General features: G+C 51.1%; 51 protein-coding genes and 1 pseudogene (1 of these 52 running past the window's edge). 22 read left to right on the top strand and 30 right to left on the bottom strand.

Annotation, left to right across the window (positions count from 1 at the left end; all coding sequences use genetic code 11):
* The 10 genes from rpe to hofM form a co-directional block, all read right to left on the bottom strand.
* Nucleotides 1-651, bottom strand: the 5' portion of a protein-coding gene (gene rpe, locus FEK43_RS20995; protein WP_000816280.1) for a ribulose-phosphate 3-epimerase. 27 nt of this gene lie to the left of the window's left edge; the window shows 651 of its 678 coding nt (coding positions 1-651); the start codon lies at nt 649-651; the stop codon falls past the left edge of the window.
* 17 nt (nt 652-668) lie between these two features.
* Nucleotides 669-1,505 (bottom strand): adenine-specific DNA-methyltransferase, encoded by an 837-nt coding sequence (gene dam, locus FEK43_RS20990; protein WP_130217642.1) that lies wholly within the window; start codon nt 1,503-1,505, stop codon nt 669-671.
* Between the two features lie 106 nt (nt 1,506-1,611).
* The gene (gene damX, locus FEK43_RS20985) at nt 1,612-2,910 is read right to left on the bottom strand and encodes a cell division protein DamX (RefSeq protein ID WP_130208961.1); all 1,299 of its coding nucleotides are present in this window, start codon (nt 2,908-2,910) and stop codon (nt 1,612-1,614) included.
* A gap of 91 nt (nt 2,911-3,001) precedes the next feature.
* Nucleotides 3,002-4,090, bottom strand: coding sequence for a 3-dehydroquinate synthase (gene aroB, locus FEK43_RS20980; protein ID WP_135408037.1), 1,089 nt, complete (start codon nt 4,088-4,090; stop codon nt 3,002-3,004).
* 56 nt (nt 4,091-4,146) lie between these two features.
* Nucleotides 4,147-4,668: a shikimate kinase AroK gene (gene aroK, locus FEK43_RS20975; protein ID WP_001507994.1), complete on the bottom strand. Its 522-nt coding sequence runs from the start codon at nt 4,666-4,668 to the stop codon at nt 4,147-4,149.
* A 400-nt stretch (nt 4,669-5,068) separates the two neighbouring features.
* The gene (gene hofQ, locus FEK43_RS20970; RefSeq protein ID WP_130208965.1) at nt 5,069-6,307 is read right to left on the bottom strand and encodes a DNA uptake porin HofQ; all 1,239 of its coding nucleotides are present in this window, start codon (nt 6,305-6,307) and stop codon (nt 5,069-5,071) included.
* Nucleotides 6,219-6,623: a DUF2531 family protein gene (locus FEK43_RS20965; RefSeq protein ID WP_130221396.1), complete on the bottom strand. Its 405-nt coding sequence runs from the start codon at nt 6,621-6,623 to the stop codon at nt 6,219-6,221. The genes hofQ and FEK43_RS20965 overlap by 89 nt, the downstream gene beginning before the upstream one ends.
* Nucleotides 6,613-7,053: a DNA utilization protein HofO gene (locus FEK43_RS20960; RefSeq protein ID WP_135408040.1), complete on the bottom strand. Its 441-nt coding sequence runs from the start codon at nt 7,051-7,053 to the stop codon at nt 6,613-6,615. The genes FEK43_RS20965 and FEK43_RS20960 overlap by 11 nt, the downstream gene beginning before the upstream one ends.
* Complete coding sequence (locus FEK43_RS20955; protein ID WP_130258693.1) at nt 7,037-7,576, bottom strand: PilN domain-containing protein; 540 nt, start codon at nt 7,574-7,576, stop codon at nt 7,037-7,039. The genes FEK43_RS20960 and FEK43_RS20955 overlap by 17 nt, the downstream gene beginning before the upstream one ends.
* Nucleotides 7,576-8,355, bottom strand: coding sequence for a DNA utilization protein HofM (gene hofM / locus FEK43_RS20950; RefSeq protein ID WP_130217654.1), 780 nt, complete (start codon nt 8,353-8,355; stop codon nt 7,576-7,578). The genes FEK43_RS20955 and hofM overlap by 1 nt, the downstream gene beginning before the upstream one ends.
* A gap of 119 nt (nt 8,356-8,474) precedes the next feature.
* Between hofM and mrcA the strand changes: the two genes are divergently transcribed.
* Nucleotides 8,475-11,027 (top strand): peptidoglycan glycosyltransferase/peptidoglycan DD-transpeptidase MrcA, encoded by a 2,553-nt coding sequence (gene mrcA / locus FEK43_RS20945; RefSeq protein ID WP_130208973.1) that lies wholly within the window; start codon nt 8,475-8,477, stop codon nt 11,025-11,027.
* A gap of 166 nt (nt 11,028-11,193) precedes the next feature.
* On the opposite strand, the gene nudE is transcribed toward mrcA, so the two are convergent.
* The gene (nudE, locus tag FEK43_RS20940) at nt 11,194-11,754 is read right to left on the bottom strand and encodes an ADP compounds hydrolase NudE (RefSeq protein WP_126511443.1); all 561 of its coding nucleotides are present in this window, start codon (nt 11,752-11,754) and stop codon (nt 11,194-11,196) included.
* A 321-nt stretch (nt 11,755-12,075) separates the two neighbouring features.
* On the opposite strand from nudE, the gene igaA reads away from it, so the two are divergent.
* The 4 genes from igaA (at nt 12,076) to hslO (ending at nt 16,259) form a co-directional block, all read left to right on the top strand.
* Nucleotides 12,076-14,211, top strand: a complete 2,136-nt coding sequence (gene igaA, locus FEK43_RS20935) for an intracellular growth attenuator protein IgaA (protein ID WP_130261026.1) — start codon at nt 12,076-12,078, stop codon at nt 14,209-14,211.
* 64 nt (nt 14,212-14,275) lie between these two features.
* On the top strand, nt 14,276-14,944 hold the full coding sequence (gene yrfG / locus FEK43_RS20930; RefSeq protein ID WP_135408042.1) for a GMP/IMP nucleotidase: 669 nt from the start codon (nt 14,276-14,278) through the stop codon (nt 14,942-14,944).
* 10 nt (nt 14,945-14,954) lie between these two features.
* Nucleotides 14,955-15,356, top strand: a complete 402-nt coding sequence (gene hslR, locus FEK43_RS20925; protein ID WP_000660493.1) for a ribosome-associated heat shock protein Hsp15 — start codon at nt 14,955-14,957, stop codon at nt 15,354-15,356.
* Nucleotides 15,357-15,380: 24 nt separating this feature from the next.
* On the top strand, nt 15,381-16,259 hold the full coding sequence (gene hslO, locus FEK43_RS20920; RefSeq protein ID WP_130208979.1) for an Hsp33 family molecular chaperone HslO: 879 nt from the start codon (nt 15,381-15,383) through the stop codon (nt 16,257-16,259).
* A gap of 129 nt (nt 16,260-16,388) precedes the next feature.
* Here the strand turns inward: hslO and FEK43_RS20915 are convergent, their stop codons facing one another.
* Nucleotides 16,389-18,113 carry a DUF4153 domain-containing protein gene (locus tag FEK43_RS20915; RefSeq protein WP_135408044.1) on the bottom strand — a complete coding sequence of 575 codons (1,725 nt, stop codon included), beginning with the start codon at nt 18,111-18,113 and terminating at the stop codon, nt 16,389-16,391.
* A gap of 378 nt (nt 18,114-18,491) precedes the next feature.
* Between FEK43_RS20915 and pckA the strand changes: the two genes are divergently transcribed.
* The 3 genes from pckA (at nt 18,492) to nadS (ending at nt 20,903) form a co-directional block, all read left to right on the top strand.
* Complete coding sequence (gene pckA, locus FEK43_RS20910; RefSeq protein WP_130208983.1) at nt 18,492-20,114, top strand: phosphoenolpyruvate carboxykinase (ATP); 1,623 nt, start codon at nt 18,492-18,494, stop codon at nt 20,112-20,114.
* A 116-nt stretch (nt 20,115-20,230) separates the two neighbouring features.
* Entirely contained in the window at nt 20,231-20,548 is a 318-nt protein-coding gene (locus tag FEK43_RS20905) for a type II toxin-antitoxin system RelE/ParE family toxin (protein ID WP_130208985.1), read from the top strand.
* Nucleotides 20,549-20,606: 58 nt separating this feature from the next.
* Nucleotides 20,607-20,903 carry a NadS family protein gene (nadS, locus tag FEK43_RS20900; RefSeq protein WP_130208987.1) on the top strand — a complete coding sequence of 99 codons (297 nt, stop codon included), beginning with the start codon at nt 20,607-20,609 and terminating at the stop codon, nt 20,901-20,903.
* A 30-nt stretch (nt 20,904-20,933) separates the two neighbouring features.
* On the opposite strand, the gene envZ is transcribed toward nadS, so the two are convergent.
* Both envZ and ompR read right to left on the bottom strand, forming a co-directional pair.
* Nucleotides 20,934-22,286 carry a two-component system sensor histidine kinase EnvZ gene (gene envZ, locus FEK43_RS20895; protein WP_135408046.1) on the bottom strand — a complete coding sequence of 451 codons (1,353 nt, stop codon included), beginning with the start codon at nt 22,284-22,286 and terminating at the stop codon, nt 20,934-20,936.
* Nucleotides 22,283-23,002 carry a two-component system response regulator OmpR gene (gene ompR, locus FEK43_RS20890; protein ID WP_001157751.1) on the bottom strand — a complete coding sequence of 240 codons (720 nt, stop codon included), beginning with the start codon at nt 23,000-23,002 and terminating at the stop codon, nt 22,283-22,285. The genes envZ and ompR overlap by 4 nt, the downstream gene beginning before the upstream one ends.
* Nucleotides 23,003-23,229: 227 nt before the next feature.
* Between ompR and greB the strand changes: the two genes are divergently transcribed.
* The 8 genes from greB to FEK43_RS20850 all read left to right on the top strand — a co-directional run bounded on the left by greB (nt 23,230) and on the right by FEK43_RS20850 (nt 31,177).
* The gene (gene greB / locus FEK43_RS20885; RefSeq protein ID WP_167850492.1) at nt 23,230-23,706 is read left to right on the top strand and encodes a transcription elongation factor GreB; all 477 of its coding nucleotides are present in this window, start codon (nt 23,230-23,232) and stop codon (nt 23,704-23,706) included.
* A gap of 96 nt (nt 23,707-23,802) precedes the next feature.
* Entirely contained in the window at nt 23,803-26,124 is a 2,322-nt protein-coding gene (locus FEK43_RS20880; protein WP_135408048.1) for a Tex family protein, read from the top strand.
* A gap of 456 nt (nt 26,125-26,580) precedes the next feature.
* Nucleotides 26,581-26,808 carry a ferrous iron transporter A gene (feoA, locus tag FEK43_RS20875; protein WP_001200455.1) on the top strand — a complete coding sequence of 76 codons (228 nt, stop codon included), beginning with the start codon at nt 26,581-26,583 and terminating at the stop codon, nt 26,806-26,808.
* Between the two features lie 16 nt (nt 26,809-26,824).
* Nucleotides 26,825-29,146 carry a Fe(2+) transporter permease subunit FeoB gene (gene feoB, locus FEK43_RS20870; RefSeq protein WP_135408050.1) on the top strand — a complete coding sequence of 774 codons (2,322 nt, stop codon included), beginning with the start codon at nt 26,825-26,827 and terminating at the stop codon, nt 29,144-29,146.
* Nucleotides 29,147-29,156: 10 nt separating this feature from the next.
* A complete protein-coding gene (gene feoC / locus FEK43_RS20865; RefSeq protein ID WP_000157586.1) occupies nt 29,157-29,393 on the top strand; it encodes a [Fe-S]-dependent transcriptional repressor FeoC in 237 nt (78 codons plus the stop codon).
* A gap of 204 nt (nt 29,394-29,597) precedes the next feature.
* Complete coding sequence (gene rpnA, locus FEK43_RS20860; RefSeq protein WP_135408053.1) at nt 29,598-30,476, top strand: recombination-promoting nuclease RpnA; 879 nt, start codon at nt 29,598-29,600, stop codon at nt 30,474-30,476.
* Between the two features lie 72 nt (nt 30,477-30,548).
* Nucleotides 30,549-30,818, top strand: coding sequence for an AbrB/MazE/SpoVT family DNA-binding domain-containing protein (locus FEK43_RS20855; protein WP_130261031.1), 270 nt, complete (start codon nt 30,549-30,551; stop codon nt 30,816-30,818).
* Nucleotides 30,812-31,177 (top strand): type II toxin-antitoxin system PemK/MazF family toxin, encoded by a 366-nt coding sequence (locus FEK43_RS20850; RefSeq protein WP_130208999.1) that lies wholly within the window; start codon nt 30,812-30,814, stop codon nt 31,175-31,177. Before FEK43_RS20855 ends, FEK43_RS20850 begins: the two co-directional genes overlap by 7 nt.
* An 18-nt stretch (nt 31,178-31,195) precedes the next feature.
* Here the strand turns inward: FEK43_RS20850 and bioH are convergent, their stop codons facing one another.
* Nucleotides 31,196-31,966: a pimeloyl-ACP methyl ester esterase BioH gene (gene bioH, locus FEK43_RS20845; protein WP_135408055.1), complete on the bottom strand. Its 771-nt coding sequence runs from the start codon at nt 31,964-31,966 to the stop codon at nt 31,196-31,198.
* A 37-nt stretch (nt 31,967-32,003) separates the two neighbouring features.
* Here bioH and gntX point away from each other — a divergent pair, with 37 nt between their 5' ends.
* The 3 genes from gntX (at nt 32,004) to gntT (ending at nt 34,977) form a co-directional block, all read left to right on the top strand.
* The gene (gene gntX / locus FEK43_RS20840; RefSeq protein WP_130261034.1) at nt 32,004-32,687 is read left to right on the top strand and encodes a DNA utilization protein GntX; all 684 of its coding nucleotides are present in this window, start codon (nt 32,004-32,006) and stop codon (nt 32,685-32,687) included.
* A 58-nt stretch (nt 32,688-32,745) separates the two neighbouring features.
* Nucleotides 32,746-33,321, top strand: a complete 576-nt coding sequence (gene nfuA / locus FEK43_RS20835) for a Fe-S biogenesis protein NfuA (RefSeq protein WP_000619389.1) — start codon at nt 32,746-32,748, stop codon at nt 33,319-33,321.
* Nucleotides 33,322-33,660: 339 nt separating this feature from the next.
* Complete coding sequence (gntT, locus tag FEK43_RS20830) at nt 33,661-34,977, top strand: gluconate transporter (RefSeq protein WP_001131743.1); 1,317 nt, start codon at nt 33,661-33,663, stop codon at nt 34,975-34,977.
* A 110-nt stretch (nt 34,978-35,087) separates the two neighbouring features.
* Here gntT and malQ read toward each other — a convergent pair whose 3' ends face one another.
* Both malQ and malP read right to left on the bottom strand, forming a co-directional pair.
* Complete coding sequence (gene malQ, locus FEK43_RS20825; protein WP_130261035.1) at nt 35,088-37,172, bottom strand: 4-alpha-glucanotransferase; 2,085 nt, start codon at nt 37,170-37,172, stop codon at nt 35,088-35,090.
* A gap of 9 nt (nt 37,173-37,181) precedes the next feature.
* Nucleotides 37,182-39,575, bottom strand: coding sequence for a maltodextrin phosphorylase (malP, locus tag FEK43_RS20820; protein ID WP_135408058.1), 2,394 nt, complete (start codon nt 39,573-39,575; stop codon nt 37,182-37,184).
* A gap of 623 nt (nt 39,576-40,198) precedes the next feature.
* Here malP and malT point away from each other — a divergent pair.
* Nucleotides 40,199-42,904 (top strand): HTH-type transcriptional regulator MalT, encoded by a 2,706-nt coding sequence (gene malT, locus FEK43_RS20815; RefSeq protein ID WP_130261037.1) that lies wholly within the window; start codon nt 40,199-40,201, stop codon nt 42,902-42,904.
* A gap of 42 nt (nt 42,905-42,946) precedes the next feature.
* Here malT and rtcA read toward each other — a convergent pair whose 3' ends face one another.
* On the bottom strand, nt 42,947-43,963 hold the full coding sequence (rtcA, locus tag FEK43_RS20810; RefSeq protein WP_135408060.1) for an RNA 3'-terminal phosphate cyclase: 1,017 nt from the start codon (nt 43,961-43,963) through the stop codon (nt 42,947-42,949).
* A gap of 3 nt (nt 43,964-43,966) precedes the next feature.
* Entirely contained in the window at nt 43,967-45,193 is a 1,227-nt protein-coding gene (rtcB, locus tag FEK43_RS20805; RefSeq protein ID WP_135408063.1) for an RNA-splicing ligase RtcB, read from the bottom strand.
* A gap of 186 nt (nt 45,194-45,379) precedes the next feature.
* Between rtcB and rtcR the strand changes: the two genes are divergently transcribed.
* Nucleotides 45,380-46,978: a DNA-binding transcriptional regulator RtcR gene (gene rtcR, locus FEK43_RS20800; RefSeq protein ID WP_135408066.1), complete on the top strand. Its 1,599-nt coding sequence runs from the start codon at nt 45,380-45,382 to the stop codon at nt 46,976-46,978.
* Here the strand turns inward: rtcR and FEK43_RS20795 are convergent.
* From FEK43_RS20795 to glpE, 3 genes are read right to left on the bottom strand one after another with little or no spacing between them, the layout of a single operon-like run.
* A complete protein-coding gene (locus tag FEK43_RS20795; protein WP_000815099.1) occupies nt 46,960-47,718 on the bottom strand; it encodes a DeoR/GlpR family transcriptional regulator in 759 nt (252 codons plus the stop codon). The genes rtcR and FEK43_RS20795 overlap by 19 nt on opposite strands.
* 16 nt (nt 47,719-47,734) lie before the next feature.
* Complete coding sequence (gene glpG, locus FEK43_RS20790; RefSeq protein WP_135408068.1) at nt 47,735-48,565, bottom strand: rhomboid family intramembrane serine protease GlpG; 831 nt, start codon at nt 48,563-48,565, stop codon at nt 47,735-47,737.
* A 44-nt stretch (nt 48,566-48,609) separates the two neighbouring features.
* Nucleotides 48,610-48,936, bottom strand: a complete 327-nt coding sequence (gene glpE, locus FEK43_RS20785; RefSeq protein ID WP_130221378.1) for a thiosulfate sulfurtransferase GlpE — start codon at nt 48,934-48,936, stop codon at nt 48,610-48,612.
* A 189-nt stretch (nt 48,937-49,125) separates the two neighbouring features.
* Between glpE and glpD the strand changes: the two genes are divergently transcribed.
* Entirely contained in the window at nt 49,126-50,631 is a 1,506-nt protein-coding gene (glpD, locus tag FEK43_RS20780) for a glycerol-3-phosphate dehydrogenase (protein ID WP_135408070.1), read from the top strand.
* 232 nt (nt 50,632-50,863) lie between these two features.
* On the opposite strand, the gene FEK43_RS20775 is transcribed toward glpD, so the two are convergent.
* From FEK43_RS20775 to FEK43_RS20740, 8 genes and pseudogenes are all read right to left on the bottom strand, one after another.
* A complete protein-coding gene (locus FEK43_RS20775; protein WP_135408073.1) occupies nt 50,864-51,463 on the bottom strand; it encodes a hypothetical protein in 600 nt (199 codons plus the stop codon).
* A 2-nt stretch (nt 51,464-51,465) separates the two neighbouring features.
* Nucleotides 51,466-51,812 (bottom strand): annotated as a pseudogene (locus tag FEK43_RS20770) (hypothetical protein).
* 104 nt (nt 51,813-51,916) lie between these two features.
* Nucleotides 51,917-52,894, bottom strand: coding sequence for a PstS family phosphate ABC transporter substrate-binding protein (locus FEK43_RS20765; RefSeq protein ID WP_135408075.1), 978 nt, complete (start codon nt 52,892-52,894; stop codon nt 51,917-51,919).
* Nucleotides 52,895-53,024: 130 nt separating this feature from the next.
* The gene (locus FEK43_RS20760; RefSeq protein WP_171020822.1) at nt 53,025-54,155 is read right to left on the bottom strand and encodes a fimbrial protein; all 1,131 of its coding nucleotides are present in this window, start codon (nt 54,153-54,155) and stop codon (nt 53,025-53,027) included.
* Between the two features lie 13 nt (nt 54,156-54,168).
* A complete protein-coding gene (locus FEK43_RS20755) occupies nt 54,169-54,945 on the bottom strand; it encodes a molecular chaperone (protein WP_135408078.1) in 777 nt (258 codons plus the stop codon).
* Entirely contained in the window at nt 54,911-55,435 is a 525-nt protein-coding gene (locus FEK43_RS20750) for a fimbrial protein (RefSeq protein ID WP_130209027.1), read from the bottom strand. Before FEK43_RS20750 ends, FEK43_RS20755 begins: the two co-directional genes overlap by 35 nt.
* Before the next feature lie 7 nt (nt 55,436-55,442).
* Nucleotides 55,443-56,006, bottom strand: coding sequence for a fimbrial protein (locus FEK43_RS20745; protein WP_135408080.1), 564 nt, complete (start codon nt 56,004-56,006; stop codon nt 55,443-55,445).
* The coding region (locus FEK43_RS20740; RefSeq protein ID WP_138158700.1) for a fimbria/pilus outer membrane usher protein at nt 56,006-57,671 on the bottom strand (1,666 nt) is incomplete at its 5' end. The genes FEK43_RS20745 and FEK43_RS20740, both read right to left, overlap by 1 nt.

The raw sequence follows: 57,671 nt of genomic DNA, 5'->3' as shown, positions 1-57,671 counted from the left end.
ACTGCGCATTTCATCAATGACTTTTTTGTAGTCTGGCTGGTCGAAGATTGCCGAACCGGCGACGAACATATCCGCTCCCGCCGCAGCGATTTCGCCAATGTTGTTCACCTTCACGCCACCGTCCACTTCCAGACGGATATCAAAGCCCGACTCATCGATGCGGCGGCGCACTTCGCGCAGTTTATCCAGTGTTTGCGGAATGAAAGACTGACCGCCGAAACCAGGGTTGACAGACATCAGCAGGATCACATCCAGCTTGTCCATCACATAATCCAGATAGCTCAATGGTGTCGCCGGGTTAAATACCAGCCCCGCTTTACAGCCATTTTCTTTAATCAGTTGCAGCGTGCGGTCAACATGCTCGGAGGCTTCTGGATGAAAGGTAATGATACTGGCGCCAGCAGCAGCGAAATCCGGCACAATGCGATCGACGGGTTTCACCATCAGATGCACGTCGATAGGGGCGGTAATGCCGTAGTTACGCAAGGATTTCAGCACCATTGGCCCAATTGTCAGGTTGGGAACATAGTGGTTATCCATGACGTCAAAATGCACGACATCAGCGCCAGCTGCCAGGGCCTTTGCGGTATCTTCACCCAGGCGGGCAAAATCAGCCGACAGAATTGAGGGGGCAATCAAATACTGTTTCATCCGCTTCTCCTTGAGAATTATTTTTTCGCGGGTGAAACGACTCCTGGTTTGTACAAAGCCAGCAGTTCGTCCACCTTTTTACGTGTGCCGCCGTTGCTGCTTATACTGCGTCGAACTTTGACGACATGCAATTTTGCGCGCTGATACCACTCACGCGTTAACATCGTATCGTGATTGGAGATCAGCACAGGAATATGGCGATCAACCAGACCTTCTGCGATCTCCGCCAGATGGGCTTGTTGTTCAAGCGTAAAACTGTTTGTGTGATACGCCGTGAAGTTAGCGGTCGCAGAAAGCGGCGCATAAGGCGGATCGCAATAGACGACGGATGCATCATCTGCGCGCGCCATGCTGTCGGCGTAAGACTCACAATAGAAAAAGGCATTCTGCGCTTTTTCGGCAAAATGATACAACTCAGCTTCCGGGAAATAGGGCTTTTTATAACGGCCAAACGGCACATTAAATTCACCGCGCAGATTGTAACGGCACAAACCGTTGTAACCGTAGCGGTTCAAATATAAAAACAGTACTGCCCGACGCAAGGGATCCTGGCTTTTGTTGAACTCTTCGCGGAACTGATAGTAGACCTCGGCGCAATTTGTTTCGGGAACAAACAGCTCGCGGGCAGCCTGCACATACTCTTCAGTACGCGTCTTTACAATGTTGTAGAGACTAATCAGATCGCTGTTGATATCAGCAAGGATATAACGAGAAAAGTCGGTGTTAAGAAACACCGACCCGGCACCAACAAAAGGCTCAACCAGACATTCGCCCTTAGGCAAATGCCGTTTAATATCATCAAGCAAGGGATATTTGCCCCCTGCCCACTTCAAAAAAGCGCGATTTTTCTTCATGCTGACTAACTAATTACACCTTCTCCGGCTGTGGAGAAAGCTCCGACAGCATCCAGCGCTTCAGGCAGTTCCCGCAACGGTTATCCATTGCGGGAAATAGCCTTGATTACTTCAGATCGGCCTGTACCTGACGCAGCGGTTTCGCCCAAGGATTTTTGGCCTGGACATCGGCTGGCAATGTAGATACCGCTTTTTTCGCTTCTTCTTTCGAAGCGTACACGCCAGAAACCAGGACATACCACGGCTGACCATTACGCGTCGTTTCATAGACAACGTAGTTTTTCAGGTTCTCTTTCTTCGCCCAACCGTTCAGGTTGTCGTAGTTAGAGGAACTGCTCAACTGCAGAGTGTAATGGCTTGACGGTGCCGATTTCAACGAACCAACATTACCCGCGCTCTTCGCCCCAGCAGCTGGTGTTGTCGTGGTTTGCGCCGGAGATGCCGTTTGTGCCGGCTCCGTGCTGGCAGTCGCATTCGGCGCTGGCGTTGCCGCTGGCGTAGAAGTCGCAGCCGGTGCCTTCGAGCTCGCCACTGGCGCTGCTGGTTCGGTACGCTTCGGTTGCTGTGCTACCGGCTTCGGTTCGGTTTTCACAGTTGCTTGCGGTTTTTTCGGTTCAATCACTGCCTGCTGACGTGGCGGACGCGTGGTGGTCGGACGTTCAGCGGTTTGCGTTTTTGCCGTGTCGCGCGATGCATTGCCATTGCGTACTGGCGCAACCGTTGCGGGTTCGGTCGGCAATGTCGAATTTACCGCCACATTGTTCAGCTGTTGCTGATTTTGTGGCTGGGTCAGGGCATTGTTCAGATCACCCTGTACTTCAACACGCTGTTGACCATCCGTTGCCGCCGGGGTCTGCCCCTGGGTCGGCGTAGAAGAAATCGGCGGCAGAGAAACATCCTGCTGAGTATTTTCCGCAGACGTGGTTCCCGGTGCTGGCTGCACGCCATTCGCCTGATCGGTCGCATTGCCAGCAAGATCAATACTCTTCTCGCCAGACGCAGTTTGATCGCTGGAAGAGGTCGAGGGGGCTTTTAACGCAGAACCGATACCGATGATCAACAGCAACAGAACCAGAATACCGACGCCCATCATCATATACTGACGAGAAGCAGGTTTGCTGGCTGCTTTTTTGCGCTTACGCGGACGCCGCTCTACACGCTCTTCATCCACCGTTTCATCTTCGGATTCGTCATATTCTTGTTCGATTTCCGGTTCCTCATCGCGCTCTTTTTGCGCGCGGGTCGGACGGCGATCATCCGTATCATCAAGTTCAATATCATCAAAATTGATCTGCGGTTCGCCACGTTCAGTACGTTCAGAACGCTCAGAAGATTGACGAGAACGACCAGTACGACGATCGCTGGGATCGGGTTTCAGCTCGTCTTCTGGTTTGAATTCATCCATTTAACACCCCACTAAAAGGTTAATGCTTACCACGTTGCAATTAACCTGAAGCTAATAAACCGCCGGATAAGCGGCCTGACCTTTCTTGTTGTTACGCTAACTGACAATCAGCAATGGCGTTAAGAACGATATCGTGCGAAACACCGCCGCGAACTTCGCTCTTACCAATTGCCAGCGGAAGAATTAAGCGCATTTCTCCCGCAAGAACTTTCTTGTCACGCAGCATATGCGGTAAATATGCCTGCGCGGACATTTCGCGCGGCCCATTGACCGGTAACCCAGCCCGCGTGAGCAGGGTAATAATACGCTGCGTTTCGGCAGAACTGAACTGCCCGAGACGTTCCGATGTGCGCGCCGCCATTACCATACCCGCAGCAACCGCTTCACCGTGTAGCCAATTACCATAGCCCATTTCAGCTTCAATGGCATGACCAAAGGTATGTCCAAGATTGAGTAAAGCACGTAAGCCAGCTTCACGCTCGTCGGCGGCGACAACTTCTGCTTTCAGCTCACAGCAGCGGCGAATACAGTACGCCATTGCAGGGCCATCCAGACGAAGCAGCGCGTCGAGATTCTCTTCCAGCCAGTGGAAAAACTCGCCGTCAAGAATAATGCCGTATTTGATGACTTCCGCTAGCCCCGAAGCTAACTCACGCTGAGGAAGCGTTTTCAGACAATCGAGATCTACCACCACCGATGCAGGTTGGTAAAACGCGCCAATCATGTTTTTACCGAGGGGATGGTTTACCGCGGTTTTGCCGCCAACGGAGGAGTCAACCTGCGACAATAACGTCGTTGGGACTTGAATGAAGCGAACGCCGCGCTGATAGCTCGCCGCCGCGAAACCGGTAAGATCGCCCACCACGCCGCCGCCAAGTGCAACCAGTGTAGTATCGCGGCCATGCGTCTTTTGCAACAACGCTGTAAAGACGGTGTCGAGTACTGCCAGGCTTTTATACTGCTCGCCGTCAGGGAGGATAACGCTATCGACGTTAACACCCGCCTGTTCAAGTACGCCGCGGACCTTATCGAGATACAGAGGAGCCAGGGTTTCGTTGGTGACCAACATCACCTGCTCGCCCGATTTCAGCGGTAAGAATGAAGCTGGTTCGTTAAACAAACCAGATGCGATGGTAACTGGGTAACTACGTTCCCCGAGAGTGACGACTATCCTCTCCATAACGCGACATCCACCTTAATTACTGTACCCGCAGACGAGTGTATTTAAAGCCAGAATTAGTTGCTTTCCAGCATGTTAATAATCTGGTTTGCGACCACTTTAGCGCTTTGGTCATCAGTACGAATGGTCACGTCGGCAATCTCTTCATACAGCGGATTGCGTTCATTGGCCAACGCTTCCAGAACTTCACGTGGCGGTGTTTCAACGTGCAGCAACGGGCGTTTTTTATCACGCTGCGTGCGTGCAAGTTGCTTTTCGATGGTCGTTTCAAGATAAACGACAACGCCACGAGCGGAAAGACGGTTACGCGTTTCGCGGGATTTCACAGAGCCGCCGCCAGTAGCCAGCACAATACCCTGCTTCTCGGTCAATTCATTGATGACCTTTTCTTCGCGATCGCGGAAGCCTTCTTCGCCTTCTAAATCGAAAACCCAGCCCACATCAGCTCCGGTTCGTTTCTCAATCTCTTGATCGGAATCGTAAAATTCCATATTGAGTTGTTGAGCTAACTGGCGCCCAATAGTGCTTTTTCCGGCACCCATAGGCCCAACCAGAAAGATATTGCGTTTCTCTGCCATTTTTTCGGTACTACTAAGACTATTCGTTAATGATAAACCCGCTTCGCTCAGAGAGCGCAGCAGGACATGGACTGAAACCTCATAAGATATTGCGAGAGTCAGACTGAAAATTATCTCAATACTCCAGCAGGTTTGGCAACTGAATAAATCGCCCATCCCTCTGCATATCTGGTCGCTGCAGGCATGCTGCCTTGCTATCACCGCTTTGGCGATAAATCACCGGGTAAGATTAGCGTAAAAAAGACAGCAAAATACCGCCTGAATGATAAATCATCATCATAAAACGCAGGCAGCTAAGAGCACCAACTCTCAAATCGGTACTCCTTGTATGCTAAATACCTGCGCGCGTCAAATAGATGAAACACGTTCAACGTAAAAACATCACCGCTTTTGCGGCGGTTTACTCACTGGAAACCAGTCGTGGCGTGATAAACACCACTAACTCACGTCGTTCATCTTCTTTTCCGTCATGACGAAATAATTGCCCGAACCAGGGAATGTCACCCAACAGCGGTACGCTATCCTGACCCGATTTATTTTTACGGGTAAAAATGCCGCCCAACGCCAACGTTTCTCCGCTTTTGACCTCGACTTGCGTTTCGATCTCCTGCTTGTCAATTGCCAGCACTTCGCCATCGGCTTGTTGAAGGACCTGCCCCGGAACGTTCTGGCTGATGTGTAATTTCAGCCGGATGCGACCTTTTTGTAACACCGTGGGCGTGACCTCCATTCCCAGTACCGCCTCTTTAAACTCCACCGATGTTGCACCACTTTCACCACTGGAAACCTGATACGGAATTTCGCTTCCCTGTTTAATGCTGGCAGGCTGGAGATGCGAAGCCAGTAAACGTGGACTGGCGATGATATCCAGTTGCTGTTTCTGTTCTAGTGCGGAAAGCTCCAGATCCAGCAAACGTCCGTTGATCCGCCCAATGTTAAAACCGATATGCGTCGTCGCCGTCGCCACCGCGAGATCGCTACCGAGCGTAGTCACTTGCCCAACGCCGCCAGCTTGTTGCGCATCGGCCAGCGTCCATTTCACGCCTAACTCGCGCAGACTTTTTTCATTAATGGTGACAATGTGTGCCGACAGTTCAACCTGGCCTACCGGCAAATCCATTTGCATGACCCACTGTTCCAGTGCAGTTAACGCCGCCTGGTTATCGCGCAACAAAAGGCGATTGGTACGTTTATCAACGGTCATGCTGCCTTTGGCGCTAAGTAGCTTCTCCCCCGCTTTCGCCAACTCTCCGGCATCGGCGTATTGCAGGGTAATGCTGCGATTTTCCAGCGGCAGGTTTGCCTGCGCCCGTGCTTTCTCTGCCTCCTGGCGGGCGATATTTTCATTTTGCCAGGCAACGGAATGCACTGAAAGAATATTGCCTTCCTGACGCGTTATCAGCCCGGCGCTTTTCACTACGGTTTGTAGCGCCTGCTTCCAGGGAACATCCGTTAAATGTAGCGATACCGTACCGCTGACGTCTGGCGACACCACCAGGTTCAACTTCTCCTGTTCGGCCAGCGCCTGCAAAACCTGAGCAACCGGAACGTCATCCACCATCAGCGTGACTTTTTGCGGCTTTGCCGCCTGCACGATGGGCATCATCATCAACAGTAGTGCGGCTATCCATTGCTTCATTTGTATCTCCTTGCCGTTGCCACAACCACTGTGGCGGTTCGCAGTTTGTCCCGGTTCCCAGCGTTAGTGTGTCTGGCGTCAGCTGTAAGATCGTCCAGCCGTTTTCCAGCACATCGTTTTGCTGCACCCGTCGCCATTTCTTTTGCCCATCTTTTATTACGCCAATAACGCGCTCGCCTCTTCCTACCATCCCCTGATAGCGCCACTGGGTAAGTTCGCTAATCCGGCATAGATCTTCCGGTGGTTTAAACGGGTCGCGCATGCCGGTTAATAGCCATAATGCAACACCAGCCAGCAGCCAACGTTTAGCCATCATTCGCCCCCTCCAGTTGGAGCGTGAACAAGAGTTCATCACCTTCCACGCTTAACGAAAAACGACTTACGCTGACGTTGCGCTCTGCCAGTCGTGTAAATGCCGACGGCACCGCTTCCCAGAGCGTTTTCAACGCCAACTCCCCTCCCTGGGCGGACGGATGCCAGTAAACCAGTTGCGCGCCAGGCAACTGAAAATCCAGCGGCGAAAAGGACAACGTCTTTTCTTCGCGGATGGGTGTGGTGTCTACCAGGCGATGCAGTGCAGCCCACTGCTGGTGATTACTTGCCCGCAGTCGAATTAATGCGTCGCTCTCTTCCTGATGGGCCAATGAAAGAACGATGATTGTGAATAACACCAGCAACCAGACTGCCCAGCCAAACTGACGGGTACGAGGAGATGTGGCAAACCACCAGTCAAAGAGCGAGTTCATCGCTAACCTTCCTTGTTAACTGATACGCAAATTGCCAGCGCCCTTGTGCATCCTGCTGCGTGGCCCCTCGCTGGTTGAGCTGAAAAGAGGCATCCTCACGGAGTGACTTCTCCAACACATTTAGTGCTGTGATGTTCGACGTAAGTCCTTTGACTTCCAGCGTTCCCTGCTGCCAGCTCAGCGTGGTCAGCCAGGCTTTTTCTGGTAAAAGCGTCGCCAGCGCTTCCAGCGCTGGTTGCCAGTCGCGGGTAAATTGTCGCTGACGCTGACGTCGCAAATGCTGTTCGCGTAACTGTTGGCGTTCCAACAAACGTGGCTTAGTGACCTGTAAGCTACGGGCGAGTTGTTGTTCTCCCTCGAGCAAAATGGCGTCTACGCGTGCTTCGGCGTTATATGCCAGACGCTGCATTAGCGTTATCCCTACGGTCAGCAGCAGAGGGGCAACAAACATCTGCAACCAGAAGCGAAAAAAGGCCGCACGGCGTTGCTGTCGCCAGGGCAAAAAATTGATTGGTGGGTTCATTAGCGACTCTCCCCAAGCGCCAGTCCCAGCGCAATGGCGAAGTCTCCACCTGGTGGCGGTAGCGGCGGCTGACGAACAGAAACCGCCTCCCAGGGGTCAAATCCGCCTTCGCCGCATATTGCGATACTGTCGGGATCCACGGATAACATCGCTGCAAGGTCATTCGCGCTTGTCATCCCCACCACCAGCTTGCGCCCCCAGTTATAACGCGTCGCCCACAACCACTGCTCGTGGTCACACCAGGCCAGACATTGCTTGTGAGGGGGTAAAAAAGGCAGAAACCGTTGTAAAGCGCAGGCATCTGGGGTAATTGCGCTAACGTGAACACGCAATCTTTCTGCCAGGGTAAGTAACGTTGCCAACTCTTTGCTTTGCGCGGCGGTCACGTTATAGGCCGGGCTTAGTGAATCTTCGCTATAATCGAAGCGCAGGGAGTCCGGTTCCATATCCAGCTCGCGTGCCATTGTGCCTGCTAGCCATGCCGTTTGCTCTCGCTCACCGAGAGACATCGCCGGGCGTGGAAATGCCCTCTGTAACGTTCGACCAGCAGGAAATGCCAGCATAATGTGATGTCGATGCGGCAGTTCACGACTCCACGGTAACAACGTTTTTGCCAGCCGCTCTGTATCGAGAATGCGTCCATCTTTGATAATGTCTGTCGCCAGCGGCAAACGCCACCAACGTTGCAAAAAACATTCTTTTGCACCACGCACGATAGCAACCGCCACCGCTTCTTGCTGTTGTAAATGCAAACCAATTTGCCAGTTCTTAAATGCCATTGTGATGATCTCCTTATCACCCGTCACTCTGACGGGTATATCAATGCGTCTGGCTTGCCTTTATACTACCGCGCGTTTGTTTATAAACTGCCCAAATGAAACCAAATCGGAAATTTCCAGTGAAGTTCGTAAAGTATTTATTGATCCTTGCAGTCTGTTGCATTCTGCTGGGAGCAGGCTCGATTTATGGCCTCTACCGCTACATCGAGCCACAACTGCCGGATGTGGCGACATTAAAAGATGTTCGCCTGCAAATTCCGATGCAGATTTACAGCGCCGATGGCGAGCTAATTGCGCAATATGGTGAAAAACGTCGTATTCCGGTTACGTTGGATCAAATCCCGCCGGAAATGGTGAAAGCCTTTATCGCGACGGAGGACAGCCGCTTTTATGAGCATCACGGCGTTGACCCGGTGGGGATCTTCCGTGCGGCAAGTGTGGCGTTGTTCTCTGGTCACGCGTCACAAGGGGCGAGTACCATTACCCAGCAACTGGCGAGAAACTTCTTCCTCAGTCCGGAACGCACGCTGATGCGTAAGATTAAGGAAGTCTTCCTCGCGATTCGTATTGAACAGTTGCTGACTAAAGACGAGATCCTCGAGCTTTATCTGAACAAGATTTACCTCGGTTACCGCGCCTATGGTGTCGGTGCTGCGGCACAAGTCTATTTCGGTAAAACGGTCGACCAACTGACGCTGAACGAAATGGCGGTGATTGCCGGGCTGCCAAAAGCCCCATCCACTTTCAACCCGCTCTACTCAATGGATCGCGCCGTCGCGCGGCGTAACGTTGTGCTGTCGCGTATGTTGAGCGAAGGGTATATCACCCAGCAGCAATATGATCAGACGCGTAGTGAGCCGATTAACGCCAATTATCACGCGCCGGAAATTGCCTTCTCGGCGCCGTATCTCACCGAAATGGTGCGTCAGGAGATGTATAGCCGTTACGGCGAAAGCGCTTATGAAGACGGTTATCGCATTTACACCACCATTACCCGCAAAGTTCAGCAGGCCGCGCAGCAAGCGGTGCGTAACAACGTGCTGGACTACGACATGCGTCACGGTTATCGCGGCCCGGCTAATGTGCTGTGGAAAGTGGGTGAGACGGCGTGGGACACCAAAAAGATAACCAATACTCTGAAAGCGTTGCCGACTTACGGTCCGCTGCTGCCTGCCGCAGTTACCAGCACCAATCCGCAGGAAGCGACAGCGATGCTGGCTGACGGAACGTCCGTAACGTTGCGTATGGAAGGCGTTCGCTGGGCGCGTCCTTACCGTTCAGACACTCAACAGGGACCAACGCCGCGTAAAGTGACTGATGTGGTGCAAACGGGTCAGCAAATCTGGGTTCGCCAGGTTGGCGATGCCTGGTGGCTGGCGCAGGTGCCAGAGGTGAACTCGGCGCTTGTGTCGATCAATCCGCAAAACGGTGCCGTCATGGCGCTGGTTGGTGGCTTTGACTTCAACCAGAGCAAGTTTAACCGCGCAACTCAGGCGCTGCGTCAGGTGGGGTCGAATATCAAACCGTTCCTCTACACCGCAGCAATGGATAAAGGTCTGACGCTGGCAAGTATGCTGAACGATGTGCCGATTTCCCGCTGGGACGCCGGTGCTGGTTCTGACTGGGAGCCGAAAAACTCACCACCGCAATATGCCGGTCCAATCCGTTTACGTCAGGGACTGGGTCAGTCGAAGAACGTAGTGATGGTGCGTGCAATGCGGGCTATGGGCGTCGACTACGCTGCAGAGTATCTGCAACGCTTCGGCTTCCCGGCGCAAAACATTGTTCATACCGAATCGCTGGCGCTGGGTTCCGCGTCCTTCACGCCGCTGCAGGTGGCGCGCGGCTATGCAGTAATGGCGAATGGTGGCTTCCTGGTGGATCCGTGGTTTATCAGCAAAATTGAAAACGACCAGGGCGGCGTGATTTTCGAAGCGAAACCGAAAGTAGCTTGCCCGGAATGCGATATCCCGGTGATTTATGGCGATACGCAAAAATCGAACGTGCTGGAAAATAACGACGTTGAAGACGTGGCTATCTCCCGCGAGCAGCAAAATGTTTCGGTGCCGATGCCGCAACTGGAGCAAGCTAATCAGACATTAGTCGCGAAGACCGGCGCGCAGGAGTATGCACCGCACGTTATCAGCACTCCGCTGGCATTCCTGATTAAGAGCGCACTGAACACCAATATCTTTGGTGAACCAGGCTGGCAAGGTACTGGCTGGCGCGCAGGTCGTGATTTGCAACGTCATGATATCGGCGGGAAAACCGGGACCACCAACAGCTCGAAGGATGCATGGTTCTCGGGTTACGGACCAGGCGTAGTAACCTCAGTATGGATTGGCTTTGACGACCACCGTCGTAATCTCGGTCATACCACGGCTTCCGGGGCAATTAAAGATCAGATCTCTGGTTATGAAGGTGGTGCTAAAAGCGCGCAGCCTGCATGGGACGCCTATATGAAAGCCGTTCTGGAAGGCGTACCGGAACAACCGCTGACGCCGCCGCCGGGTATTGTGACGGTGAATATCGATCGCAGCACTGGGCAACTGGCCAGCGGCGGCAACAGCCGCGAAGAGTACTTCATTGAAGGTACACAGCCTACACAGCAGGCGGTGCGCGAGGTGGGAACGACCATTATCGATAATGGTGAGGCACAGGAATTGTTCTGATTAAAAAGGCGCTTCGGCGCCTTTTCAGTTTGCTGGCAAAGTGCGCGTTGTTCATGCCGGATGCGGCATGAACGCCTTAGCCGGCATGCAAAATCTTGAAAACTCAATACATTGCAGGAATCCCGTAGGCCTGATATGTATGACGCATCAGGCAAGATCTACGTATTTACAACCGCCCCTGCCCCTTCAACCACTCACGTACCAGGAACAGCGCGCTGACATTGCGCGCTTCATTGAAGTCAGGATCTTCGAGCAAATCCATCATATGCGCCAGCGGCCAGCGAACCTGCGGTAGCGGCTCTGGCTCATCGCCTTCCAGCGATTCCGGGTAGAGATCTTGCGCCACCACAATATTCATTTTGCTGGAAAAGTAAGACGGCGCCATGCTGAGTTTCTTCAAAAAAGTCAGATCGTTCGCACCAAATCCCACTTCTTCTTTTAGCTCGCGGTTAGCTGCTTCGTAGACGCTTTCACCGGGATCAATCAGCCCTTTCGAAAACCCTAACTCGTAGGATTCAGTTCCCACCGCGTACTCACGAATCAGGATCAGATGGTCGTCCACAATAGGCACAATCATCACCGCTTCCCTGTTGGTTGGACGCATTCGTTCATAAACACGCCGCACGCCATTGCTGAACTCCAGATCCACGCTTTCGACGGTAAACAGTCGGGAACGGGCTACAGTTTCAACATTCAGAATGGTGGGTTTTTGTAATGATTTTCTCATTGTGGAATCTTTGCAGTGAAATCAGTATTTATTGTGCGATATCGGACACCGTTTCGGCAATGTGAATTGCATGTTATTTACATTTATGCAACCTGATAAATAATCGTTCTCAAATCAAATTAAAAGTCAATAGGTTGAAATAACTCCAGGAATTTGCTGATATTCCGCCCTCAGAGGGTTTGCTATGATCAGCGGTTACTGGGATGCGCTTAATGATGCTCAAGTTCAACTCCACGCTTGCCGATAGCCAACCGCAGAATCCTATATTGTGTCCAGGGTGCGAATAATCACGCCTGACAAATTAAGTAAGATGGGGAAAGCATGAGCACCATTGTGATTTTTTTAGCTGCTTTGCTGGCCTGCTCACTACTTGCGGGATGGCTGATAAAAACCCGCACCAGGCGGCGACAATTGCCCTGGGCTAACGCCTTCGCTGATGCGCAAACGCGCAAACTCACTTCTGAAGAACGTAGCGCCGTTGAAAATTATCTCGAAAGCCTGACGCAGATTTTGCAGGTTCCCGGTCCGACGGGTGCCAGCACAGCGCCTGTCTCTCTGACGCTGAACGCCGAAAGCAATAATGTGATGATGCTGACGCACGCTATCACACGTTATGGCATCTCTACCGACGATCCCAATAAATGGCGCTACTACCTTGACTCGGTAGAAGTCCACCTGCCGCCTTTCTGGGAGCAGTACATCAACGACGAAAACACCGTTGAACTGATTTATACCGACTCACTCCCATTAGTCATTTCACTCAACGGCCATACGCTGCAAGAGTATATGCAGGAGACTCGCGGTTACACGTTACAACCTATTCCATCAACGCAGGCATCGATTCGCGGTGAAGAGAGCGAACAAATTGAGTTGCTCAACATTCGCCAGGAAACGCACGAAGAGTATGCACTTAGCCGCCCACGAGGATTGCGGGAAGCGCTGCTGATTGTCGCCTCATTCCTGATGTTCTATTTCTGCCTGGTGACCCCGGATGTATTTGTCCCGTGGTTGGTTGGCGGCGCGCTGCTGCTGCTGGGTGCGGGCCTGTGGGGATTATATGCGCCACCTGCCAAATCCTCCCTAAGGGAAATCCACTGCCTGCGCGGGACACCGCGTCGCTGGGGGCTGTTTGGTGAAAACTCTCAGGAACAGATTAACAATATTTCGCTTGGTATTATCGATCTGGTCTACCCCGCGCACTGGCAACCTTACATTGCCCAGGATCTCGGACAACAAACCGATATCGATATCTACCTCGACCGTCACGTCGTGCGCCAGGGGCGCTATCTTTCGCTGCATGACGAAGTAAAAAACTTCCCGTTGCAGCACTGGCTACGCAGCACGGTTATCGCAGCCGGTTCGCTGATAGTCTTGTTTATGCTGCTGTTCTGGATCCCACTGGATATGCCGCTGAAATTCACTCTCTCGTGGATGAAAGGCGCGCAGACTATTGAGGCCACCAGTGTTAAACAACTTGCGGACGCTGGCGTACGCGTAGGCGATACCTTACGTCTAAGTGGTACAGGCATGTGTAATATCCGCACTTCCGGCACCTGGAGCGCGAAAACCAATTCACCGTTTTTGCCGTTTGACTGCTCGCAAATCATCTGGAATGACGCCCGTTCATTGCCATTACCGGAATCGGAACTGGTTAACAAAGCTACGGCACTGACCGAAGCAGTAAACCGTCAACTGCACCCTAAACCAGAAGATGAATCACGCGTCAGTGCCTCATTACGTTCTGCGATTCAGAAATCCGGCATGGTTTTGCTTGATGACTTTGGCGACATCGTACTGAAGACAGCAGATCTCTGTGCAGCCAAAGATGATTGTGTGCGCTTAAAAAACGCCCTGGTGAATCTTGGCAACAGTAAGGACTGGGACGCACTGGTGAAACGCGCCAACGCAGGAAAACTTGATGGTGTGAATGTATTACTCCGCCCGGTGAGCGCAGAATCGCTGGATAATCTGGTGGCGACTTCCACCGCACCGTTTATCACTCATGAAACGGCGCGAGCGGCACAATCACTGAATAGCCCAGCGCCTGGCGGCTTCCTGATTGTCAGCGACGAAGGCAGCGATTTTGTCGATCAACCGTGGCCAGCAGCCTCACTTTATGACTACCCGGCGCAAGAACAATGGAACGCTTTCCAGAAGCTGGCGCAAATGTTGATGCATACACCGTTTAACGCCGAGGGGATCGTCACCAATATTTTCACCGATGCCAACGGCACGCAGCATATCAGCTTGCACCCTATTCCGGACCGTTCTGGCCTGTGGCGCTATCTCGGCACCACATTACTGCTACTGACGATGTTCGGCTGTGCCATCTATAATGGCGTGCAGGCCTGGCGTCGTTACCAGCGTCATCGCACCCGCATGATGGAGATTAAGGAATATTACGAAAGCTGCCTGAATCCGACGCTGCTCACGTCTTCAGAAAGCCTCATCGAATAACACGTTTGCGCGGCAGGTTATGCTACCCTGTCGCGCAAATTGCTTCACTCTGGAGATTTCCCCCATGCATATCAACATTGCTTGGCAGAACGTAGACACCGTTCTGCTGGATATGGACGGCACGTTGCTCGACCTCGCCTTCGATAACTATTTTTGGCAAAAGCTGGTGCCTGAAACATGGGGCGCGAAAAACGGTGTTACGCCACAGGAAGCAATGGAATATATGCGCCAGCAATATCACGACGTGCAGCATACGCTAAACTGGTACTGTCTTGATTACTGGAGCGAGCAACTGGGTCTGGATATCTGTGCGATGACCACCGAGATGGGGCCGCGTGCTGTGTTGCGTGAAGATACTATTCCGTTTCTCGAAGCGCTGAAAGCCAGCGGCAAGCAGCGAATTTTGCTCACTAACGCCCATCCACATAACCTGGCCGTTAAACTTGAGCATACGGGTCTGGACGCACACCTTGATTTATTACTTTCCACCCACACATTTGGTTATCCGAAAGAGGATCAGCGGTTATGGCATGCGGTGGCCGAAGCTACGGGTCTGAAAGCTGAAAGAACGCTGTTTATTGATGACAGCGAAGCCATTCTCGATGCTGCCGCGCAATTTGGTATTCGTTACTGTCTCGGCGTCACCAACCCTGACTCTGGAATAGCCGAAAAACAGTATGAACGCCATCCGTCACTGAATGACTACCGCCGCCTGATCCCCTCGCTAATGTGAAGGAGACGCCATGAAAGAAAAACCGGCTGTTGAGGTTCGACTGGATAAATGGCTATGGGCCGCCCGTTTTTATAAAACCCGCGCGCTGGCCCGCGAAATGATTGAAGGCGGTAAGGTGCATTACAACGGGCAACGCAGCAAGCCGAGTAAAGTCGTCGAGCTGAATGCCACGCTCACGCTGCGCCAGGGAAATGACGAACGAACGGTGATTGTAAAGGCGATTACTGAACAGCGTCGCCCCGCCAGCGAGGCGGTCTTGTTGTATGAAGAGACTGCGGAAAGTGTAGAGAAACGCGAAAAAATGGCACTGGCACGTAAACTTAATGCCTTAACCATGCCGCACCCGGACCGGCGCCCGGACAAAAAAGAGCGCCGTGACCTGTTACGATTTAAACACGGCGACAGTGAATAACTGTCACCTGCAAGAGAGATGATTATGCCGCAACATGACCAATTACATCGCTATCTGTTTGAAAACTTTGCCGTTCGCGGCGAACTGGTAACCGTTTCGGAAACCCTGCAACAGATCCTTGAGAATCACGATTATCCGCAGCCGGTGAAAAACGTGCTGGCAGAACTGCTGGTCGCGACCAGCCTGTTGACCGCTACGCTGAAGTTTGATGGTGATATCACCGTACAGCTGCAAGGCGACGGTCCGATGAATCTGGCGGTTATTAACGGTAACAACAAACAGCAGATGCGTGGTGTGGCGCGCGTGCAGGGCGAAATTCCAGAAAATGCCGACCTGAAAACGCTGGTCGGCAATGGTTACGTGGTGATCACCATTACCCCGAGCGAAGGCGAACGCTATCAGGGCGTGGTTGGTCTGGAAGGTGATACCCTGGCGGCTTGCCTGGAAGATTACTTTATGCGTTCTGAACAGCTGCCGACGCGCCTGTTTATTCGCACCGGTGACGTAGACGGCAAACCGGCTGCGGGCGGTATGTTGTTGCAGGTAATGCCTGCGCAAAATGCCCAGCAAGACGACTTCGACCACCTGGCGACGCTGACCGAAACCATCAAAACTGAAGAGCTGCTGACGTTACCGGCAAACGAAGTTTTGTGGCGCTTATACCACGAAGAAGAGGTGACGGTTTACGATCCGCAGGATGTTGAATTCAAATGCACCTGCTCGCGTGAACGTTGCGCAGGCGCGCTGAAAACGCTGCCGGATGAAGAAGTTGATAGCATCCTCGCGGAAGAAGGCGAAATTGACATGCATTGTGATTACTGTGGTAACCACTATCTGTTCAATGCAATGGATATTGCCGAGATCCGCAACAATGCGTCTCCGGCAGATCCGCAGGTTCATTAATCCCATGTCCGGCAGAGATGACTCTGCCGGACATCATGACTAAGTTGCCTGATGCGCTGCACTTATCTGGCCTACGGATTAAATGCAATTTATCGCAGGCAAGATAAGGCGCCACATCCAAACGCGCTGTCACTCATTCAGATTCAAATCCAGCGTTTCACCATCCACCGTAAGATCGCGCCACACTTTAGGCTTTGTCCCCAGTTTTCCATCCTTCGCCGCTGTGAGTAATTTCTCTTTCGTTATTACACGCGGAAGTGAACTCATCGTAATCTCTTTCCATTCTTTCCCGGCAGGATCAACACCATAGACAATGACTCTTTCATCATTAAAGGCAAACAGGATCCGCTCAGCCCTACCATCACTATTCAGATCTTGCTCTACCAGCACGCAGGCATCTTTTTCAATACATATCATTGCGTTATAGCGATTTTTCATCACTACCGACCAGAATGTCGTATCAGGTTTGCCAGAACCTGGGGCAATAAATACATTATCAGCTAATGCTTTTTCCGATATCTGCTGCTGAAGACGTTGCACTCCATCAAACGCCATCAGCAGACCCCGCCTGCGTTTCGGGTCTTTCATATACTCGACATCGCTTTTCAGCGACTCAAGCGCTGCACGCCCATAGCGACCGCTATGTTCGAGCATGTAGATACTTACCTGGTCTGGCGTGTTCTTGCCACTCTGATAACGCGCCATATGGCTGTTCACGCTAATGCGCATACTGTCCAGCACCGGTGAATTAAGAAGCACCAGTATCACCAGCACCAATAACGAAACCGTAAGGTTCACTTTGCCCTGAAGAACAAGGGGATTTTGCCCTTTACGCCAGGCAATACTGACGAAATACCCCAGCGACCAGACCAGTAACACCACCACTGCCAGTGCGCCGTGCAAGCGTTCGGCAGTCCAGCCGTATTGAGCGACCCGCATCCATATAGCCCAGGCGGCGATCAGCACATAGAGCGGCGCCACCAGCAGAGACGTTTTTATCAGGCAACGCAACGGGCCAGTCCAGGGAAGCGTTGCTTTTTGCGGATCGCGGACAATGGCCATTAAGAGCAACTGCAAAAAGGCCAGAGTTAAAAGCAGCCCAGCGGCGGAGATGTGGCGGGAAATCGTATTCAAACCAGCAAAGGGCAAAGTGATAATAAACAGCAGCGTCAGCAGTGAAACCAGTGGTAGCAAACCTGTAGCGATTAACGTGAAGAGCTTTTGAATAGAGGCGATTAACCGCGATTGAGTCCGCGCAAGAATGACTGCCAGAGCGGTAACCAGGCCCAGCGTAAGATAAATAAACCAGTCGGTTGAAAAAAAGAGGGTACTGAAAAACGTGATGCCAACAAGTTTAAATAACTCACTCCACAGTAAAAGTACCAGCCATGTCAGACCATTAGTGATCAAAATCACCATCAATATTAGAGCGTTATGCCACGCTGACTGGTAAAAAAAGCTATAGTTCGTTCGCTCTTTTCTGTCGTGCAAATTCAGTTGTATCCAGGGCAATAACAACATCGCCATTAACAGCAGATAACAACCAAATTCCCAGAGTTCCTGGTCCGCTCGCCAGGGACTCATGCCATCAATTTGCCACTTCAGCCAGCCGCTCATCGCCAGGGTGGTAATAAATACCAGCGCCAGCCACCCCCACAAACGCTTCTGTTTGAAGGATTCCACGGTGAATAACAAAACGGATGAAAGCGCCACGGTCGCAGGAATGCCGTAAACAATCCAGTTGTTATTGTCCACAGCCAGCCAGGTTATCAGAAAATAGCAAACCAGCCCCTGGATTAATCCAGTGGCGACCATTCCCCACCGTGTTGCAGGTGAAATTTCAACGTTATCCATGTTCGTGATCCGGAATCAAAAGGAAGGTTAATTATTGCATTCAGGCAGTACTAATATTTATTTTAAGAAAAATTTACAAAAAATTTTGCGGTGGTGAATCGATACTTTACTGATTGATTTTACATAAATTTCAATCAAGAATGAGATTTAACTCACATTATAATGGCCAATTAAACTAACATTTAACCTTTTAGGAACATTTTCCACACCTGGAATGCTATTTCTGCGATAATAGCAACCGTTTCGTGACAGGAATCACGGAGTTTTTTGTCAAATATGAATTTCTCCAGATGCGTAAATCTATGAGCCTTGTCGCGGTTAACACCCCCAAAAAGACTTTACTATTCAGGCAATACATATTGGCTAAGGAGCAGTGAAATGCGCGTTAACAATGGTTTGACCCCGCAAGAACTCGAGGCTTATGGTATCAGTGACGTACATGATATCGTTTACAACCCAAGCTACGACCTGCTGTATCAGGAAGAGCTCGATCCGAGCCTGACAGGTTATGAGCGCGGGGTGTTAACTAATCTGGGTGCCGTTGCCGTGGATACCGGGATCTTCACCGGGCGTTCACCAAAAGATAAGTATATCGTCCGTGACGATACGACTCGCGATACCTTCTGGTGGGCAGACAAAGGCAAAGGTAAGAACGACAACAAACCTCTCTCTCCGGAAACCTGGCAACATCTGAAAGGCCTGGTGACCAAACAGCTTTCCGGCAAACGCCTGTTCGTGGTTGATGCTTTCTGTGGCGCTAACCCGGATACTCGCCTTTCCGTACGTTTCATCACCGAAGTGGCCTGGCAAGCGCATTTCGTCAAGAACATGTTTATTCGCCCGAGTGATGAAGAGCTGGAAGGTTTCAAACCTGACTTTATCGTCATGAACGGCGCGAAGTGCACCAACCCGCAGTGGAAAGAACAGGGTCTGAACTCTGAAAACTTCGTGGCGTTTAACCTCACCGAGCGCATGCAGCTGATTGGTGGCACCTGGTACGGCGGCGAAATGAAGAAAGGGATGTTCTCAATGATGAACTACCTGCTGCCGCTGAAAGGTATCGCTTCTATGCACTGCTCCGCCAACGTTGGCGAGAAAGGCGATGTTGCGGTGTTCTTCGGCCTTTCCGGCACCGGTAAAACCACCCTTTCCACCGACCCGAAACGTCGCCTGATTGGCGATGACGAGCACGGCTGGGACGATGACGGTGTGTTTAACTTCGAAGGCGGCTGCTACGCGAAAACCATTAAACTGTCGAAAGAAGCAGAGCCAGAAATCTATGGCGCTATCCGTCGCGATGCACTGCTGGAAAACGTCACTGTACGTGAAGATGGCACCATCGACTTTGATGATGGTTCAAAAACCGAGAACACCCGCGTTTCTTATCCGATCTATCACATCGATAACATCGTTAAGCCAGTTTCCAAAGCGGGCCACGCGACTAAAGTTATCTTCCTGACCGCAGATGCTTTTGGCGTACTGCCGCCGGTTTCTCGCCTGACTGCCGATCAAACTCAGTACCACTTCCTCTCAGGCTTCACCGCCAAACTGGCTGGTACAGAGCGTGGCATCACCGAACCGACACCAACCTTCTCTGCCTGCTTCGGCGCGGCATTCCTGTCGCTGCACCCAACTCAGTACGCAGAAGTGCTGGTAAAACGTATGCAGGCAGCGGGCGCGCAGGCATATCTGGTTAACACTGGCTGGAACGGCACTGGCAAACGTATCTCCATTAAAGATACCCGCGCCATTATCGACGCCATCCTCAACGGTTCGCTGGATAACGCAGAAACCTTCACTCTGCCGATGTTTAACCTGGCGATCCCGACCGAACTGCCGGGCGTAGACACGAAGATCCTCGATCCGCGTAATACCTACGCTTCCCCGGAACAGTGGCAGGAAAAAGCTGAAACGCTGGCGAAACTGTTTATCGACAACTTCGATAAATACACCGACACCCCAGCGGGTGCCGCGCTGGTAGCGGCTGGTCCGAAGCTGTAATCAGCAGATATCTCACTGGCCCCTTATCCAAACGGATAAGGGGTTTTTTTATATCTAATTAGCTACCAATATGTACATGGTACACTTATAATTATCAATAGACCGCAGGATGCATTATGTTCACGTTTATTGAACTACAAGGATTTAGCAAACGCCGCCAGTTATTGTTGCCTGATGATGAGTTCCGGGCTTTTCAGGAACTACTCATTCAAGATCCATCTGCCGGTGACATTATCGCGGGCACAGGCAGTTTCAGAAAAATTCGCTGGAACCGTTCTGGAATGGGGAAACGGGGTGGCATTCGGATAATTTATTACAACGTGACACGCAATGGCCGAATTTATCTGGCGTTGATTTATCCTAAAAATGAACAGGATGATTTAACAGAAGAACAAAGAAAGGCATTGAAACTATTGTCCGAGAAGCTGCTTTAATGTTGAAGCTCCACAAATTCCACCATGGCCGAAATGCCAACGGAGACATTGAAAACAGATGAAAGATGAATTATTTGCTGATCTTCTTGCCAGCGCAGAAGAAATGGTACGCATCGAAAAGGGTGAAAAAACGCCTGAACCAGAGCACGTCCATACTTTTAGCGAAATCGATGTAAAAGCGATCCGTGAAGCAACTGGCTTACGCCAGCAAGATTTTGCTGTCGCCGTAGGGGTAAGTTATGACCTGGTAAAAAGCTGGGAAACCAAACGCCGTCAACCTACCGGAGCACCTCGAAAATTGCTCCTGCTTTTGCAAGCGAATCCTTTCATTATCAATCAATTGAAAACAATCTAAAAACGGGAGGTACTTTCGCCTCCCGTTTATTTACCCTTCTTTTGTCGTGCCCTGCGCCCGCGTTACCGGTAATGGCAGCCAGGCGCGAATAGAAAGCCCGCCCCGCTCGCTGGTGCCAAGCTCCAGCATCCCGTTATGGTTATCCACGATACGCTGCACAATCGCCAGGCCTAGTCCCGTGCCGCTAATGGTGCGCGCACTGTCGCCGCGGACAAAAGGCTGGAACAGATGCTTACGCTGTTCAGGCTCGATACCCGGACCGTCGTCTTCCACCTGGAACCAGGCGCGATTTGGCTCGGTGCCACTGCTGACTTTGATCCAACCATTGCCATAGCGGGCAGCGTTCACCACCATATTCGCCACCGCACGTTTGATTGACAGTGGATGCATTTTCACTTCTATGCAGCCAGGATAAAGCGCGGTATCAATTTCACGCTCATAGCCACTTTCCGCGGCAATCACCTCACCAAGCACCGCATTAAGATCCGCCAGTTCCATCGGCATCTCCTGACCAGTACGCAGGTAGTCGATAAACTGCTCAATGATGGCGTTGCACTCTTCGATATCTTTGTTGATCGATTCCGCCAGGTAGCCATCCTGCTCGCTCATCATCTCGGTCGCCAGGCGAATACGCGTCAGTGGCGTGCGCAGGTCATGACTTACCCCTGCCATCAGCAGCGTGCGGTCATCCGCCAGTTGCTTAACACCAGCCGCCATATGGTTGAAGGCTCGGGTAACCGAACGCACCTCCGAAGCGCCATATTCACGCAGTGGCGGCGGAATAATCCCCTTACCCACCTGCAAAGCAGCGTGTTCGAGATCAACAAGGGGTCGATTCTGGATACGAATAAACAGCCATGCCCCACCTATCGCCAACAGCATAATCGCCAGCGTATAGCGGAACAGCGGAGAAAAATCGCCCTGATGAATTTCGGTCAGCGGCACACGTACCCAGATATTGGGCGACAGCCAGGTTTTCAGCCAGACGACAGGCGAGCTTTTGTTAACCTCGACGCGAACTTCCGTCGGACCGCCCAGCTGCTGCGCCATCTGATGGCTTAAGAATTCATAGTGTTGCGCCCAACGCAGCCCGGCCTCTTCGGCAGCTTCGTTGGAATAGAGAGAGATCCCCAGCTCACGGTAGATCTCCCGACGGAAAGCGGGAGGCACAACCAGCTGCGTGCCGTCCTCCAGTTGCAGTTTGTCGGTCATCAACATACGCACTTCGTACGCGAGGACTTTATTAAACTGCTGGAGGCTCGGCAAAATCGCGAAGTTCAGCACCACCAGATAAGTCGTCACCAGGCTGACGAACAGCAAGGTGACGATGAGCAATAACGTGCGGGCAAATGAACTTCGTGGCGAGAAGCGCAATCGCCTCATGCTTTAGAACCGTCCGGCACGAAAACGTAGCCCAGACCCCAAACGGTCTGAATGTAACGCGGATGCGCCGGATCTTCTTCCACCATGCGGCGCAGACGAGAGATCTGCACGTCGATGGAACGTTCCATTGCGGAATATTCACGGCCACGGGCAAGGTTCATCAGCTTATCGCGGGAGAGCGGCTCACGCGGGTGGCTGACCAGCGCCTTCAGAACCGCAAATTCACCGCTGGTCAGCGGCATCGGTTCATCTTCGCGGAACATTTCACGCGTACCCAGGTTAAGTTTGAACTTACCGAAAGCAATCACAGCTTCTTCCTGTGACGGCGCACCCGGCAGTTCATTCGCCTGACGACGCAGCACCGCACGGATGCGGGCCAGCAATTCACGCGGGTTAAATGGTTTTGGAATGTAATCGTCAGCACCAATTTCCAGGCCAACGATACGGTCAACTTCTTCCCCTTTCGCCGTTACCATAATGATCGGCATCGGGTTACTCTGGCTACGAAGACGTCGGCAAATCGACAAACCATCTTCACCAGGTAACATCAAATCCAGTACCATAAGATGGAAAGATTCACGAGTCAGCAGGCGATCCATCTGTTCTGCATTAGCGACGCTTCGAACCTGGAAGCCTTGTTCGGTGAGATAACGCTCCAGCAGCGCACGCAAGCGCATGTCGTCATCGACCACCAGAATCTTGTAGTTCTCTTGCATTGTTTGTACTCCCAAAGGTTCGCAACAATTTGTAAGCGTGTATTCTTAAAAAAGCTCACGTTCGTCACCAGCTAAATCTGGTATGAATTTCAGCCTAAATTGTTACAAAGCATATTAAACAGCGGCTTAAGTATACAATTTATTCAGCGAAACATTATTGATTCTGTTGATATGATCACGTTATACCCAATGTGCGCATTATCAAACAGACAAAGGGAATCAACGAGATGAAAACGCCCCTGGTTACCCGGGAAGGGTATGAAAAACTCAAACAAGAGCTAAATTATCTCTGGCGTGAAGAGCGCCCGGAAGTCACAAAGAAGGTGACCTGGGCCGCAAGTCTGGGCGACCGCAGCGAAAATGCTGACTATCAGTATAATAAAAAGCGCCTGCGTGAAATCGACCGTCGTGTGCGCTATCTCACTAAATGCATGGAAAATCTCAAAATCGTCGATTACTCGCCCCAGCAGGAAGGTAGAGTTTTCTTTGGCGCGTGGGTAGAGATTGAAAACGACGATGGCGTGACTCACCGTTTCCGTATCGTCGGCTACGATGAAATCTTTGGCCGTAAAGATTACATCTCTATCGATTCCCCGATGGCCCGCGCATTGCTGAAAAAAGAGGTGGGCGATCTGGCGGTGGTGAATACCCCTGCCGGGGAAGCGAGCTGGTATGTTAATGCTATCGAGTACGTGAAACCGTAAGGAAGAGTCTTAACCTCCTGCCGATGGCTGGCATTTTTGCCAGCCAGTCCGTATAACTATCCCCTGATTTTTGATCCGAAAAGATGAACTCAAACCATGATGAATGATTCGTTCTGCCGCATTATTGCGGGTGAAATTCAGGCGCGCCCGGAACAGGTTGACGCAGCCGTTCGCCTGCTTGACGAAGGGAATACCGTGCCGTTTATCGCACGTTATCGTAAGGAAATCACCGGCGGTCTGGATGACACGCAGCTGCGTAATCTGGAAACGCGTCTGAGCTATCTGCGCGAGCTGGAAGAGAGACGTCAGGCTATTCTCAAGTCCATTTCTGAGCAAGGCAAACTCACCGACGAGCTGGCGAATGCCATCAACGCTACCTTGAGCAAAACCGAACTCGAAGACCTCTACCTGCCTTACAAACCGAAACGTCGTACCCGCGGGCAAATCGCCATTGAAGCAGGGCTTGAGCCGTTGGCTGACCTGCTGTGGAGCGATCCATCACACACGCCAGAAGTCGCCGCTGCACAATATGTTGATGCCGATAAAGGCGTGGCAGATACCAAAGCCGCGTTGGACGGCGCGCGCTATATCCTGATGGAACGCTTTGCCGAAGATGCCGCGCTGCTGGCGAAAGTGCGTGATTATCTGTGGAAGAACGCGCATCTGGTGTCGACCGTAGTGAACGGTAAAGAAGAGGAAGGCGCGAAATTCCGCGACTATTTCGATCATCACGAACCGCTGTCAACGGTGCCTTCTCACCGCGCGCTGGCGATGTTCCGTGGGCGTAACGAAGGTGTACTCCAGCTTTCGCTGAATGCCGATCCGCAGTTCGACGAGCCGCCGAAAGAGAGCTATTGCGAGCAAATCATCATGGATCATCTCGGCCTGCGCCTGAACAATGCCCCGGCGGATAGCTGGCGCAAAGGCGTGGTGAGCTGGACGTGGCGCATCAAGGTGCTGATGCACCTGGAAACAGAACTGATGGGAACCGTGCGCGAACGTGCGGAAGATGAAGCGATTAATGTCTTTGCCCGTAACCTGCACGATCTGCTGATGGCGGCCCCTGCCGGACTGCGTGCGACGATGGGCCTCGATCCGGGTCTGCGTACCGGGGTAAAAGTAGCGGTGGTCGACGCAACGGGCAAACTGGTAGCAACCGATACCATTTATCCGCACACCGGACAGGCCGCAAAGGCGGCGATGACCATTGCCGCCCTGTGTGAAAAACATAATGTTGAATTGGTAGCGATCGGTAACGGTACGGCTTCCCGCGAAACCGAGCGTTTCTATCTTGATGTCCAGAAGCAGTTCCCGAAGGTTACCGCGCAGAAAGTGATCGTCAGCGAAGCTGGCGCGTCGGTTTACTCGGCTTCCGAGCTGGCAGCGCAGGAGTTCCCGGATCTCGACGTTTCTCTGCGTGGCGCAGTATCTATCGCCCGCCGTTTGCAGGATCCGCTGGCGGAGCTGGTGAAAATCGATCCGAAATCTATCGGCGTTGGTCAGTATCAGCATGACGTCAGCCAGACGCAGCTGGCCCGCAAGCTGGATGCAGTAGTAGAAGACTGCGTAAACGCCGTTGGCGTTGATCTGAATACTGCTTCTGTTCCGCTGTTAACTCGCGTGGCGGGCCTGACGCGCATGATGGCGCAAAACATCGTGGCCTGGCGCGATGAAAATGGTCAGTTCCAGAACCGTCAGCAACTGTTAAAAGTGAGCCGTCTGGGGCCGAAAGCCTTCGAACAGTGCGCGGGCTTCTTGCGCATTAACCACGGCGATAACCCGCTGGACGCGTCTACCGTTCACCCGGAAGCCTATCCGGTGGTGGAACGCATTCTGGCAGCAACACAGCAGGCGCTGAAAGATCTGATGGGTAACAGCAGTGAACTGCGTAATCTGAAAGCGTCTGATTTCACCGATGAGAAATTCGGTGTGCCGACAGTAACCGACATCATCAAAGAGCTGGAAAAACCGGGTCGCGATCCGCGTCCGGAATTTAAAACCGCTCAGTTTGCTGATGGCGTCGAAACGATGAACGACCTGCAACCGGGTATGATCCTCGAAGGTGCTGTCACCAACGTCACCAATTTTGGTGCTTTTGTTGATATCGGCGTACATCAGGACGGCCTGGTTCACATCTCTTCTTTGTCGAACAAGTTTGTGGAAGATCCGCATACCGTGGTGAAAGCAGGCGACATTGTGAAGGTGAAAGTGCTGGAAGTGGATCTTCAGCGTAAACGTATCGCCCTGACCATGCGTCTGGACGAGCAGCCTGGCGAAACCAACGCTCGTCGCGGCGGCGGTAACGATCGCCCGCAAAACAACCGCCCGGCAGCCAAACCGCGTGGGCGTGAAGCGCAGCCTGCCGGTAATAGCGCGATGATGGATGCGCTGGCGGCAGCAATGGGCAAAAAACGTTAAACGCTCCGACTGGCCTACGGTTCGAATTTGCACGAAATCGTAGGCCAGATAAGGCGTTCACGCCACATCTGGCAACGAACGCCTTGCCTGACATAAAAATGCCGGAGAATATCTCCGGCATTTTTATTCCGCAACGAAACTCACACTATATTTCGTTAATATTTATCACAACATTAACAATTGAAACCTTAATAAAACATTAAGCAGCCATAATAATTCGTCCTCCGAATTATATTTTTGCTCCGATATAACCTTGAGCCACATCAACATTCACGCAGATTATTATCTAAACCAACATTCGCACACATTTTAAGTATTGCTGATAGAAACCATTCTCATTATCATTGTACTGTTGATTATTTAATCTCTCCTTCGTTGGCAAATCATCTGGTCCCATGTTGCTGTCAAACGCCCCATGAGGTAGTTATCCAGTTAATGAGAAACAAGTAGGCACCTATGCAATACACTCCAGATACTGCGTGGAAAATCACTGGCTTTTCCCGTGAAATCAGCCCGGCATATCGTCAGAAGCTGCTTTCTCTTGGCATGTTACCTGGCTCCTCTTTTAATGTGGTGCGCGTCGCTCCACTCGGCGATCCCATTCATATCGAAACCCGTCGTGTAAGCCTGGTATTACGCAAAAAAGATCTGGCCTTATTAGAAGTGGAAGCGGTTTCCTGTTAATACGGTGATAACAACAATGAAAAAATTAACCATTGGCTTAATTGGTAATCCAAATTCTGGCAAGACAACCTTATTTAACCAGCTCACCGGAGCACGTCAGCGTGTAGGAAACTGGGCTGGCGTTACCGTCGAGCGTAAAGAGGGTCAGTTTTCCACCACCGATCATCAGGTCACGCTGGTGGACCTGCCCGGTACTTATTCTCTGACTACTATTTCATCGCAGACGTCGTTGGACGAGCAAATCGCCTGCCACTACATTTTGAGTGGCGACGCCGATCTGCTGATTAACGTGGTGGATGCGTCTAACCTTGAGCGTAACCTGTATCTGACGCTACAACTGCTGGAACTCGGTATTCCCTGCATCGTGGCACTGAACATGCTCGACATTGCCGAGAAGCAAAATATTCGCATTGAAATTGATGCGCTGTCGGCGCGTCTTGGCTGCCCGGTGATCCCGCTGGTTTCCACGCGTGGTCGCGGTATCGAAGCTCTGAAACTGGCGATTGACCGCTACAAAGCCAACGACAATGTAGAACTGGTGCATTACGCACAGCCGCTGCTCAACGAAGCAGATTCACTGGCAAAAGTGATGCCGTCCGACATTCCGCTGAAACAGCGTCGCTGGCTGGGTCTGCAAATGCTGGAAGGCGATATCTACAGCCGCGCCTACGCCGGTGAAGCGTCGCAGCATCTGGATGCCGCCCTCGCCCGTCTGCGTAATGAGATGGACGATCCGGCGCTGCATATTGCCGATGCGCGTTACCAGTGTATTGCTGCTATCTGCGATGTGGTAAGCAACACGCTGACGGCAGAACCCAGTCGCTTCACCACGGCAGTGGATAAAATCGTGCTCAACCGTTTCCTCGGCCTGCCGATTTTCCTCTTTGTGATGTACCTGATGTTCCTGCTGGCTATCAACATCGGCGGGGCGTTACAGCCGCTGTTTGACGTCGGCTCCGTGGCACTATTTGTGCATGGTATTCAGTGGATTGGCTACACGCTCCACTTCCCGGACTGGCTGACTATCTTCCTCGCCCAGGGCCTGGGTGGCGGTATTAACACTGTGCTGCCGCTGGTGCCGCAGATCGGCATGATGTACCTGTTCCTCTCCTTCCTCGAGGACTCCGGTTATATGGCGCGTGCGGCGTTTGTGATGGACCGTCTGATGCAGGCGTTGGGCTTGCCGGGGAAATCCTTTGTGCCGCTGATCGTCGGCTTCGGTTGTAACGTGCCGTCTGTGATGGGTGCGCGAACTCTTGATGCGCCGCGTGAACGCCTGATGACCATTATGATGGCACCGTTTATGTCCTGCGGCGCGCGTCTGGCTATCTTCGCAGTATTTGCGGCTGCCTTCTTCGGGCAGAACGGCGCGCTGGCGGTCTTCTCGCTGTATATGCTGGGTATCGTGATGGCGGTGCTGACTGGCCTGATGCTCAAGTACACCATCATGCGCGGTGAAGCGACGCCGTTTGTCATGGAGCTGCCGGTCTACCACGTACCACACGTTAAGAGTCTGATTATCCAGACCTGGCAGCGTCTGAAAGGCTTCGTGATGCGCGCAGGTAAAGTGATCATCATCGTCAGCATTTTCCTGAGCGCCTTCAACAGCTTCTCGTTGAGCGGGAAAATCGTCGATAACATCAACGACTCGGCACTGGCTTCCGTTAGCCGTGTGATCACCCCGGTCTTCAAACCGATTGGCGTACATGAAGATAACTGGCAGGCAACGGTTGGCCTGTTTACAGGTGCCATGGCGAAAGAAGTGGTGGTGGGTACGCTCAACACTCTCTACACCGCAGAAAATATTCAGGACGAAGAGTTCAATCCAGCAGAATTTAACCTCGGTGAAGAGCTGTTCAGCGCGGTAGATGAAACCTGGCAGAGCCTGAAAGACACCTTCAGTCTTAGCGTACTGATGAACCCCATTGAAGCAAGCAAAGGCGACGGCGAAATGGGTACCGGGGCGATGGGCGTGATGGATCAGAAATTCGGTAGCGCAGCTGCCGCTTACAGCTACCTGATTTTCGTCCTGCTGTATGTACCGTGCATCTCGGTGATGGGAGCCATCGCCCGTGAATCAAGCCGTGGCTGGATGGGCTTCTCCATCCTGTGGGGGCTGAATATCGCTTACTCGCTGGCAACATTGTTCTATCAGGTTGCCAGCTACAGCCAGCATCCAACCTACAGCCTGATGTGCATTCTGGCGGTTATCCTGTTTAACATCGTGGTTATCGGTTTGCTGCGCCGCGCGCGTAGCCGGGTGGATATCGAACTGCTGGCAACGCGCAAATCGGTAAGCAGTTGCTGTGCAGCCAGCACCACTGGCGATTGCCACTAAGGATACAGCAATGGCTTCGCTCATTCAGGTGCGTGATTTGCTGGCGTTACGGGGCCGTATGGAAGCGGCCCAGATAAGCCAGACATTGAACACTCCACAGCCAATGATTAACGCCATGCTGCAACAACTGGAAAGTATGGGCAAAGCAGTGCGGATTCAGGAAGAACCTGACGGCTGCCTCTCCGGCAGTTGTAAAAGCTGCCCGGAAGGAAAAGCCTGCCTGCGCGAGTGGTGGGCGCTGCGTTAACCTTACTCCACCGCCTGTTTTGAAAAGCCCGGTATGCGTTTGCTACCGGGCTTTTTTTTGCGTGCGGCTTTCCATAAAAATGCAATTCTTGCAGCACAGCGTAAGTTCCTCTGAAAGCGTCTCGCAGGGATGAAAACTGGCTAATGCACAGGTGTGGAGTGGCGCGTAGAGTCGCGGCATTCAAACAACAGGTGAAGGAACGCCATGAGCAAAAAGCAGAGTTCCACCCCACACGATGCACTGTTCAAACTCTTTTTACGCCAACCGGACACGGCACGCGATTTTCTTGCGTTCCATTTACCGGCCCCCATTCACGCGCTCTGTGATATGAAAACCCTCAAGCTGGAGTCGAGCAGTTATATTGATGACGATCTGCGTGAAAGCTACTCCGACGTGCTGTGGTCGGTGAAAACCGAGCAAGGACCAGGATACATCTATTGCCTGATTGAACATCAAAGCACCTCAAACAAACTGATCGCATTTCGCATGATGCGTTACGCCATTGCCGCAATGCAAAACCACCTTGATGCCGGATACAAAACGTTGCCGATGGTGGTGCCGTTGTTGTTTTACCATGGTATTGAAAGCCCCTATCCCTATTCGCTGTGTTGGCTGGATTGTTTTGCCGCTCCCAAACTGGCAAGGCAGCTCTATGCCTCTGCATTTCCGCTGATTGATGTCACCGTCATGCCTGATGATGAAATCATGCAGCACCGACGTATGGCGCTGCTGGAGTTAATTCAAAAACATATTCGTCAACGCGACCTGATGGGGCTGGTAGAGCAAATGGCCTGCTTATTAAGTAGTGGATACGCTAATGACAGACAAATCAAAGGGCTGTTTAATTACATCTTGCAAACCGGCGATGCGGTGCGTTTTAACGATTTTATCGACGGTGTTGCCGAACGTTCACCGAAACACAAGGAGAGTTTAATGACTATTGCGGAAAGATTGCGGCAGGAAGGGGAACAATCCAAAGCCCTACATATAGCCAAAATAATGCTTGAGTCGGGAGTCCCTCTTGCAGACATCATGCGCTTTACCGGGGTGTCAGAAGAAGAGTTGGCTGCGGCGAGTCAGTAGACACTATCCCCTGCTTAAGTGCTACTTTGTGCTATCTTGTATGTAACACAAAGTAGCACTTAAGGAACTAATATGCAGACAGTGAAATTACGGCAACAAGGAGGAGCCATGATCGTTACTATCCCACGAGATCTTGCTACCGATCTTGGCTGGTCACCGGGCACAGAGCTTACCGTGGAGAAAAAAGGCGATAGTGTTAATTTGCGCCCCACAGAGCACAAACCGCGTGGGCGTCTTACCGTCGCGCAGTTGTTGAGCCAGATCGATGAAAACGAAATTACGGAGTTAAATCAGTCCACAGAAGGATGGGCTGAAGGAAAAAAAGGTAATGAAGCATGGTAAAGGCAAGGACGCCACATCGTGGAGAGATATGGTATTTTAACCCTGATCCGGTTGCCGGACATGAACTTCGCGGACCACATTATTGCATTGTGGTAACGGACAAAGAACTCAACAATGTTTTAAAAGTTGCTATGTGCTGTCCAATTTCAACAGGCGCAAATGCAGCGCGTTCCACAGGGGTGACAGTGAGCGTCCTCCCCCATGATACGCAAACCGGTAGCCTGCATGGCGTTGTACTTTGTCACCAGCTAAAAGCCGTCGATCTTATTGCCCGTGGCGCTAAATTTCATACCGTTGCCGATGAAGCATTGATTAGTGAAGTTATCAGTAAACTGGTGAATTTAATCGACCCACAATAATTAGCTCTCACTTACCACCTACACCCTCTGCTTCAACGCCACCAGCAGGTGACAAAACTCGTCCGGATGTGAAATAAACGGCGCATGGGCCGCTTTGGCGAAGATGTATGACTCGCTGTGCGGCCAGAGTTCATCCAGCATCGGCACCACTTTGCGCGGCACCAGACCGTCGAGATAGCCATACAATCGCAAAAACGGCATGGGTACGTTTTGCAGCGGCAAGCGCAAATCGACCGTTTTGAGGATTTCCAGCCCGCCATTAAGCACATCGACCTCCGGCATCGGCAACGCCAGAACGGTTTTCTTCAGCGCCCGCGCATCCTGGCGTGCCGTTTCGGTACCCATGGTTTGTAACGCCAGGAACCGTTCCACCGTGCGCTGGAAATCTTCACTGAGTTGCTGTTGGAAACCTGCCAGCACGTCCGGTTTTATCCCCGGCCACTCGTCACGAGCACTAAAACACGGCGACGATGCCACGGTGACCAGCGCCTGAACGCGCTCGGGATGGGTTAACGCAATCTGGCTTGCCACCAGTCCGCCAAGGCTCCAGCCCAGCCAAATGGCTTTGTCCGGTGCCTGTTGCAACACGACGTTAGCCATCTCAGAAAGCGACACTGCGCCAAACCCCTGGCTGCGCCCAAAGCCCGGCAGATCAACAAGGTGCAGCGTAAAATGCGAGCTAAGTTCCTCGTCAATGCAACGCCACACTTCGGCATTCAGTCCCCATCCGTGCAGCAGCACAAGATGAACATTCCCCTGACCTTTGGTCTGCCACCAGATGTTATTCATCGGCTATTGTTCTCTTTTTACTTACAAGGATGAACATATGCTAACAGTACCGGGATTATGCTGGCTATGCCGAATGCCGCTGGCGTTAGGTCACTGGGGGATTTGTTCGGTATGCTCTCGTGCCGCCCGTACAGATAAAACGCTATGCCCACAATGTGGATTACCTGCCACACACCCACATCTTCCTTGCGGTCGCTGCCTGCAAAAACCGCCGCCCTGGCAAAGACTGGTCACGGTCGCCGACTATGCGCCCCCCTTAAGTCCGCTCATCCACCAGCTTAAGTTTTCTCTACGCAGCGAAATCGCCAGCGCCCTGTCACGTCTGTTACTATTAGAAGTCTTACACGCCCGTCGGACTACCGGATTACAACTGCCGGATCGCATCGTCAGCGTCCCGTTATGGCAGCGCCGTCACTGGCATCGGGGGTTTAATCAGAGCGACTTGCTGTGTCAGCCGTTATCACGCTGGTTGAATTGCCAATGGGATAGCGAAGCCGTCACGCGTACACGAGCCACTGCGACCCAGCATTTCCTCAGCGCCCGACTACGCAGACGCAATCTGAAGAATGCTTTTCGCCTTGAATTGCCCGTGCAAGGTCGCCATATGGTGATTGTGGATGATGTCGTTACCACCGGAAGTACCGTCGCAGAGATTGCGCAGCTGCTTTTACGCAATGGTGCGGCGACAGTCCAGGTCTGGTGCCTTTGTCGAACCTTGTAGAGCCTCGATGATGGGCGTATTATAACCAACTAAAATAGTCAACTATTAGGCCATTACTATGATCCGTATTTCCGATGCTGCACAAGCGCACTTTGCCAAACTGCTGGCAAACCAGGAAGAAGGGACACAAATCCGCGTATTTGTGATTAACCCTGGCACGCCTAACGCTGAATGTGGTGTTTCTTATTGTCCGCCGGACGCTGTGGAAGCCACCGATACCGCCCTGAAATTTGACCTGCTGACCGCGTATGTTGATGAGTTAAGCGCACCTTACCTGGAAGATGCAGAGATTGATTTTGTTACCGACCAGTTGGGTTCTCAGCTGACGCTGAAAGCACCAAACGCCAAAATGCGTAAAGTGGCTGACGATGCGCCGCTGATGGAGCGTGTGGAGTACATGCTGCAATCGCAGATCAACCCACAACTTGCCGGTCACGGTGGTCGCGTTTCGCTGATGGAAATCACCGAAGACGGCTACGCCATTCTGCAATTCGGTGGCGGCTGTAACGGTTGTTCTATGGTCGATGTGACGCTGAAAGAAGGGATCGAGAAGCAGCTGCTGAACGAATTCCCGGAGCTGAAAGGTGTACGCGATCTCACCGAACACCAGCGCGGCGAGCACTCTTACTACTAAGTTACCCTCTCTTTTGTAGATTGCCCGATGCGACGCTAAAGCGTCTTTTCGGGCCGTCTGCCAGGCATTGGCTCGGCAAATCCATCCCTTCGTTTCCCCGCGATAATATGACCAACCTCTCATAATTTAAATTTACCCCGCTCTGGTGATTCTCAAGCACGCAATGTTACCCGTATCATTCCTATGGGCACCAAACACACTCATAACATTTGACTACACTAATTCGTTTTAGGAGTCATCAGCCGTGGTGCCGTTGTATCTCTGTTCCCAGTTGGGACAACCAGGATTTGTCGTCAGAAACTTGACGTTACCCATAACAAATTAAAGGCCAGGTAAATCATGCCATTAGTCATTGTTGCTATCGGTGTAATCTTGTTATTACTCCTGATGATCCGCTTCAAAATGAACGGCTTCATCGCCCTCGTCCTGGTGGCGCTTGCTGTTGGATTAATGCAAGGGATGCCGCTGGATAAAGTTATTGGCTCTATCAAAGCCGGTGTCGGCGGGACGCTCGGCAGCCTTGCCCTGATCATGGGTTTTGGCGCGATGCTGGGCAAAATGCTGGCAGACTGTGGCGGTGCACAACGTATCGCCACCACGCTGATTGCCAAATTTGGTAAAAAACATATCCAGTGGGCCGTGGTACTAACCGGTTTTACCGTTGGTTTTGCCCTGTTCTATGAAGTGGGCTTCGTACTGATGCTGCCGCTGGTGTTCACCATCGCCGCGGCGGCAAATATCCCGCTGCTGTATGTTGGTGTACCGATGGCCGCTGCGCTGTCTGTCACCCACGGCTTCCTGCCGCCGCATCCGGGCCCGACTGCGATTGCTACCATTTTCAACGCCGATATGGGTAAAACCCTGCTGTACGGTACCATTCTGGCAATCCCGACCGTGATTCTCGCGGGTCCGGTTTACGCTCGCGTGCTGAAAGGTATCGATAAGCCAATCCCGGAAGGTCTGTACAGCGCGAAAACCTTCAGCGAAGAAGAGATGCCGAGCTTTGGCGTCAGCGTCTGGACTTCTCTGGTGCCAGTTGTGCTGATGGCGATGCGTGCGATTGCCGAAATGATCCTGCCGAAAGGTCACGCTTTCCTGCCGGTGGCGGAGTTCCTCGGTGACCCGGTAATGGCTACGCTGATTGCCGTGCTGATTGCGATGTTCACCTTTGGTCTGAACCGTGGCCGTTCAATGGATCAGATTAATGACACGCTGGTTTCTTCCATCAAAATCATTGCGATGATGCTGTTGATCATCGGCGGTGGCGGTGCGTTCAAGCAGGTGCTGGTAGACAGCGGCGTGGACAAATACATTGCTTCCATGATGCACGAAACCAACATTTCTCCGCTGCTGATGGCCTGGTCGATTGCTGCCGTACTGCGTATCGCGCTGGGTTCCGCAACCGTTGCAGCAATCACTGCGGGTGGTATCGCTGCGCCGCTGATTGCAACGACGGGTGTTAGCCCAGAGCTGATGGTTATTGCGGTTGGTTCCGGTAGTGTGATTTTCTCGCACGTGAACGATCCGGGCTTCTGGCTGTTCAAAGAGTACTTTAACCTGACTATCGGCGAGACCATCAAATCCTGGTCGATGCTGGAAACCATTATCTCAGTGTGCGGTCTGGTTGGCTGTCTGCTGCTGAATATGGTGATTTGATAATACTGATGGCCGGATGCGGCGTGACCGCCTTATCCGGCCTACGATTCGGCATTAATTAGTAGGCCGGATAAGACGCGTCAAGCGTCGCATCCGGCATCAAACGTACTCTACTTCTTCTTCGCTGCCGCCCTGCGCCGCTTGTCCAGATCCTTAATCAACTTGTTCACCCCATCATCGGCAAACATCGTCTCAAGCGTTGCGGAAAGCTTGCGTCGCCAGTTTTTGTACTGGTAACTGGTTCCAGGAATATTTACCGGTTCCGCCATATCCAGCCAGTCTTCCGGCTGTAGCCCTAACAGGGCGCTGTTGCTGTCGGCAATGTAGCGTTGCAAACCACGATTAAGCGTCGGCGTCATCGCCATCAGCGACGCCTTATGCCCGGTGCGTTTAGGCAGGCAGCCATATTTGTGCAGTGCATCCAGCAGCCCCTGCTTCGCCTGCTCACGATCCTGATACAAACCGCGTAGCACCTCTTCATCCGGATACAGCCCCAGCGTTTTGCCCAGCGTTAAATCACCGCTCTCCCAGTAACCGCGAAGCGTTGGCAGGTCGTGTGTCGCCGCAACTGCCATCGACTGCTCCGGGTACGCTTTCGGCGCGCGGAATGTCTTCTCGTGGTCGCTTTCGAAATAGAGCACTTTATAGGAGTAAACACCGCTACTGCGCAGTTTACCGACAATCTCTACTGGTACAGTGCCGAGATCTTCCCCAATCACCATGCAGCGATGACGCTGACTTTCGAGTGCCAGAATCGAGAGCAGATCATCCACCGGATAGTGAACATATGCCCCCTGATCCGCCGTCTCGCCATACGGTATCCACCACAAACGCAGCATCGACATCACATGGTCAATTCGTAATGCGCCGCAGTTTTGCATGTTCGCGCGCAGCAGCTCGATAAACGGTTCATAGGCGCGCGCGGTGATGATATGCGGGTCCATCGGCGGCAAGCCCCAGTTCTGCCCCAGCGGGCCGAGGATATCCGGCGGCGCGCCAACCGACGCTTTCAGGCAATACAATTCGCGGTCGCACCAAGTTTCTGCCCCACCTTCTGCTACACCAACCGCCAGATCACGATACAAGCCAATCGGCATTTCATAGCCCTGGCTTATCTCCCAGCAGGCGGCAAACTGGCGGTAAGCCAGCCACTGCAACCAGAGATAAAAATCGATGTCATCGCGATGTTCTTCGCAGAACTGACGCACTTCTGGCGAATCCACGTTCTGATACATCTCAGGCCATGCTGGCCAGCCCCAGCGCATTTCGTCTTCTTTCACTTGCTGGGCATGTAGCGCATCAAAGGCTGCCTGCCAAAACAGGCTATCGCCTTGCTCTGCAACAAACTGGCGAAACGCGGTCATCTGCTCATCATCACGTTGCGCGAAACCTTTCCACGCCATCCGCAATGCTGTCATTTTTAGGGCGGTAACCGTGGAGTAATCGACCCAGTCGGCATCCCGCGCCTGTTGCAGCGTCTGCTGCGTGGTCGGCATGTGCCACCAGGCTTGCGCCTCTTCGCTAAGCTGAAAATCTTCAACAGCGTTGACGTCGATATAAATCACGTTCAGCCAGCGGCGAGAAGACGGGCTATATGGGCTGGCGCTTTCCGGGTTTGCCGGATAGAGCGCATGAATCGGATTCAGGCCGATAAACGCTCCACCACGTTTCGCCACATCCACCAGCATAGCTTTGAGATCGCCAAAATCCCCAATACCCCAGTTTTTTTCCGATCGCAGCGTATAAAGCTGAACGCAAGCGCCCCACAGCTTTTGCTTATTGAGCAATGCCTGCGGTTCGTAGCAGCGTTTCGGGGCGACAATCACCCGACAATGAGCACGCTGTTCATCCTGAGTAAGCGTCAGCGTGTGATAACCTTCCGGCAGCTTCGTCGGTAGATTGAACGCGTTACCACCGCTCACGTGGCCTTTGTACTGCGTACCTTCTTCGGTGGTCAGCAACCAGCTAAATTCGCCGCTGCCCTCTACTGCCATTGGCATTTTTTTCCCGGAGGTATACACCATGACATTTGGCACTGGTGTTACCGCCACTTTCGTGGCGGCACTTTGATGCATCGCATCAAGCAAACGCCGTTTGGTTTCGGCGCTAATCGACTGCGGTTTTCCGTGGGCATTGATGTAATTGGGGCTGATCCCCGCCGCCAACGCGGCTTTGTCCAGACGTTTGCTTCCCATCGCGCTTCCTTAGCGTTTTGCCTGCCAGATACGAGCCTGATAATCACGGATTGAGCGATCCGAGCTAAACATACCGCAGCGGGCGGTATTGAGGATCGCCGCGCGAGTCCAGGCCTCCTGGTCGCGGTACAGCACATCCACGCGTTTTTGCGCTTCGACATAAGCCGCAAAGTCCGCCATCACCAGATACGGATCGCCGCCCTGCTTACCGAGGCTATGCAGCATCTGGTCAAACGCGTGTTTATCGCCATCGCTATATTTACCGCTTTCCAGCTCTTTTAATACCGCATCAAGCACCTTATCTTTCTTCCGCCATTTCACCGGATCATAGCCCTTAGCTTTCAGCGCCTTAACCTGCTCCACGGTATGACCAAAGATAAAGATATTCTCTTCACCGACTTTCTCGGCGATCTCCACGTTTGCACCATCCAGCGTGCCGACAGTGAGCGCACCGTTAAGCGCCAGTTTCATATTGCCAGTACCAGAAGCTTCTTTACCTGCGGTGGAGATCTGCTCGGAGATATCCGCCGCCGGGATCAGCATTTCCGCAGCAGATACACAATAATCTGGCAGGAATACAACCTTCAGCTTGTCGCCCACCTGCGGATCGTTGTTGATCACGTCAGCCACTTTGTTGATCGCAAAGATAATATTCTTCGCCAGGTAGTAGCCCGGTGCCGCTTTCGCGCCGAAGAGGAAGACGCGCGGTACGCGGTCAGCCTGCGGGTTTTCACGAATTTCTTTGTACAACGCCAGAATATGCAGCAGATTCAGGTGCTGGCGTTTGTACTCGTGCAGGCGTTTGATCTGAATATCGAAAATCGCCTGAGGATTGATTTCAATACCGGTACGGACTTTCACAAACTCCGCCAGACGAACTTTATTCGCCTGTTTGATCTCGCGATATTGCTGGCGGAATTTCTCGTCATCAGCGAATTTTTCCAGATTGATCAACTGTTCGAGATCGTTAGCCCACTCTTTTTTCAGTGACTTATCCAACAATGCCGCCAGTGCCGGGTTGCACTGTTTGATCCAGCGACGCGGGGTAATGCCGTTGGTGACGTTATGGAATTTGTTCGGCCATAGCTGGTGATATTCCGGGAACAGATCTTTCACCACCAGATCCGAGTGCAACGCCGCCACACCGTTTACCGCAAAGCCGCTTACCACGCACATATTGGCCATGCGAACTTGTTTGTCATGCACCACCGCCAGCTTCGCCCATACCGCTTTATCGCCCGGCCAGGTTTTTTCCACCAGCTTCTTAAAGCGGTTGTTGATTTCGTTGATTACCTGCATATGGCGTGGCAGCAGGGCTTTTACCAGCTTCTCATCCCAGCACTCAAGTGCTTCTGGCATCAGGGTATGGTTGGTATAAGCAAAGGTATTGCTGGTGATTGCCCATGCGTCATCCCAGCTCATCTGGTGCTCATCGATTAGCACACGAAGCAGCTCCGGAATAGCGATAGTCGGGTGGGTGTCGTTCAGTTGAATGACTTCGTAATCTGCCAGCTCGTGCAGTTTACGCCCCGCCAGATGGTGACGACGCAGAATGTCGGCAACCGAACAAGCACACTGGAAATATTGCTGCATCAGACGCAGTTTTTTTCCGGCAGTATGGTTGTCGTTTGGATAGAGCACTTTAGTCAGTTTTTCAGCGTCAATGCCCTGTTGTTCAGCACGCAGGAAATCGCCGTCGTTGAATTTGGTGAGGTTAAACGGATGCGCATGTGTCGCTTGCCATAAACGCAGCGGCTGCGCCACACCATTTCGGTAGCCCAGCACAGGTAAATCCCACGCCTGGCCGGTAATGGTAAATGCGGGCTCCCAACGACCGTCTTTCGTGACCTTGCCACCAATCCCAACCTGCACGTCAAGCGCTTCATTATGGCTGAACCACGGATAGTTACTGCGATGCCAGTCATCTGGCGCTTCCATTTGTTGACCGTCAACAAATGACTGACGGAACAGACCATATTGATAGTTCAGACCATAGCCTGTTGCGGATTGTCCGACGGTCGCCATTGAATCGAGGAAACATGCCGCCAGACGGCCCAGACCGCCGTTGCCCAGCGCCGGGTCAGTCTCTTCTTCCAGCAAATCTGTCAGGTTGATGTCATAGGATTTCAGCGAATCCTGAACAGCCTGATACCAACCGAGATTTAACAGGTTGTTGCCCGTCAGACGACCAATCAAAAACTCCATTGAGATGTAGTTAACATGGCGCTGATTCGCCGTCGGTTTGGCAAAAGGCTGGGCACGCAACATTTCCGCCAGCGCTTCACTCACGGCCTGCCACCACTGACGAGGGGTCATCTCAGCTGCAGAAGTTAAGCCATAACGCTGCCATTGACGTGACAGGGCTTCCTGAAATTGCTTTTCATTAAAAATGGGTTGTGACATAGGAGTTCCAGTTTTCTTAGACATTAAACACAACGTTATCGTTAGTTTGCCAGGCTCCATGTTGACCTTCCTCATCCTACGGGGGATTAGGCGGGGAGGAGTGACGGGGATGAGCAAGAAAATGTGATCGCGAACACTTAAAGGTAGTGCAATCAACTGCAAAAGCATCAGCCCAGTGCCAAAGAGCGCAAAAAAACCGACGATTAACAGTAAGAAAGGGCGTCGCGTATTATCAAAAAGCGGAAAGCCACTCTATAAATTAAGTAAAGCAGCGAAATAGTTTCAGCAATGAAATACCAATCGTGATTCATCTCATTCTTAATAGATTTATTAAGATCATCTTTTTAGATAGACCTTTCATCATGAATTAAGGAAGCATCATTGCTTTAATAACACTATTGAACCATGAGAAAACACCATAAGATCCAGTATCTACGCTGGATCAGCGTAGTTTTAAGATGAAACATTAATAAAGGTTTTGAATTGTGACAGAGTGCAAATTCAGACACATAAAAAACCGTCATCGCTTGCATTGCACAGATTTCTAGCCGACCTTATAACCATTAATTACGAAGCGCAAAAAAAATAATATTTCCTCAATTTCCACAGTGAAGTGATTAACTATGCTGATTCCGTCAAAATTAAGTCGTCCGGTTCGACTCGACCATACCGTGGTTCGTGAGCGCCTGCTGGCTAAACTTTCCGGCGCGAACAACTTCAGGCTGGTGCTGATCACAAGTCCTGCGGGCTACGGAAAGACCACACTCATATCCCAATGGGCGGCAGGCAAAAACGATTTGGGCTGGTACTCGCTGGATGACGGCGATAACCAGCAAGAACGTTTCGCCAGCTACCTGATTGCCGCAATTCAACAGGCCACCAACGGGCATTGCCCCGCCAGTGAAGTGATGGCGCAAAAGCGGCAATATGCCAGTCTATCCTCACTTTTTGCCCAACTGTTTATCGAACTGGCAGAGTGGCACCAGCCGCTCTACTTGGTTATTGACGATTATCATCTGATCACTAACCCAGTGATTCACGAGTCAATGCGCTTCTTTATTCGTCATCAACCGGAAAATCTGACCCTGGTAGTTTTGTCGCGCAATCTTCCGCAACTGGGTATTGCCAATTTGCGTGTACGTGACCAACTGCTGGAAATTGGCAGCCAGCAACTGGCGTTTACCCACCAGGAAGCCAAGCAGTTTTTTGATTGCCGTCTGTCTTCGCCCATTGAAGCCGCTGAAAGTAGCCGGATTTGCGATGACGTTTCTGGTTGGGCAACGGCTTTACAATTAATCGCCCTCTCCGTCCGACAGAATACCCACTCTGCGCACAAATCCGCACGTCGCCTGGCGGGCATTAATGCCAGCCATCTTTCTGATTATCTGGTCGATGAAGTGTTAGATAACGTTGATCTGGCAACACGTCATTTCCTGCTGAAAAGTGCCATTTTGCGATCGATGAACGATACGCTAATCACCCGCGTGACAGGTGAAGACAACGGGCAAATGCGCCTCGAAGAAATTGAGCGTCAGGGACTGTTTTTGCAACGGATGGATGATACCGGCGAGTGGTTCTGCTATCACCCGTTGTTTGGCAACTTCCTGCGCCAGCGCTGCCAGTGGGAACTGGCGGCGGAACTGCCCGAAATTCATCGTGCCGCTGCAGAAAGCTGGATGGCGCAAGGTTTTCCCAGCGAAGCTATTCATCATGCGCTGGCCGCGGGCGACGCGCTGATGCTGCGCGATATTCTGCTTAATCACGCCTGGAGTCTGTTCAACCATAGCGAACTGTCACTGCTGGAAGAGTCGCTCAACGCCCTGCCGTGGGACAGCCTGCTGGAAAACCCACAGCTGGTGTTGTTGCAGGCGTGGCTGATGCAAAGCCAACATCGCTATGGCGAAGTGAACACCCTGCTTGCACGTGCCGAGCATGAGATCAAGGACATCAGAGAAGGCACCATGCACGCAGAATTTAACGCTTTGCGCGCCCAGGTGGCGATTAACGACGGCAATCCGGATGAAGCTGAACGGCTGGCAAAACTGGCACTGGAAGAACTGCCTCCGGGCTGGTTCTACAGCCGCATTGTGGCAACCTCCGTGCTTGGCGAAGTGTTGCACTGCAAAGGTGAATTGACCCGTTCACTGGCGTTAATGCAGCAAACCGAACAAATGGCACGTCAGCACGATGTTTGGCACTACGCCTTGTGGAGTTTAATCCAGCAAAGTGAAATTCTGTTTGCCCAAGGGTTCCTGCAAACTGCATGGGAAACACAGGAAAAAGCGTTCCAGTTGATAAACGAGCAGCATCTGGAACAGTTGCCGATGCATGAGTTTCTGGTGCGCATCCGTGCACAGCTGCTATGGGCCTGGGCGCGGCTGGATGAAGCCGAAGCCTCGGCACGAAGCGGGATTGAAGTCTTGTCGTCTTATCAGCCGCAGCAACAGCTTCAGTGCCTGGCAATGTTGATCCAATGCTCGCTGGCCCGTGGCGATTTAGATAACGCCCGTAGCCAGCTAAACCGTCTGGAAAACCTGCTGGGGAATGGCAAATATCACAGCGACTGGATCTCTAACGCCAACAAAGTCCGGGTGATTTACTGGCAAATGACCGGAGATAAAGCGGCTGCCGCCAACTGGCTGAGCCATACTGCGAAACCAGAGTTTGCGAACAATCACTTCCTGCAAGGTCAATGGCGCAACATAGCCCGCGCACAAATCTTGCTGGGAGAGTTTGAACCGGCGGAAATAGTCCTCGAAGAACTGAACGAAAACGCCCGCAGTCTGCGGTTAATGAGCGACCTCAACCGTAACCTGCTTTTACTCAATCAGTTGTACTGGCAAGCCGGGCGTAAAAGCGACGCCCAGCGTGTGTTGCTGGATGCATTAAAACTGGCAAACCGCACTGGATTTATCAGTCATTTTGTTATTGAAGGCGAAGCGATGGCGCAGCAGTTACGTCAGCTGATTCAACTCAATACGTTGCCGGAACTGGAACAGCACCGCGCACAGCGTATTCTGCGGGAAATCAATCAACATCATCGACATAAATTCGCTCATTTCGATGAGAGTTTCGTTGAACGTCTGCTAAATCATCCGGAAGTGCCAGAACTAATCCGCACCAGCCCGCTGACCCAGCGCGAATGGCAGGTGCTGGGGCTGATTTACTCCGGTTACAGCAACGAGCAAATTGCGGGCGAGCTGGAAGTCGCGGCGACCACTATCAAGACGCATATCCGCAATCTGTACCAAAAACTCGGCGTCGCCCACCGCCAGGCTGCGGTACAACACGCGCAGAAACTGCTGAAGATGATGGGGTATGGAGTGTGAATTTAGCCGGATAACGCGCCAGATCCGGCTGACATCTCTGCATCATTCAACGCTCACTCGCGTTACGCCGTCTGTTTCTATCAGACTGAACCGCACGGGCAAGAAACGCTCCACCACCGCAATATTGGTCAGCAGATGGCATGAGGGATGGGCGACCGTAAATTGTCCCGCGCCCGCCAGCGCCATTGGCAACACTAGCTGGTCAGCAAGATATTCCCCCACCGCCGCCGTGCTTGCTAGGTAGCGCTTCACCTCTTTTATCAGTTGTGCCGCGACCACTTCGGCGCTGACGCGCTTTTCACCGACGACGAAAAAGCGTTCGGTAATATTTTCACTTTCGACTTCAAGCGAGACGGTATTACCCGGCCCCTGGTCGCGCGGCAGGTTATGAATATTCTGCTCATGCAGGGAAAAACTCCCCGCCAGCGTAGCGATTTCACGTTCAGCGACATGCCTCGGCACGCCAGCCAGTAACACCTCACCACGCATCCGCGTAATGTTTCCGCGCTCGCCAAGTAGCAAGGTGTTAAACGATGTCACGGGCGCGACTTCCGTTGCCACCACCCCGCCTCCGGCAGGATAAAAACCGTGGCGTAATAGTGTGGTTTGCTGATGAATTCCTATTTTCGCCAGCAGCGGCTCCAGCACCCGGCGCATAAAATCCGCAGGCGGGGCCGACGGGTTATCGGTGCCGCCGCTCACTTCAACACGCGAAGGCCCATCGGCAAACCACAGCGCGGGCAGCACCGTTTGCAGCACCAGCGTACAACTTCCGGCGCTACCGATAGCAAAGCGATAATCGCCGCCACGCACGTTACCGGGCCGAAAGACCAGGCGCTGCGACCCCAGCTCCGCGCCTTCCACCGTTGCTCTGCAAATTTCCGTCGCCGCCTTTACCGCCGTCAGATGCTGGCGCAACAGCCCCGGTTTCGCCCGTCCGGCACGAATGCCGGTGATGGTAAATGGCTTGCCGGTTATCATCGACAGGCTCAGCGCCGAGCGCAGGATCTGCCCGCCGCCTTCGCCCTGTGCGCCATCCAGCGCAATCATCCTTTTCATCATTTATCCTTTTACGCACACCACCTGACGCAGGGTATAGATAACTTCCACCAGATCGCTTTGTGCCGCCATCACCGCATCAATATCTTTATACGCCATCGGGATTTCGTCGATCACTTCGGCATCTTTACGGCATTCCACATGCGCGGTGGCTCGAATTTGGTCTTCCACGCTGAACAGTTTTTTCGCTTTAGTACGGCTCATTACCCGTCCGGCACCGTGGCTGCACGAACAGAACGACTCTTCATTTCCCAGCCCACGGACGATAAAGCTTTTCGCCCCCATCGAACCGGGAATAATTCCATATTGACCAGCACGCGCAGACACCGCCCCTTTACGCGTCACATAGATCTCTTCGCCAAAGTGCTGTTCTTTTTGCACATAGTTGTGGTGACAGTTGATCTCTTCCATCGCCAGCGTTTGCGGCTGTCTTACCTTTTTCTGCGTAACGCTCTGCAACGCCGTTACCACGTTTTCCATCATCGCATCGCGGTTAAGGCTGGCAAAAAGTTGCGCCCAGGCCACGGCTTTCAGGTAATCATCAAAGTATTCCGTACCTTCCATAAAGTACGCCAGGTCACGCGATGGCAGCGTTTCAAGCTGGTCCTGCATCTCTTTTTGCGCCAGATCGATAAAATAAGTTCCGATGGCGTTACCAATTCCGCGTGAACCGGAGTGCAGCATAATCCACACCTGATCCGACTCATCAAGGCAGATTTCAATAAAGTGGTTACCCGTTCCCAGCGTTCCCAGATGTTTATAGTTATTGGTATTCAGGAAACGCGGATATTTTTGCGTTAGCCACTGATAACCGGCTTCCAGCTCAGCCCATTTCGCATCGACGTTAACAGGTGGATTTTCCCAGGCACCTTTATCACGTTTACAACGTCCGGTAGTACGCCCGTGCGGCACGGCCGTTTCAATTGCCTGACGCAGCTCCGCCAGGTTTTCAGGCAGGTCTGCCGCCGTTAACGCAGTACGCAGTGCATTCATTCCACAACCGATATCCACACCCACCGCTGCCGGAATAATCGCCCCTTTGGTCGGGATCACGCTACCAATGGTGGAACCTTTACCCAGGTGTACATCAGGCATTACCGCAATATGTTTGAAAATAAACGGCATCTTCGCCGTATTAATAAGTTGCTGACGCGCATCGGCTTCTACCGGCACGCCTTTGGTCCACATTTTTACCGGGGCATTTTCAGTGGTCAGTAATTCGTAATTCATTTTGTTTTTCTCTTTTCGTTGGTATGTCCTGATAATTGCAACCGTCGTGCCAGAAAATTAAATAAGCAGATTAATTTTTTAATTCATTGTTTTAAAAAAGATTATGTCTTTACGTCCGTAACCGGAGATTTCCCGCAAAGCCAATTTACCGATAATGAAATATCGTCTTTTATAAGGATATCTAAGATGCGTAAAACAGTGGCTTTTGGCTTTGTCGGAACGGTGCTGGATTATGCCGGGCGCGGCAGTCAGCGCTGGTCAAAATGGCGTCCGACGCTCTGTTTATGCCAGCAAGAATCGTTGGTGATCGATCGGCTGGAATTGTTGCACGATGCCCGCTCGCGCTCGCTGTTTGAAACGCTTAAACGCGATATCACCAGCATTTCGCCAGAAACAGAAGTAATGGGCGTTGAGATTGAACTGCATAACCCGTGGGATTTCGAAGAGGTTTACGCCTGCCTGCATGACTTCGCCCGTGGCTACGCATTCCAACCTGATAAAGAAGACTATTTAATTCACATCACCACCGGCACCCACGTTGCACAGATTTGCTGGTTTCTGCTGGCGGAAGCGCGTTACCTGCCCGCCCGGCTGATACAATCTTCACCACCGCGCAAAAAAGAACAACCGCGCGGCGCAGGTGAAGTGACGATCATCGATCTCGATTTAAGCCGTTATAACGCCATCGCCAGCCGCTTTGCTGAAGAACGCCAGCAAACCCTCGATTTCCTCAAATCCGGCATTGCCACGCGTAACCCCCAATTCAACCGCATGATTGAGCAGATCGAAAAAGTGGCGATTAAATCCCGCGCGCCAATTCTGCTTAACGGCCCGACTGGCGCAGGTAAGTCATTTCTGGCGCGACGCATCTTTGAATTAAAACAGGCACGGCATCAGTTTAGCGGCGCGTTTATAGAAGTGAACTGCGCCACCCTGCGCGGCGATACCGCCATGTCAGCGCTGTTTGGTCATGTAAAAGGCGCGTTTACCGGGGCGCGGGAATCGCGTGAAGGATTATTACGCAGCGCCGACGGCGGGATGTTGTTTCTTGATGAGATTGGCGAACTGGGCGCAGACGAACAGGCAATGCTGCTGAAAGCCATTGAAGAGAAAACCTTTTACCCGTTTGGCAGCGATCGCCAGGTGAGCAGTGATTTTCAGCTTATCGCCGGAACGGTGCGCGATTTGCGCCAGCTGGTTGCCGAAGGCAAATTTCGCGAAGATCTGTACGCGCGGATCAATCTCTGGACCTTCACCCTGCCGGGTCTACGCCAGCGCCAGGAAGATATTGAACCGAACCTGGATTATGAAGTGGAGCGCCACGCCGCGCTCACCGGCGACAGCGTGCGTTTTAACACCGAAGCGCGGCGTGCCTGGCTGGCCTTTGCGACATCTCCCCAGGCAACATGGCGCGGTAACTTTCGCGAGCTTTCTGCCAGCGTCACGCGGATGGCAACCTTTGCCACTAGCGGACGCATCACTCTGGAAGTGGTTGAAGATGAGATAAACCGTCTGCGCTATAACTGGCAGGAGAATCGCCCTTCCGCGCTTACGCAGCTGCTGGGCGCTGAAGCGGAAAACATCGATCTCTTCGACCGTATGCAACTGGAACGCGTTATCGCTATCTGCCGCCAGGCAAAGTCGCTTTCTGCTGCCGGACGTCAGCTTTTTGATGTTTCGCGCCAGGGCAAAGCCAGCGTCAATGACGCGGATCGGCTACGCAAATACCTGGCGCGTTTTGGTCTGACGTGGGAAGCCGTGCAGGATCAGCACAGCTCCAGTTGAATATGGTGGTCCGTCAGCACCTGCATCACGCTTACTGGCGGCGGGGCGTCGGTGTAGACGGCATCTACCATGCTGATGCTGCCCATATTGACCATCGCGTTACGGCCAAATTTCGAGTGATCGACAACCAGCATAACGTGACGCGAGTTCTCAATAATGGCGCGTTTGGTGCGAACTTCGTGGTAATCGAACTCCAGCAGCGAGCCGTCGCTATCGATGCCGCTTATCCCCAGAATGCCGAAATCAAGGCGGAACTGGGAGATAAAATCGAGCGTCGCTTCGCCAATGATCCCGCCATCGCGGCTGCGTAATTCGCCACCGGCGAGAATAATGCGAAAATCTTCTTTTACCATCAACGTGTTAGCAACGTTGAGATTGTTGGTGACAATGCGCAAATTGCTGTGATTGAGCAGCGCGTGCGCCACCGCTTCCGGCGTGGTGCCGATATCGATAAACAGCGTCGAGCCGTTGGGGATTTGCTCCGCCACTTTACGGGCGATGCGCTCTTTTTCTTCGGTCTGGGTGGCCTTGCGATCGTGCCACGGCGTGTTAACCGAACTGGAAGGCAGCGCCGCACCGCCATGATGGCGCAGGATCAGGTTTTGCTCTGCCAGCTCGTTGAGGTCGCGGCGAATAGTCTGCGGGCTGACGGAGAAATGTTCTACCAGCTCTTCGGTGCTGACATAACCCTGCTGTTTAACCAGTTCGATAATACCGTTGTGACGTTGTGTTTGTTTCATTTATAAATCCCTGGAATTATTTTCGTTTTCGCGCATTGAGCGAATCAACAAAAGCCATCGCTAAACCCACGGCTAACCCGGCGATGTGTGCTCCGTTCGCCATCGACATCCCAAACAAATCAAACCATCCGGCGACAATCCAGATCAGCGCGAAGATGATTAACCCACGTTGCAGGTAAATGCCACTTTGCGGATCGCGTTCGCCACGTAGCCAGACGTAGCCCATCAGCGCATACACCACGCCAGAAAGCCCGCCAAACCACGGCCCGCTGAATTTTTGCTGCACATAGCCACTTAACAGGGCGCTAATGAGAGTAATGACAATTAGCTTACCGCTACCGAGGCGTTTTTCCACCGCACCGCCGAGATACCACCACCAGAGCAAGTTAAAGAGGATATGCATTAGTGAGAAATGCATTAACGCATGGGTGAAGTAGCGCCAGAACTCAAATTTCAGCGTCGGATCGAATGGCCAGGCCAACCATAGCATCACGTCCTGATCGCCAAGGATTTGCATGGCGATAAACACCAGCACGCAGGCGATCATCATCACCCAGGTTACCGGACCTGCACGTTCACGCAAGGCAGCAAAGAAAGGATAACGGCGATAATGCAGGCCACTGCCGATATGGCCCGCCTGCCAGCTGGCAGCGAGATAACGCGGATCAGCCGGGTTTTCGAGAAAACGCGCCAGCTCCGCCCGCACACGTTCAGCCTGGGATTCATCCGCCAGCCAGACATCGCTTTGATTATGTTGTTGAATCGTGAGGATAACACCCTGCGTCGCCATGTAATCGACAAACGCCTGCGCCACGCGGGGGTTAGCAAAAGAGGTAATCATCAACATTGTTGCTGTCGCTTATTCCACACAAAAGGGGACAGTATAAAGCCTTACGCGCCGTACGCCACCTCTGTGGGAAACTGACGTTGCCAGGCTTCAAAACCGCCATCAATGCTATAGACCACATCGTAGCCCTGTTGCAGCAGATACTGCGCCGCGCCTTTGCTGCTATTACCGTGGTAACACATCACCATCACCGGCGTATCGAAGTCGTTATCACGCATAAACGCGCCCAGTGTGTCGTTAGTCAAATGGAAAGCCTGCGCCGCATGCCCCATTGCGAAACTCTGTGGATCGCGAATATCGACCAGCACCGCCTCTTTTTCCTGCAACTTCTGGTGCGCGTCGGCAACGTTAATACATTCGAACTGATCCATGCGTCTCTCTTTCTTTACAAACAAGTGGGCAAATTTACCGCACAGTTTACGTCGAAGCGGCAGATAAACGCCATAATGTTATACATATCACTCTAAAATGTTTTTTCAATGTTACCCAAAGCGCGATTCTTTGCTAATATGTTCGATAACGAACATTTATGAGCTTTAACGAAAGTGAATGAGGGCAGCATGGAAACCAAAGATCTGATTGTGATAGGTGGCGGCATCAATGGTGCTGGTATCGCGGCAGACGCCGCTGGACGCGGTTTATCCGTGCTGATGCTGGAAGCCCAGGATCTCGCTTGCGCGACCTCCTCCGCCAGTTCAAAACTCATTCACGGTGGCCTGCGCTACCTTGAGCACTATGAATTCCGACTGGTCAGCGAGGCGCTGGCCGAACGTGAAGTGCTACTGAAAATGGCGCCGCATATCGCCTTCCCGATGCGTTTTCGCCTGCCGCATCGCCCACATCTGCGCCCGGCGTGGATGATTCGTATTGGTCTGTTTATGTACGATCATCTGGGCAAACGCACCAGCCTGCCGGGATCAACCGGTTTGCGTTTTGGTGCAAATTCGGTGTTAAAACCGGAAATCACGCGCGGATTCGAATATTCCGACTGTTGGGTAGACGACGCCCGTCTGGTGCTCGCCAACGCCCAGATGGTAGTGCGTAAAGGCGGTGAAGTGCTTACTCGTACTCGTGCCACTTCTGCTCGCCGCGAAAACGGCCTGTGGATTGTGGAAGCGGAAGATATCGATACTGGCAAAAAATATACATGGCAGGCGCGCGGCCTGGTTAACGCCACTGGCCCGTGGGTGAAACAGTTCTTCGACGACGGCATGCATTTGCCCTCACCTTATGGCATTCGCCTGATCAAAGGCAGCCATATTGTGGTGCCGCGCGTGCATACCCAAAAACAAGCCTACATTCTGCAAAACGAAGATAAACGTATTGTCTTTGTGATCCCGTGGATGGACGAGTTTTCCATCATCGGCACTACCGATGTAGAGTACAAAGGCGATCCAAAAGCAGTGAAGATTGAAGAGAGTGAAATCAATTACCTGCTGAAAGTGTATAACACGCACTTTAAAAAGCAGTTAAGCCGGGACGATATCGTCTGGACCTACTCCGGCGTGCGCCCACTGTGTGATGACGAGTCCGATTCGCCGCAGGCTATTACCCGTGATTACACCCTTGATATTCATGATGAAAACGGCAAAGCACCGCTGCTGTCGGTATTTGGCGGTAAGCTGACCACCTACCGCAAACTGGCGGAACACGCGCTGGAAAAACTAACGCCGTATTATCAGGGCATTGGCCCGGCATGGACGAAAGAGAGCGTGCTGCCGGGTGGTGCCATTGAAGGCGACCGCGACGACTACGCAGCTCGTCTGCGCCGCCGTTACCCGTTCCTGACCGAATCGCTGGCACGTCATTACGCGCGCACTTACGGCAGCAACAGCGAGCTGCTGCTCGGCAGCGCAGGGGCGATAAGCGACCTCGGGGAGGATTTCGGTCATGAGTTCTACGAAGCGGAACTGAAATACCTGGTGGATCACGAATGGGTCCGTCGCGCCGACGATGCCCTGTGGCGTCGCACAAAACAAGGCATGTGGCTGAATGCGGAACAACAGTCTCGTGTGAGTCAGTGGCTGGTGGAGTATACGCAGCAGAAGTTGTCGCTGGCGTCGTAAACTAACGTAAGGTGGCCAGGTCAGATTTCAATCTGACCTGAGACTGATGATAAACAAAAAACCTGCCTGATGCGCTACGCTTATCAGGCCTACGTGATTTATGCAATACATTGAATTTGCACGATTTTGTAGGCCGAATAAGGCGTTCACGCCGCATCCGGCATGAGCAAAGCGCACTTTGTCAACAATCTGAGGTCAAATTTCAATCTAACCTACTTTTTGATTCAGGGAATTACCGCAAAGCCCACGCCATCATACCCAACGTAACAAAACTCAGACACATTACCCACTCGCCCCACTTCTTCCTCTGGCTTCTATTTTTGCTACGCCACTGGCAATAATATCCCAACGCAAAACCAAGCTGTGCACTTATCGGGCCGACAAAGCCAGTCCACGGTTGGGACCAAAATGGCGAAAAATTCAGTGGGAGCCAGACGACTGTCAGAAAGAAACTGCGCATATTTTCCAGCAAAGCAATTTGCGCTGGCGCGACATAAAAAATGATATTCCACAGGAGCAACCAGAAATAAACTGGTGCGAATACCAGCCAACAATGGAGTCTGCTTTTCAATTCAGATTGAGTTCTGCGAGCAAATTGCCAACCGACGCAGCACATTACACAGAAGAAAAGCGCATATTCGACCGATAACCAAAGTTGTAATTCCAGAAATGAAATACGCCTGATCATGAGCGGGATAGAGAACAGTATCTCCTCCAGAAAACTCAGCGTTATAACAGAAGCAGCCAGCGCAACTACCGTCGGCCATATCAACAACGGTACAATAATAAAGCCGAGAATTAGCGGGGGAATATAAAGTCTGATTTTATTCATCTTTATTGTCCTGATGATTCGGATGATGCGTCATACATCGCGCATAAACACTCATCAACCATCCAGTCATCTTCCCAGACCTGATATCGTGTGCCCTGTTCAGGCTGTTTAAGCGGGTTTTCAATCGCTTGCCGCGCGCGTTCTTTCAGGATGGATTGCTTGTTGTCAGCCCAGGTATTGATTTGGGCGGTAATAGCTTTATCGTCATCATCCTGCTCAAAGCTGCTATTTGTTCCTGCTGACTCAGGCAATATTCACAACAAACCACACATTGCTTCGGCACTGGATAACGGTGAAAGGTGTGATATATCTGCTCAATTAATGCCTGCATGGCGGGGCTGGGTTGCATAATTATCCTCTCACCCGCTGGTCGCGTGTAACCGGTTGATAAACAAAACGAGCATTCGCCGCGTTCAGGCGAATAATAGTAGTATCCATATTATTTCTCCTGCTTTAAGGTTGCGTTTTATACAGCGGCACATATCCCACATCCTCTACCAATTGCTGTCCCTGCGGGCTTAAAAACCAGTCGACGAATTTCTGCGTCTCCGGCGTGGGGGTTTCACGCGTCACCATATAAGCATCAATTATGTACGGATAAGTGCCGTTACGGATATTTTCCTCTGTAGGCGCAACACCGTTTATAGCCAGCAGTTTGATCTGTTTGCGCATTTTGAGCATATTGTCATTCATACGTGTGACGTAATAGTGGAAGGTGTATCCAATGGAAGATGGTGTGTTTTGATAGTCGGCGACTTCGGTAATTAAACCGCCCATAAGATCAATAACAGTGGATTTTTTGGCTGGCAGCATTGGAGTGTCTTGCATAACCAGTCCCTTCATAACCGTTTGGCTTCCTGAATCTTCTGGCCGCTGCCAGACTTTTATGCGGTCGTCACCACCGCCTACTTTATTCCAGCGACTCACTTTACCGCTAAAAATGTCTTTGACCTGCTGTTCGCTAAGCGAATTAACCGGGTTTTTGATATCAACGATAAAGACAAAGGCTTCGCGGGCAAACGCGGTATATTTCAGCTTAACTCCCGCTTCTTCTGCACGTTTTTTCTGTCCTTCAGAAGGTTGCGCGACAAAAATAACTGTCGCAGTACCTTTAATCAGACTATCGTAGGCTTCCGCTGTTCGGGTTTGCTGTAAACCATACGCCTGCCAGGCCAGCGAAGTTTGATCCGCATCTTTCGGCTCCGGTACTAATTCATAATATGCAGAAGCATACAGCGGGTATAAAGCTGTTGCACCGTACACTCTCGGCCATCTTGACCAATCATCGCTGTAATGTAATTCAGGTTCTCCCCGCAGAGAAGTCAGTCCCCGACTCTCTTCTTCCCTGACACTGTTATAGTAGGCTTCCCGGTCGGCGCATCCCGCCAGTAATACTGCACCTAACAGTAAAACGCCTGTGAATTTATTCATCGCGCTGATTCCTTTGCATCGAATTTTATTTCATTGTTGGATACATCGGCACATATCCCACATCTTCCACCAGGCTCTGCCCTACCGATGGCTAAAAGCGGGCTAATCCGTTTCTGCACTGACTCACATATCACTGATATTCCACCCGTAAAACAGCCAGGGCGTTATAACGCCCCGCGGCAGGTAGTCGCCCTGTGGTACTGACGGGGAGAGACAGAAAAGTCACGTCTGCCGTCTGAGCGGATGCTGCCCGGTTTTCTATTAACTTAAATGGTACTCCAACATGAGTAGCAAGAGCGTTCAAATCTACGGACTCCTGTTGGCTATCCATAATCATAATGCCAACGTCTGGGTTATCCTCCGCCTGAAGAATACTTTGCCGACCGTTAACATCTCTCGTTGATGAAATATTGCCATCAAAAACCAGCGTCATTACGGCATCAATATCTTTGTTCGTACAATTGATCGGAATAGTGGTTGCAACTGGAGAAATACCTGTTGGCTTCACTCCAGCGCCAGCCCGACTTAACTCACTAGCCCAGACATCAGGCATATTAACGGTAAAACTGGTGCCCTCATTAATTGTGCAGCCTTGTGGAACCTCAATATTTAAGTTGCCAATATAAGCATTAAATACAGGAACGGGGCCATGTTCAGTTGGGAACTGGCTAACGTACAAAGAAACTAGTAGCACACTATTTATTGAGACATCGGATATTATTTTTTTATCCAGTCTGATTTTTATATATCCCTCTGTTCCTGAGGTCCAATCAGATGGTTTACTTCTGTCTGCTGGATAATTGGTGCTATAGTTATCAAAAGGTACTGTTTTATCTGTCATTGTGCCATTTTTATTATAGAGTTTTATATGTGTCGAGACAGATATTTCATGAGTCAGAGGAATAAATATATCGCTCCCCTGATGATCACCAGATGCTCCCGACGGGTCAATTCCAGACACACCGGAAAAATAAACTTCATAATCATCAAGAGAATTGCAATATGCCTTATAACGCCCTATTTTCCAGTTCTGCGTTGGTAATACCGTTCCAGGAGAGTTATTATTAACATCAGAGACAGTAATAGTACCAAAATTATAAGAAAATACTGCTGGCGTACTGTTATTACCAGGAGAACCAGGATAACAAAAAGCGCGATCACGTCCCATATCTTCAGCATACACAATGTTATAGAAATTACTGATTAAAAGAATAGAAAATATAAAAATTGCTTTTACATTTCCCCAAAAACAAGTAAACATCATGCCTCTCCAGTTATCCATGTATCGCTGCTGTACCCATAGCATTATTTTGCAAAACATTTAATTTCACACTCCATACAGGTAAAGCATTATTGTAAAGATCCAACGTCTGCCAATTAATCTCGCAATATCCTTGCCCCTGACACCAATTCTGTTGACGATGGCTAAATGGTGCGACCATGCCACCATTTATGTTTTTACCATCAATAGATAAATTATAGAGTGTCACATACCAGGGTGTAGGATTAAAAACAGTGACAGCCTCATTGCTTCGCGACCAGCGTAACTGCTGATAAGCGTTAAGTGGATTACCTGATAACGCCTCCGGGCGATAAAATATTTTCATCCGGTTGCGTACAGCTACCTGGAGTTGATTTTCGTGCTTAAGCTGTGAGTCTTGTTCCTGAGCAGGTAACGCAGCAACATTCAGTATAAATAAACTCTCACGATCTGTAGGTAACTGACCACCTACGCGATTAATTCTTATTTTGGTATTTTTATCTTGTTTAAGTACCAATAATGGTGGCGTAGCAATAAATGCCTTATCTGGAAGTAAAGGCTGAGATTCTACTGTCCCATTTAACTGACGTCCATCATCAGGTATCACGGAAATTTTAACCAGCATATCTTTACTGGCAGTATTTTTAAGCTCGACCGAAATTGATGACTGCTTTTCTGGGTAAACAAAACGGGTACCGCCAACGACAACCCCTGCTTGCGCATTTACGCAACATATTAAAAAGCATATCAGCACATTAATCATAAGTGACGATAAAGGAAACTGATGCATTCGCATCTCCTGGTTGTACATCATTTTTTATCGCTTTATAAGCAGCAAAGAAATGCAATGTATTATCTACCAATGGCGTAAGGGCATAACTGGTACTTTTTATACCATTACTAATACTTTGTTTGTTGTTATCATAAATAGCCAGTGCTAACCCCTCAACAGATCCCTCTTCCAGTTTATACAGAGTGGTATCTTCACTCACAGATGCTCCATCAAATTTGATATTGGCATTACTGACATCACTGCCACATCGGGTTAATTTTATAGAGAAGTCAATTTTTTCAGTGATATCCCCTGAATTTTTAACCCTATAACTGGGAACATCAGGCATGTTAACCGTGAAATTTTTAGACTCATCGGCAACAATACAAGTCTTTGCCGTTATTATTCCTTCTATACGTACAATACCTGCATGCGTTGTATCATCAGCAATGGATGGTATTGATATCACGGAGAATAACAGAGCAATTAAATTCCAATAGCGCGTCATATTATCCTCACTGATAGTCTATATCAAAGTACAACAGTGCATTCGCCTGCCCCGCATGTACGTTTTGCTGAGTTGACTTATAGCGGAGTTTAAAGGCCAAACTGGCATCGCCATTATTATCTAAAACTAATTCCCGGAAGCCTGACTCACCATTAATTGCTATAATTTTATCATTGCTATCTAAAATTTCGACGCCCACTCCAGTTGCACTATCTGCACTGGAAGTAAGGCGTAATAAAGTGGTATTGATAGCATCAGTATCTCCAGTAAACCGCACATTAGCACTTACTCCTGAACTATAAACAGTACTGGTTGTTGTAGGACAACCTTCCAGATTGATCGTAAATGTATGGCTGCCAGAAACATCCCCTACATTCAAAAAATCATTGACGTCATAAGTTCCCATGTTTACTGGCTGGTCTTTACTTCCAGCTGTAATATCACACGTTTTTGCTAATAATTGTCCTGTAAATGTGACTACTACGGTATCGTTAGCCTGTGCATTATATGAAACCACCATCATGGATAATGAAGTGAAAATTAATAAAATAAATTGCTGTAATATATTCATCAGCGGCACTCCAGATTTGCATAGCTAATAGCATTATCTAGCTCACTTTCCGGTAATTGATAGCTTGCCTGACATTGCTGATAAGAACTTTCTCCCCACTGTATATTTATTATGCCTTGCAAAGGCAAACCAGAGAGATAAACCTGCCCACTGTCACCCACTATTCCTGTAATCTGAGTGGTTCCCTCAGTGGGTACACTGGCCGTCGCACCAAATGGAACTGGTTTATTACGATAGCTCAAATTAAATAAAGCACGAATACCGACATGGGCATTAAACTCAGCGCGAACTAAAGCGCCTTTACTGGGTATCACTTCCATGCTAGTGGCATCTAATTCTGTATGCATGTTCATAGACATAGGGTCTAAAGAGATATTATTACGCCGATATTCCGTGGCATAAGGTACGACAGCATAGCCACGCCAGTCTGTCTTAACCCCCGTTCCGCGTTCCACATTTACATTGTTTGCCCCAGGTGCTTTTATCAGTATATTTGTTTCACCTAACGGCTGACTTAGCGTTAAACCATTTTCGTGAACAACCATGGCACCACTTAAACCATAGTTAAATTGCTGGTTACCATTATTATCGTAGCTGTATCCGGAATTTAGTGAACCATAAGTACCACGGTAATTTAAACCTACCGAGCCATTTCCGGTATTATTCTGATTGGCAAAATTTTGTTGAATATTATAGTTGAGATTATGTTGTTCCAGCAGTGAGCCAGATACTCCAGCATACTGATTCACATGACCGCTATTATCCTGACTGTAACCATAGGTCGCTGTCATAGAATTTGTCGCAGTGCGCCCATCGACTGCTGGTGATAACCAATTGCTGATCGGCAATGATATATTGACGGATAAGATTCTGTCCGCATCTGAACCTGGTGATTTGCTGTAATTATAAGCAATGTTTAAATAAACCCCATGCACACTCGTATTATAGCCAGCCTGGTATAAGGTATCTTTATTATTCGTATTCCAGTAAGTTTGTTGACTCGCTGCCAAATACATAGAGCCATATTCGCCCAATGGTTGCGATATATTTGCCTGAAATTTTCCTTTTTTGTTATAACGTAAATTATAAAAATCATTCCAGTTATAAACATAGTCTTTTTCATTAAGGGTATCAGGATCGATAACCGTACCTGACATTTGTTTGTATGTGGTATCACTCAACGAATAAAATCCCTCCGTCGAGTAGCGATAACCAATAATCTGAAAAGCTGTACCTGTTTGCACTAACGATTTTGAGTATAGAAAACGGTACGATTGCCCTTGATGTTTACTGCCATCAGCAAGTGTGCTATTGGCTTGCGTCAAATCAAATGAGGTCGCACCAAACATACCAAGGTTGAACCCAAGCCCGAGTGCTATTGCCCGATAATTATTAGAGTATTGTATCCCTCCATAGGCGGTAATATCCCAGGGTAACCCCCAAATCACATCGCCTTGAAAGATATTCGGATTATTTTGATTATAGCTATTACTACGATATTTACCGGCCGTCGCAGAATATTTTATATGTCCTTCGCGTTGAAGGATGGGTACAGCGGCGTAAGGAATAGTATAGATAGTTTCGGAATTATCAGACTCTTTGATCGTAACTTCCAAATCCCCTGCGGAAGACGTAGGGTTCAGATTGTAGTGGCATAGTAAATTT

It is taken from the genome of Escherichia sp. E2562 (assembly GCF_005781075.1).
In the GTDB taxonomy this organism is placed as follows: domain Bacteria; phylum Pseudomonadota; class Gammaproteobacteria; order Enterobacterales; family Enterobacteriaceae; genus Escherichia.
This window is presented reverse-complemented; position numbering and strand designations above follow the sequence as displayed.

Bases quoted from the DNA above. Each gene is read 5' to 3' on its own strand.
- dam (WP_130217642.1), bottom strand. From the start codon at position 1,505: ATGAAGAAAAATCGCGCTTTTTTGAAGTGGGCAGGGGGCAAATATCCC.
- damX (WP_130208961.1), bottom strand. From the start codon at position 2,910: ATGGATGAATTCAAACCAGAAGACGAGCTGAAACCCGATCCCAGCGAT.
- aroB (WP_135408037.1), bottom strand. From the start codon at position 4,090: ATGGAGAGGATAGTCGTCACTCTCGGGGAACGTAGTTACCCAGTTACC.
- aroK (WP_001507994.1), bottom strand. From the start codon at position 4,668: ATGGCAGAGAAACGCAATATCTTTCTGGTTGGGCCTATGGGTGCCGGA.
- hofQ (WP_130208965.1), bottom strand. From the start codon at position 6,307: ATGAAGCAATGGATAGCCGCACTACTGTTGATGATGATGCCCATCGTG.
- FEK43_RS20965 (WP_130221396.1), bottom strand. From the start codon at position 6,623: ATGATGGCTAAACGTTGGCTGCTGGCTGGTGTTGCATTATGGCTATTA.
- FEK43_RS20960 (WP_135408040.1), bottom strand. From the start codon at position 7,053: ATGAACTCGCTCTTTGACTGGTGGTTTGCCACATCTCCTCGTACCCGT.
- FEK43_RS20955 (WP_130258693.1), bottom strand. From the start codon at position 7,576: ATGAACCCACCAATCAATTTTTTGCCCTGGCGACAGCAACGCCGTGCG.
- hofM (WP_130217654.1), bottom strand. From the start codon at position 8,355: ATGGCATTTAAGAACTGGCAAATTGGTTTGCATTTACAACAGCAAGAA.
- nudE (WP_126511443.1), bottom strand. From the start codon at position 11,754: ATGAGAAAATCATTACAAAAACCCACCATTCTGAATGTTGAAACTGTA.
- igaA (WP_130261026.1), top strand. From the start codon at position 12,076: ATGAGCACCATTGTGATTTTTTTAGCTGCTTTGCTGGCCTGCTCACTA.
- yrfG (WP_135408042.1), top strand. From the start codon at position 14,276: ATGCATATCAACATTGCTTGGCAGAACGTAGACACCGTTCTGCTGGAT.
- hslR (WP_000660493.1), top strand. From the start codon at position 14,955: ATGAAAGAAAAACCGGCTGTTGAGGTTCGACTGGATAAATGGCTATGG.
- hslO (WP_130208979.1), top strand. From the start codon at position 15,381: ATGCCGCAACATGACCAATTACATCGCTATCTGTTTGAAAACTTTGCC.
- FEK43_RS20915 (WP_135408044.1), bottom strand. From the start codon at position 18,113: ATGGATAACGTTGAAATTTCACCTGCAACACGGTGGGGAATGGTCGCC.
- pckA (WP_130208983.1), top strand. From the start codon at position 18,492: ATGCGCGTTAACAATGGTTTGACCCCGCAAGAACTCGAGGCTTATGGT.
- FEK43_RS20905 (WP_130208985.1), top strand. From the start codon at position 20,231: ATGTTCACGTTTATTGAACTACAAGGATTTAGCAAACGCCGCCAGTTA.
- nadS (WP_130208987.1), top strand. From the start codon at position 20,607: ATGAAAGATGAATTATTTGCTGATCTTCTTGCCAGCGCAGAAGAAATG.
- envZ (WP_135408046.1), bottom strand. From the start codon at position 22,286: ATGAGGCGATTGCGCTTCTCGCCACGAAGTTCATTTGCCCGCACGTTA.
- ompR (WP_001157751.1), bottom strand. From the start codon at position 23,002: ATGCAAGAGAACTACAAGATTCTGGTGGTCGATGACGACATGCGCTTG.
- greB (WP_167850492.1), top strand. From the start codon at position 23,230: ATGAAAACGCCCCTGGTTACCCGGGAAGGGTATGAAAAACTCAAACAA.
- FEK43_RS20880 (WP_135408048.1), top strand. From the start codon at position 23,803: ATGATGAATGATTCGTTCTGCCGCATTATTGCGGGTGAAATTCAGGCG.
- feoA (WP_001200455.1), top strand. From the start codon at position 26,581: ATGCAATACACTCCAGATACTGCGTGGAAAATCACTGGCTTTTCCCGT.
- feoB (WP_135408050.1), top strand. From the start codon at position 26,825: ATGAAAAAATTAACCATTGGCTTAATTGGTAATCCAAATTCTGGCAAG.
- feoC (WP_000157586.1), top strand. From the start codon at position 29,157: ATGGCTTCGCTCATTCAGGTGCGTGATTTGCTGGCGTTACGGGGCCGT.
- rpnA (WP_135408053.1), top strand. From the start codon at position 29,598: ATGAGCAAAAAGCAGAGTTCCACCCCACACGATGCACTGTTCAAACTC.
- FEK43_RS20855 (WP_130261031.1), top strand. From the start codon at position 30,549: ATGCAGACAGTGAAATTACGGCAACAAGGAGGAGCCATGATCGTTACT.
- FEK43_RS20850 (WP_130208999.1), top strand. From the start codon at position 30,812: ATGGTAAAGGCAAGGACGCCACATCGTGGAGAGATATGGTATTTTAAC.
- bioH (WP_135408055.1), bottom strand. From the start codon at position 31,966: ATGAATAACATCTGGTGGCAGACCAAAGGTCAGGGGAATGTTCATCTT.
- gntX (WP_130261034.1), top strand. From the start codon at position 32,004: ATGCTAACAGTACCGGGATTATGCTGGCTATGCCGAATGCCGCTGGCG.
- nfuA (WP_000619389.1), top strand. From the start codon at position 32,746: ATGATCCGTATTTCCGATGCTGCACAAGCGCACTTTGCCAAACTGCTG.
- gntT (WP_001131743.1), top strand. From the start codon at position 33,661: ATGCCATTAGTCATTGTTGCTATCGGTGTAATCTTGTTATTACTCCTG.
- malQ (WP_130261035.1), bottom strand. From the start codon at position 37,172: ATGGGAAGCAAACGTCTGGACAAAGCCGCGTTGGCGGCGGGGATCAGC.
- malP (WP_135408058.1), bottom strand. From the start codon at position 39,575: ATGTCACAACCCATTTTTAATGAAAAGCAATTTCAGGAAGCCCTGTCA.
- malT (WP_130261037.1), top strand. From the start codon at position 40,199: ATGCTGATTCCGTCAAAATTAAGTCGTCCGGTTCGACTCGACCATACC.
- rtcA (WP_135408060.1), bottom strand. From the start codon at position 43,963: ATGAAAAGGATGATTGCGCTGGATGGCGCACAGGGCGAAGGCGGCGGG.
- rtcB (WP_135408063.1), bottom strand. From the start codon at position 45,193: ATGAATTACGAATTACTGACCACTGAAAATGCCCCGGTAAAAATGTGG.
- rtcR (WP_135408066.1), top strand. From the start codon at position 45,380: ATGCGTAAAACAGTGGCTTTTGGCTTTGTCGGAACGGTGCTGGATTAT.
- FEK43_RS20795 (WP_000815099.1), bottom strand. From the start codon at position 47,718: ATGAAACAAACACAACGTCACAACGGTATTATCGAACTGGTTAAACAG.
- glpG (WP_135408068.1), bottom strand. From the start codon at position 48,565: ATGTTGATGATTACCTCTTTTGCTAACCCCCGCGTGGCGCAGGCGTTT.
- glpE (WP_130221378.1), bottom strand. From the start codon at position 48,936: ATGGATCAGTTCGAATGTATTAACGTTGCCGACGCGCACCAGAAGTTG.
- glpD (WP_135408070.1), top strand. From the start codon at position 49,126: ATGGAAACCAAAGATCTGATTGTGATAGGTGGCGGCATCAATGGTGCT.
- FEK43_RS20775 (WP_135408073.1), bottom strand. From the start codon at position 51,463: ATGAATAAAATCAGACTTTATATTCCCCCGCTAATTCTCGGCTTTATT.
- FEK43_RS20765 (WP_135408075.1), bottom strand. From the start codon at position 52,894: ATGAATAAATTCACAGGCGTTTTACTGTTAGGTGCAGTATTACTGGCG.
- FEK43_RS20760 (WP_171020822.1), bottom strand. From the start codon at position 54,155: ATGTTTACTTGTTTTTGGGGAAATGTAAAAGCAATTTTTATATTTTCT.
- FEK43_RS20755 (WP_135408078.1), bottom strand. From the start codon at position 54,945: ATGCATCAGTTTCCTTTATCGTCACTTATGATTAATGTGCTGATATGC.
- FEK43_RS20750 (WP_130209027.1), bottom strand. From the start codon at position 55,435: ATGACGCGCTATTGGAATTTAATTGCTCTGTTATTCTCCGTGATATCA.
- FEK43_RS20745 (WP_135408080.1), bottom strand. From the start codon at position 56,006: ATGAATATATTACAGCAATTTATTTTATTAATTTTCACTTCATTATCC.